Source organism: Epilithonimonas pallida (assembly GCF_900182975.1).
GTDB classification, from domain to species: Bacteria; Bacteroidota; Bacteroidia; order Flavobacteriales; family Weeksellaceae; genus Epilithonimonas; species Epilithonimonas pallida.
This window is the reverse complement of record NZ_FXUO01000001.1, coordinates 461,372-519,042: the sequence shown is the minus strand read 5'-3', so window position 1 is coordinate 519,042 and position 57,671 is coordinate 461,372. Positions and strand designations below refer to the sequence as shown.

Here is a 57,671-nt window from a genome sequence, read left to right as displayed (position 1 = left end):
TCACCGTCACCATTCTTTCAAGCGCAAAGGCAATATCTCCACTGCTTGCATACCAATAGGCAAATGTGCCTATGCCCACGGCAATGGCAATAAAGGTGAGCCATTTGGCAACTTTGTCCGCAAGGTTCTGTGTATTGGACTTAGTAGCCTGCGCCTCCTGCACAAGATTGATAACCCTGTTCAGGTAGCTGTCTTTTCCAACGGCTGTTACCTTAACTTTCAGCGCCCCATCGCCATTGATAGAGCCTGCGATGACCTTTCCGTCCTTTTCCTTTTTTACGGGAACACTTTCTCCGGTAAGCATACTTTCGTTGATATACGAAAGCCCCTCCAGTACCAATCCATCGGCTGGAATTTTTTCACCCGGTTTTATGATAGCTGTTTCACCGCTTTGCAGGTCTTCGAGCTTTATCTTTACGGCTTCTCCGCCACGTTCCACGGTAACATCGTTGGGCAGCAAAGCCACCAATGACTGTAATGCCCGTGAAGCAGCCATTTGGGAACGCATTTCCAGCCAATGCCCTAACAGCATGATGTCAATTAGGGTTGCCAGTTCCCAAAAGAAGTCCATACCCTGCAAGCCAAATACAACGGCTACGGAATAGACATAGGCTACGGATATGGCGATGGCAACAAGTGTCATCATCCCTATGGCTTTGGCTTTCACCTCGCCAATCATTCCCTTTAGGAACGGCAAGCCTCCATAGCAATAAATCACCGTACCCAATGCCAGCAGCACGTATTTATCTCCATTGAAAGCAAGGGAGAAACCCAACCATTGCTGTATCATGTGCGACAGGAGCAGGATAGGGATTGTAATGACAAGGCTTATCCAAAAACGTGTGAGGAAATCGCCTGTATGATGTCCCTCATGTTTATTAAAGTTTTCATCAGCATGGCCATGTTGAGAATGTCCGGAATGCCCATGTTTTGATGTGTGTTCATGAGAAACTGACGCACCACCAACGGGAACCAATGCCATGCCACATAGCGGGCATTTGCCCGGTTCGTCTTTTAGCACCTGTGGGTGCATAGGACAAGTGTATTTTTTCATAACAAGGGGTTTTAAAAGTTATGTTGTACTTAATTTTTTTGCCATCTCATGGGTCATTTCTTCGGCATAAGTACCATAGGCATCAACAAGTACGCCTTTATTCTTACCATCATTGGACGATATGGCATAAATCACGGCATTGTTATCAGGACTGCTGTCGAGGCTTTCAAACCTATGAGTTTCCGTAACCGTAAAATCTTCCGGTTTTAGTTTCAGGCTCCTTGACGCACAGTACAGGCAGTCCGGCAACAGACTAAAGTCCATACTGTACCCACGCTGTCTTAGGTCTTTAAGCGCCTGCACCATGTCATTGTACTGTATCATAGCTTTCAGACCTGTTATTTAATGGTTTCAACGGTACTACCGCAGGTAAGCATCTGTGAGCCGTAGTATGGATTTTTAACAGCATTCTCTTTACTTAGCCAATTGGCTCCCTTACCTCCATTGTACATAGGGCAGTGCTGGTAATAAACGGGGGTGTCCTGTTTAGACACTTTGGCAAGTGTGTAGATGCTTTCCGAAAGTGCCGCAAAAGCACTTCTTTGTTTTGCAACATCTTTTGATTTTGAAATGCTTTCCGCATTGGCCGTCAAATCCTGCATCACTTTCATCCAAGCCGTATGTTCCTCTGCCGATAGCTTGTTCATATCGACTGCTTTAAGGGATGCAGCCAATTCAGCGGCTTTGGCAGATGCGGTCGCCGCATCGATTTTTATCAAAGCGTCTTTCACTGAAAAGTAGTTGTCAAATACAGCTTTCAGTTGTGATTGGTTTTGGGCTGCATCTTTGTTAGCGGGTGCTGCCATTTGGCTATGGTCGTGATTGCCATGTCCGGCATTCATGTCCATTCCCGCCTCCTTGTTTTTGGCAACCGTCTTTACTGGTCTATCATACTGGCAGCAACCAGCCAGTTTAGCATATACGTCATCCGGCGCACGGAACTTCTCACTGTCATAACCAGCCAAAGCGATACGTTTCAGGATTTCATCCTGATTTGTTTTGTCGCCGTCATACGTGAGCGTAGCCATCTTGGTATCTTTGTTCCAGTCCACGCTGGCTACCTTTTTTACGTTACCTGCTTTTTCGATGGTGGTTTTGCACAGACCACAATTGCCGTAAATCTTTACGGTTTCCGTTTTCGCATTCTTGATTTGTGCAAACACGTTTATTGATGATAGTAATACGGCGATTACCATCACTATTTTTGATAATGATTTCATAATAATATACATTTTCGGAAAAGGGGTATTAGCAAACCCATTTCCCTTGAATTTTAAAATAAATAGTACAAATAGGGGATTTGCAAAAGCCGGAATAGCTTTTGACAAGGCACACCTATGGCTATCAGGCCATAGTTTTAGCTTATTTTAGGAGGTAGCCAAATGAAGAAAAATCCCGAAGAATAGTAGGCTTCCTTGAAACCTAATTTTTGCTTTTTAACTTCAGCAAATGGATTTTTAGCTTTTAATTCGATTGGGATTGGTAAGTATAGGGAGGTCGTTGAAGCACTGCATCTGCAAGAGCTATGTGAACAACCACCATCGCAGTTGCCGCTTTTGCATTTTTTGCAGGATTTGCCCTTGCAACCTTTTTTATGTTCTGATTTTTTGGATTTCTCTTTTGAGCAGGAAGACTGTTCGGTCTTTGTTGAATTTTTGGAACAGGCATAGCTCTGACTTGGTATCATAAAGAAAACCAGACAGAAGAGTGTCAAAATGCCTATATGTATTCTATAATTTTTCAACTCAACAAAGTTACAAATAAGATTGGTTTTTTATATTGTTTTTACAATTTTTTTTGCTATATAGGCAAAATTTCTCTATACAAACAAACAATGTTACGACCACAACAAGACATCCTCTTTCTTCAGGATTTGATGAAATGCCTTTTTCAGCAACCCAACCTTCAGAAAATTCGGTCGGAAAAAGGACATTTCAAAATGTAGTTGGCTTAGGCATTCAAAGGTTCTATTTTGAAGCCTGCCTTTTGTACGGTCGATATTACTTCCTGCTCGGTAATGCCCTCGGACTTCACTGTAAGTACCTTGTCCTTGTTGGCCGTGTCCACTTCCCAATGGCAGATGCCCTCTGCCTTGTCCAAGTGCGGCTTTACAGATGCGATACAGCCGCCGCAATTGATGTTCGTCTTGAATTGAAATTGTTTACTTTCCATTGTTTACAAATTTTAGAGTTATCTGATAATGCAAATTTCCGTACTATTCAGTTAGTTATTGTTGTGTAATTTCTTGTTTGATTTGTGAGATTTACTGTTTTATTTCTTCCACTTCAACCGCAGGCTGTTACTGACCACGCTCACGCTGCTCAATGCCATTGCCGCACCCGCAATCATCGGGTTGAGCAGGAAGCCGTTAACAGGGTAAAGGATGCCTGCCGCTACCGGAATGCCGATTACGTTGTAGATAAACGCCCAGAACAGGTTTTGCTTGATGGTGGCTACGGTCTGTTTGGACAAGCGTATTGCCTGCGGTATCTTGGTCAGGTCGGACGAAATGATGGTCATCTTGGCTACGTCCATTGCGATGTCGCTGCCTTTGCCCATTGCGATACTTACATCGGCTGTTGCCAATGCGGTGCTGTCGTTGATACCATCGCCCACCATTGCCACTACCTTTCCTTTACTTTGCAGTTCTTTCACAAAGTCGGCTTTATGCTGTGGCAAAACTTCGGCTTTGTAATGCTTGATGCCTGTCTGCTCCGCAATGGCTTTAGCGGTAGCTTCATTATCTCCGGTCAGCATATACAGGTCAATGCCCATTTCCTGCATTTCCCGGATAGCCTGCACCGATGTTTCCTTAATCTTATCGGCGATAGCGATTACAGCAAGAGCCTTTTTGCTGTTTGCAAACCAGATAACGGTTTTAGACTGTTTGCCCCATTCTTCGGCCTGGTCTTGTAATTCTCCGGCAATGGCAATGTTGTTTTCTGCCAATAGCTTTTTGTTGCCTACATAATAGGTTTCGTTATCATGGTCTGCTTTTGCGCCTTTGCCCGTAATGCTGTCGAACATGGATAAAGAGGTGGTCGCTACATCGCCAAGATGCTTCACTACGGCTTCTGCCAATGGATGCTCGGATTGCTTTTCGATGCTCAAAAGGATTTCTTTTGCAGTGTCCTCATTGTTCAGCCATTTAATGCCCGTTACCTGTGGTCTTCCCTCGGTGATGGTTCCGGTTTTGTCCAAAACGATGGCATTTACTTTTTTGGCCAGTTCCAAACTTTCGGCATCCTTTATCAAAATGCCATTTTCAGCACCTTTACCAACGCCTACCATAATAGCGGTGGGTGTCGCTAAGCCTAAAGCACAGGGGCAGGCAATGACCAATACCGTAACGGCTGCCAACAGACCTTGAACAACCCCGTTTTCGCCTCCCAAAATCAACCATAGCGTAAATGTCAGGATGGCAATACCTATCACTGTGGGAACAAAGATGCCCGCAATCCTATCGACCAGTTTCTGTACGGGTGCTTTGCTTCCCTGTGCATCTTGCACCCTTTTGATGATGTGGGCAAGCATGGTTTCTTTGCCCACTTTTACCGCCCTGAACCGGAAGCTGCCTTTTTGGTTAATCGTTCCTGCAAATACTTTTTCTTTTTCTTTTTTCAATACAGGTACAGGCTCACCGCTTAACATGCTTTCGTCCACATACGAATTGCCCGATATGACCATGCCGTCTACCGCAATCTTTTCACCGGGCTTTACGAGTATCACATCGCCTGCGCTTACGTCTTCGATAGCGGTCTGCTTTTCCGTTCCGTCCGCCTGTACCACGATGACCGTTTTTGGCTGCAAGCCCATCAGCTTCTTAATGGCTGAAGAGGTGTTGCCTTTGGCTCTTTCTTCCAGCAGTTTTCCCAAGAGGATGAATGCGATAATAACGGCAGCCGCTTCAAAATATACGTGAGCATGCAGTCCCCGTTGATGCCAAAAGTCGGCAAACAGCATATTGAAAACACTGAACAGGTAGGCAATACCTGTACTCAATGCCACCAGCGTATCCATATTGGCGGAACGGTGCTTTGCCTGCTTCCAAGCGTTTACAAAAAAATCCCTGCCCAACCATATTACAACGGGCGTGGAAAAGAGCCACATTATCGGGTCTGCATAGGGCATATCCATAAAGAACATTCCTATGATTACCACGGGCAGGGAAAGGATAATTGCCCAAATGGTCTTGTTTTTCAAGGTTCGGAATTTCTTTTCGTGGATGCCTTCGAGCCTTTCCTGCTGCTTGGTTTCGTCTTCAATCAATAGGTCGTAACCTACTCCCTGAACCGCTTTTTGCAGGGTGGAGGCATCGGTCATATTGGGCAGATATTCCACGGTAAGATTGCCCGTTGCAAAGTTCACGGAAGCATTAACTACTCCCGGTTGGTATTTCACAATGCTTTCGGCACTGCCCGCACAGGATGCACAGGTCATGCCCAATACCGGAAAAGCACTTTTAACCGTAGGAACTCCGTAACCTAAATCTTTAATTGCCTTAACAGCCTCGCCTACGGTTTCATTGCTATCTACTGTAATCACTGCCCTTCGGTTGTTCAGCTCTACTTTATGGGTTTCTACGCCTTTTACCTGTGCCAATCCCTTTTCAACGATTAATGCACAGTGTTCGCTTTCTACATCCTCCAATGGAATGTATATATTTTCTCTGTTTGTCGCCATATTTGCCTGCTTTAATTTACAATACAAAATTGGCTATTATATTTATGGGTACTGGTGTGAAATTTTGGATTTGATTTGTAAGATTTACTTACACTTTATCCAACGGTTTTCTTTTATCCTCTTTAATCTGTTTGAAATGGCTTGGTGTTAGCCCGGTAACTTTTTTAAACTGGTTACTCAAATATGCCACGCTCGAATAATTTAGGCGGTTCGCAATCTCACTTAATGTCAACTCATCGTACACCAACAATTCTTTTACTTTTTCAACCTTTTGGGCGATAAAGTATTTTTCAATGGTCGTACCCTCTACCTCCGAAAACAGATTGGACAGGTAATTGTAATCGTGGTGCAGTTTATCGCTCAATACATCCGAAAGATTGATTTTTACATCACTATCCTGATGGTGTACCAGGTCAATGATAATGTTCTTTATCTTTTCTATTATCCTGCCTTTTTTATCGTCAATTACTTCAAATCCTAATGGCTCTAAAGTTTTGGACAAATTCTCTTTTTCCAGAGATGTTATTTCTTTGGAAAGAATAACTTCGCCCAGTTTTATATTTTTAGCATCTAATCCCAGTTTTTCCAATTCGTTTTGTACCACCATAATGCAACGGTCGCAAACCATATTTTTAATAAAGATTGTATTCATATTTATTTACTGACTACGTTTAGTATTTAATACATAAGCAATAAACAAATTTACAATTTAAGTTTAATTACTCTGACTTCTTGCCAAGAGGAATAAAGCCTGTGTACATATATACTTACTGTTTTTCATCTTGTTCGTCCATTTTCTTTATCAGTGCTTCACACAGCCTGTCGAGGAATTTCGTTCGGTTTATTTTGCGGGCTTAAAGTTCCATAAACGTATGGTAAAAGTCGCCTAACTCAATATTGAAGGCATCTTCAAACGTTTTGGCTATCAATTTTATTTCTGTATTCCCATTGTTAAATGCACCGTGGGGGTACAGTGCATAAATGAGTTCCGTGAATGCAGTTTTGCTTGCTGTCCATTTCAACGAATTGTCTGAAACCTTTTTAACGTTGATGTTATTTAACCTGTCTTCCAAATATACCTGTATCAGGTCATTAGCAATTATCTTGGCAACCTTATAATCGTGCGAAGTAGAAAAGCGATGGTCTGCCTCAAAATAAAAAGTGTCTAACCATAGTCTTATATCGTGCTTGCCACGTACAAAAAATTGTTCGTCAAAGAAAGAATTATTGCTACGGTAATATTTATAAAAATCAAGGTTATTTTCAAAGAACCTTTTTAGCTTTTTCAGTTCTTTGACAAAATATTTCTTGTACGCTTATTTCCATACGGTTTTCTCGTTTCGATTTTATAGATGGCATTATAATAGATGAGCTTTGAAACGATAATTGGCTTTTGATATTTAAAAAAGCGAATTTCTTCATCAACATTCTTAAATCCTCTTTTTAAAATATATTTTTTTACGTCGAATAAACATTTGATAATAAGTTGTATAACTGCTTCAATGCGTTCTATCGAACAGTCTGCTTCAATCTCAAATTCTTTGATTTCGTTTTCCAGCTTAGCCAGCGTTTCGTTATAAAATTTATCCATCCGTTATCCTAAATCTATTTTTTAAACAATAATAGAGAAGCCCAAATACTGTCATATTTGAAAGAAATTTGCATTTTCGGGTTTCTCTTTTGGAACTTTGGTTTTTGCTCGATACAGAACTAATAAGTCCATTTTTAGTGATAGGGATAGATATAATAGTGTCTAATTTTATGTATATCAAAGCAATAAGACACAGAGCTAAAAAATATCCCAAAAAGTATCATAAAGAGCGAAGGTCTTTTCTTCTTCTTCGACAAATTGACATTTGAGGGTTTAGAAGCTCCGTATCTTTTGTACGGAGGTACTTTTTGATAACTTTTGCCTTTCTTACGCATTGTCTGTTTTATTCATCATTAGGATGACCTAATCTTAAAATTTCATCCGCTGTATCCTTACCGCATTTAATATTGCCAATAATGCAACTCCCACATCTGCGAAAACGGCTTCCCACATTGTAGCTAATCCACCTGCGCCCAGTACTAATACGACACCTTTTACTACAAACGCCAATGTGATGTTTTGCAACACTATTTTCTTGGTTTGTTTACCAATATTGATTGCCATCGGAATTTTACTCGGCTTGTCATCTTGGATTACTACATCGGCAGTTTCAATAGTGGCATCACTTCCTAAACCGCCCATTGCCATACCTACGTCGCTCAAAGCTACTACAGGCGCATCATTCACTCCATCGCCAACAAATGCTACGGTTTCGTTTTTGGTTTTTATTTCTTTTACTTTATTTACTTTGTCTTCTGGCAACAAGTCGCCGAAGGCATTATTAATTCCCAATTTATCAGCAACAAATTTTACCACGGTGCTTTTATCTCCACTCAACATTGTAGTTTTTACGCCTAATGTTTTTAGTTTGTCAATTGTAATCTGTGCATCTTCTTTAATACTGTCGGCAATGGTAATGTAGCCTGCAAATTTTCCATCGTAAGCAATGGCGATTAAAGTGTAAACAATCGTACTTGGGTCTAAATCATAACTGATATTGAACTTGTCCATCAATTTGAAATTACCTACCAATAATTCTTTTCCGTTTACGTTGGCTTTTAAACCGTGACCTGCTATTTCTTCTGTGTTTTCTAATTTTAGGGAATTGTCAATTTCTCCTACATATTGATGAATGGCTGTGGCAACAGGATGTGTACTTTGACTTTCTAAGGCATTTACCAATTTCAGAATTTCGTCTTTATTTAATTCAGGTTTCAAATTAACTTCCTGTACTTTGAAAACGCCTTCGGTCATTGTTCCGGTTTTATCCATCACAACATTCTGAATACCTGCAATCACATCTAAAAAGTTACTTCCTTTGAATAAAATCCCATTTTTTGAAGCGGCACCAATTCCACCAAAATACCCTAAAGGAATACTGATAACCAAAGCACACGGACAAGAAATAACCAAAAACACTAATGCTCTGTATAACCATTGACTGAACAAATAATTATCAACAAAAAAGTAAGGAACAACAGTAATAAGCACTGCTAATAACACAACAATTGGTGTATAGATTTTTGCGAATTTTCTGATGAATAACTCTGTTGGTGCTTTTTGTGCAGTAGCATTCTGAACCAATTCCAAAATCTTTGAAAGCTTGCTATCGGTATATGCCGTGGTTACTTTTACCTGTGCAACTGTGTTTAAATTTATCATTCCTGCTAAAACAGTTTCGCCTTTGGTTTTGGTGTCGGGTTTGCTTTCGCCAGTTAATGCTGCGGTGTTGAATGCTGCCGTTTCGGATAACAATTCGCCATCCAATCCTAATTTCTCTCCGGGTTTTAATTGAATGATATTGCCGATGCTTACAGTTGCTGCTTTTACAGTTTTAGGTTGGTTATTTTCTAAAATCGTTACTTCATCGGGTCTTTGGTCGAGCAGGGTTTTAATGTTGGCTTTGGCTCTTGTTACGGCTAATGTTTGGAACACTTCGCCAACGGCGTAAAACAGCATAACGGCAACACCTTCTGGATATTCGCCAATGGCGAAAGCTCCGATAGTGGCAATGCTCATCAATAAAAACTCTGAAAATACATCGCTTTTGCGGATGCTCTCAAATGCTTCTTTAATTACAGGAAATCCAACAGGTAAATAGGCTATTGCATACCAAATAATTCTTACCCAACCTGTAAACCAGGATTGCGGTAGCCAATTATCAAAAGCAATAGCAATCATCAGTAAAACAAAACTGATAATGGCAGGTAAAAACATTTGAAACGTAGATTTGTCGGTACTTCCGTGGTTGTGACCGTCATCATCGCTGTGTTCGTGGTTGTGACCGTCATTGTTGTGATGCTTTTCTAATAATTTTTTAGCATTAGCATCGGTATATATTTTTTCTTCCTGTGGTGTGCAGCAAAGCTGTTTGCCTTGTGCATCGTATTTATGTTTGTGTTCCATTAGAGTAGTCTTTTAGTTGTTTTTTTATAAATTAAATATTGTTCTCCGTGTTGTTTTTCCAAAAACTCTTCTTCCAGTCTTATCTGAATTTGAATAACGATATAGGTAGTAAGCATCAGGAAAAATGTAAGTGTATTGGGTAGTATAAAAAATATTCCTGCAACACTGATTATCATTCCCAAAAAAATCGGGTTCCGGCTGTAAGAGAATAATCCTTTTGTGATTAATTCGGTTTTGTTATTTTCATCAATACCGACACGCCAACTGTTACTCATTTGATATTGCGCTACTGAAATCCATAGTAATGAAAGGTGTATCAGTATTAATGCAATGATTAAAAACACGTCTTTCATTAAATAAGAAATCGGCACTAAATATTGATATATTTTATCGCTGAACGAATAGATGAATACCGCAACGAAGAGCAATGCTATCAATACCTTCATCACAAAACCGATATAATCGTGTGCATTATCTGTTTTGCCAAAAGTTACGGGATTGATACCTGTTTGCTTGTAGGTGCGGTATGATGGCAGCACAAAAGCTACCATCATATACAACACCAAATACACCGGCAAATAAAATTTTAACCAAACCATAGCGTTCAATTTTTAATGTTCGTGACCACCTGCATTGCTTAGTTTTGCATTGACGAAAAACGCACCTTTAACTACAATTTTAGCATTGGCAGGAATTTCATTTACAAAAGTTACAGCGGTGTAACCCATATCAGATACGCCTTTCAGCACTTCTACCTTTTCAAAATTCTTAGCCGTTTTATCTTCTTTATGGTCTTTTTCTTCGCCCTCTTTGTGGTCGCCTTCTTTTTCGCCTTCTTCGTGATGGGCTTCTGCTTCTTTATTGGTTTGTACAAAAATGTAGTATTTACCATCGGCATTTACAATCGCATCATTGGGTACAGCTGGAGTTGTTACATTGCTAAGACTGACAATACCAGTGATGTTCATTCCATCAATTAAACCACTTTTATTACCATTTACACGACAATGAACGGCGATGGTTTTGCTCTCGTTTTCAAAGGATGAACCAATGCTGAAAACTGTAGCATCATACTCAGCAGTAGGATTATTGGTTAAAGTAAAATGAATAGTTTGTCCAACTTTTACCTGTGGTAAATCTTTTTCAAACACCTGTAAATCTAAATGCAATGAACTGTTATCTACAATTTCGATAACCGGCGAAGAAACATCTACATAACTTCCAATTTTGGCAAAAACGTTGCTAACCGTACCATTCAGCGGACTGGTTACGACCAATGCGGATTTTAAATTTCCGTTTGATACCGAACCTGGATTGATGCCCATTAATTGTATCTGCTGTTGCAAGGAAGCTCTGCGGGTTCTTAAACTGCTTAATTCGGCAGTAGCACTTTGCAGATTTTTCTTTGCACCTGCATTGCCTTCATTCAGTTCTTTTTGCCTTGCTAATTCCTGTTCTGCAAACGTAATTCTGCTTGCTGTACTCAAATATTCTTCCTGCAATTGGATGAACTGCGGATTGGCAATGGTTGCAATAACCTGACCTTTTCTTACATAATCTCCAATTTGAACTTTCAGTGTTCTTATCACACCGCCATACAAAGAAGTGGCGTTGGCTTTATTGTTATTGGGAACTTTCAGATTTCCGTTTGCTTTGATGGTTGCTGTTAATTCCTTGTGTTCAATGGTGCCTAATTGTATGCCTACCGTTTTTATTTGTTCTTCGGTAAGTGTGGCAATGGTTGGCGTTTCTTCCTCGTGTGGTGCTTCTTCTTTTCCTGCAGTTTTGGTTTCGGCAGATTTATCTTCTGCTTTCTTATCATTTTTACAGGCAGAAAAAGCAAATAGTAAAACAGCTATGGCTGTCATCAACGTGATTTTTTTTATATTGAATTTCATTTGTACTTATTGATTGATGAATGAATAAATATTGATTACAGATTGGTTGACCTGCTGAATGCTTTTGAGGTAATTCAACTGAATATCGGTTGCGGTTTGCAAAGCAAAAAGATATTCTACATAACCGATGTCGCCTGTTTTGTAACCCAATTGTGCCGCTGAAACAATTTCTTTAGCATTAGGCAAAGCTTCCTGCTGAAAATAATTGAACTGCTTCATATCCTGCTGGTATTGCAACAAAGCATTTTGTATTTGTGTTGCCAACGTTTTCTGTTGCTGTTGTGCATTGGCTTCGGCTGCTTGCTTTCTATAATCCAAAGATTCTATCCTTGCCTTTGTAGCACCGTAAGTAATGGGAATTGCAATGCCGATGTTTACAGAATTAAACCGGTTTCCGCCATTGAAAAACTTCTCAGCTCCATTCACATTTTGAAAACCAATTAAAGACTGATTGACATACCCAATCGTAAAATCGGGTAAACCTTGTGCCCGTTCTACTTTTTTGGTTTTTTCCGCAATAACTGCTTCCTGATACAAAGATTGAATAGCAGGATGATTGGCTACTGCATCATTGTCCAGCAAATTACTGATTTGTAAAGGTTGAAAAATTCCATTTTCTACAATGATAAAATCTTCTTTAGCATTCATTAATGTTTTCAGACTGGCAACTGCATTATTTAATAACACTTCATTCTGTTTTAACAATAAATTGATTTCCCCTTTCTTAGCTTCTGCTGTACTTATATCCACTTTTTTAGTATCACCAGTTTTGTATCGAAGCTTTGCAATGCCAATAAAATCACCATATAAGCTGTCCAATTGTTGCAATTGTTTTTGATTGTGTTGCAGGTACAGGATTTGATAATAATACGTTCGTACCTGATTTTTTAATTCTAAAACACTTAGGCTTTTCTGTATTTCTTTACCTTTTATTTCTGCATTAATCAATTGCTTTTTTGCTCCAAATAATGAAGGAAATGGAATTGTTTGTGTGACCTGAAAAGACTGGTCGAATTTTGTACTATTATATTGACCCAATTGTGCGTTAAAATCGAGTTTTGGTAATTCTCCGGCTGTTTTTTTCAAAACTTTACTCGCCTCAATTTCCAAATCAGATGCTTTAATACTTTGATTATTTTGTAGGGCAATATTTATCGCATCATCAACACTTGATAAATGCTGAGTTTGTGCATTTGCTGTAAAACCTACCAAGGATAGTAGCAATACAATGATAGTTGCAATGGGTTTCACTTTGAATTTTCTTTTTAAATTAATTTTTGAATTAAAAATGATGTAGAGTAATGGCAGAACGAACAACGTAAGGAAAGTTGCCGTAAACAAACCACCAATTACTACGGTTGCTAAAGGTTTTTGAACTTCTGCACCTGCGCTGCTGCTCAATGCCATTGGTAAAAATCCTAAACTGGCAACAGTTGCGGTCATCAATACAGGTCGAAGTCTTATTTTTGTCCCTTCGATTACTCGTTTGAAAATATCTTTCATTCCTTCTTTTTCCAATTGGTTGAAAGTGCCTATCAATACAATTCCGTTAAGAACGGCTACACCAAACAAGGCGATAAAACCAATTCCCGCACTGATGCTGAAAGGCATTCCACGAAGCATTAAAGCCAAAACGCCACCAATCGCACTCATCGGAATTGCGGTAAATATTAAACCTGCTTGTTTGAAGGAACGGAACGTAAAATAGAGCAATACAAAAATCAATAACAAAGAAATCGGAACGGCTATCATTAATCTGTTGCTGGCTTCTTTCAGATTTTCAAACTGACCTCCATACGTGAAATAATATCCAGGCGGTAATTTTACCTGAGCATTCAATTTTTGCTGAATTTCTTCTACCACACTTTGCACATCTCTGCCTGCAACGTTGAACCCGATTACAATTCTTCTTTTTCCTGCTTCACGACTTATTTGCGCCGGACCTAATTTATAATCAATCGTAGCAACTTGCGATAACGGAATTTGATTGCCTGTAGAAGTTGGTATCATTAAATTATTTACATCTTCGATACTGCTTCTGTAAACACTATCTAACCGAACAACCAAATCAAATCTTCTTTCATTTTCGAAAACCACACCTGCACTTTTCCCTGCAAAAGCGGTACTTACCACGTTGTTTACGTCTTCTACATTAATTCCATAATTGGCTAAACGAGTTCGGTCGTATTCTACATTAATTTGTGGTAATCCACTCACACGTTCCACCTGCGGAGCTCTAGCGCCTTCTACGGTTTGGATAACTTTGCTTACTTTATCGGCATTCAGCGCCAATGTATCTAAATTTTCGCCAAATATTTTTACCGCCACATCTTGCCTGATGCCTGTCATCAATTCATTGAAACGCATTTGTATTGGTTGGTTTTTTTCAAAAAATACGCCAGGTATTGCTTCTAATTTTTGGTTGATGGCATCGGCTAATTCATCGTAAGTTCTGCCACTTTTCCATTCGCTTTGAGGTTTCAGCAAAATCATCATATCGGTTGCTTCGGGCGGCATTGGGTCGGTTGGTACTTCTGCTGCTCCGGTTTTACCTACAACCATTTTTACTTCATCAAATTGCTTGATAATTCTTGAAGCTTGCATTGATGTTTCGATACTTTGGCTTAATGAACTTCCTTGTGGCAAAATGCAGTGAAAGGCAAAATCGCCTTCCTGCAATTGTGGTATAAATTCGCCACCCATTCTGCCAAATAAAGATAATGTAAAGGCAAATATGGCAACGGTAATTCCCACTAACCAATATTTTATTTTAATGGCTTTTTCTAATAATGGTTGATACATTTTTTGCAACCAATTCATCATTTTATCTGAAATGTTTTCTTTATGCATTGGCTTTTTAGACAAAAACAAAGCACACATCATCGGGATATAAGTGAGGGATAAAATCAATGCGCCAAATATTGCAAAACCTACTGTTTGCGCCATCGGACGGAACATTTTCCCTTCTACACCTACCAACGTTAAAATAGGAATGTAAACAATCAAGATAATGATTTCGCCAAATGCTGCACTGCTACGGATTTTAGAAGCGGATGTAAATACTTCATTATCCATTTCCTGTTGAGTAAGTTTTTGTGTGGATTTTCGTAACCCTAAATGATGCAAAGTAGCTTCCACAATAATTACTGCACCATCTACAATTAAACCAAAATCTATCGCACCCAAACTCATTAAATTGGCACTCACGCCAAACACATTCATTAAGGCTAAAGCAAACAGCATCGCTAAAGGAATAGCAGAAGCTACAATCAATCCTGCTCTGAAATTTCCTAAGAAAATAACCAATACAAAGACGACAATCAATGCGCCTTCTATCAGGTTTTTTTCTACGGTACTCATTGCTCTGCCTACCAAATCGGTACGGTCTAAATAAGGTTCGATGATAATATCGTCGGGTAAAGATTTTTGAATAATGGGTAGTTTTTCTTTGATACGATTGACAACCTCGTTACTGTTTTCGCCTTTCAGCATCATTACCACACCGCCCACTGCATCTACTTCGCCATTGTAAGTCATTGCGCCATATCTTACCGCACTTCCAAATCTTACATCGGCTACATCTTTAATAAAAATGGGAATACTGCCACCGTCATTTTTTACACTGATATTTTTCACATCATCTAAGGAAGTAACCAAGCCAATTCCACGGATGAAATAAGCATTCGGTTTTTTATCAATGTAGGCACCGCCTGTATTTTGATTGTTTTTTTCTAATGCTGTAAAAATATCAGTAACACTTACACCCATTGCTCTAAGGCGGTTTGGGTTCACGGCTACTTCATATTGTTTCAGCTCGCCACCAAAACTGTTGACTTCGGCAATTCCGGGAGTTCCGTATAATTGTCGGGCTACAATCCAATCCTGCATTGTACGCAGTTCTTTGGCATCGTATTTTTTCTCGCTTCCTTTTTTAGGATGGATGATGTATTGATACACTTCGCCCAAACCTGTACTTATGGGAGCGAGTTCCGGTATACCAATTCCTTTCGGGATTTTTTCTTCGGCTTCTTTTAATTTTTCATTGATTAATTGCCGGGCAAAATAAATATCTACATTGTCTTTAAATACAACCGTAATTACCGACAAACCAAACCTCGAAATACTCCGTGTTTCCTCTAAATCTGGAATATTTGCAATACTTTGCTCAATAGGAAAAGTTACTAATTGTTCTACTTCTTGTCCCGCCAATGTGGGACAAACCGTAATTATTTGCACCTGATTATTGGTAATATCGGGTACGGCATCAATGGGTAGTTTTGTGGCGCTCCACACTCCCCAAATGATGAGTAACAAGGTCATTATACCAACGACAAGCTTGTTCTTGATACTGAATTTTATAATATTATCTAACACGTATTTCTGTTTAATATTTTACAAAAAATATACTTGCCACTTGTGGTAAGCAGCCAACAGATTTATCAATGTCTATAGAATGGAAAACGTACTATTTGCCCATTATCACAAAAGCAAAGGCTTTATGAATTTATCTGAAACAAACAGGAAAACTTAAATGGATTGCACATATCATTAGCAAATGAATGACAGGAGCTTCTTCAGTTAAGGCTAAACATCAGCCATCAACAGCATTTGGAAAATCTGTAAAAATTAAACAGTAAATTTGGGTGGGTTCCAGATATTTCCTTGGTAGCGGGAAATTAAATTGTAATCACGGATTGTGAATTTTTTTGTAGAGAAAGCTACTTTAGGTTGCTTGATTTCAAAAGGCTTGAAATTGAATGACCCGATGCTTACACTGCAACAACTGCAATAGCAAAAAGGACTGCAATTGTCGTCGCTATCCTGGTTATGTTCGTGAGCTTGGGCGGTTTCAATTTTAGGAACGGTATCTTCACACTGATTGCTTGCATCGCTGCAAGGCAACGCTGCGAGTACCATCAGGTAAAAAGTCCATATTGTGAGAAACCATTTCATTAGGGTACAAATATAGAAAAATAATTTGTGCAATCGGATTGCAAAGTTTCAGATTGTTTTAATTGCATCTGTCACACCTTCCTTTGAGAACCAAATTGATACCTTCTAATTTAAAATTTTGAGGAAGATTAATGCTCGGTATTTCTGCATCTGTAAGGCAAAAAGTCCGTTTGCATTGTGAGCAATGGAAATGCGTGTGCTGCTCCGAAGGATTACAACTGCAACCGGATTGGCAAAGTGCATATTTTACAACACCTGTTCCATCATCAATGGTATGAATAAGTTTATGCTCTAAAAATGTTTTTAAAGTTCTAAACAAAGTGACATTATCTGCATTTTCAAACAGTTCTGCCAATTCTTTATGACTAATGGCATATTGCTGTTTCAATAATTTTTCTACTACCAACAAACGCATTGCTGTGGGCTTTATATTTCTTTGTTGTAAAACATTTTCTAATTCAGTCATTGTCATTTATTTTCACCAAAACATATCCAATTATTTATTAAATATCCAGAGAAATCTGCATTCTCTCGGACGAGGTTGCTTCCAGTTTGTCAACAGCATTTTTTGTCTTGTTGTATTGGAGGACAAGGAACAGTCCCGTAACTGCAATACACACAACAATCGCCTTGCAATGGTTTTAATCTCGTCTTGCAATTTTCACATTCATAAAAATATTGGCAAGCATCTGTCGGCATTGTTTCCTCTTTTTTGTATCCGCAGTTTGGACAAGTTATTACTGATTGTAATTTAATTTCCATTATGATATAATTTTACTTTTTATTGATTTATAACCTGTCGAATTGATAGCTTTTTCAATTTCTATAATACTTGTTTGTTTGTTGTCAAACTTAACAATGGCATTGCCTTTCTCATAAGAAACCACAACTTCCACAATTCCTTTTAGTTTACTAACTTCCGTTTTAACGTGGTGTTCACAACCTGAACAAGTCATCCCTTTGATTGTAAACTCAACTTTCTGAATTTTGGAAGTTTGGGTAATAATTGCTTTACTTTCGGTCTTTGGAAAAAAAATGTGAGCATAAAGCGGAAATGATAAAAGTAAAGCCGCCATAACGGTAATAATTCCTAAAAATGATTTTGTTTTCATAAAGTTTGATTTTTCAGTTGTTTCACAGTTGCAGTCAATTTTCTTTTGCGGTTTCAATTTTTGATACCAAGCAAAAGCAAGCACTAAAATAGTTAACCCGATAAAATATGGACGAAAAGGTTCGAGCCAAGAGAAAGTTGAAGCAAGTCCACTTGTTCCTGCTATGAGAGCCAAAACAGGTGTAATGCAACATAATGAAGCTGCTATTGCTGTCAAAAGTCCAGTCCCAATTAGTTTTCCGTCCGTTACCATATTGTTTCTAAATTTTTTTTATCGTCAAGTATTTTAAAAAATGGGTCCAACATTTTCTCATACTCTTTTGTCAATGAGTAAAAAATGGTTTGCGCCTCTCTTTCGGTTTCAATAAGCTTTCGGTCTTTAAGTTTTCTCAAGTGCTGAGAAATCGCTGAAATTGTCATTCCAAGAATTTCACTCACATCACAAACACAAAGTCGTTTTTCTTCATAAAGAAGAAACAGAATTTTCAGTCTTACATTGTTTCCAGTCAATTCAAGTGCGTTCGACAAATAGTCAAACGAACTGTGGAGTTCCGAAACTCTTTCTTTACAGCGATTGATTTGTTTAATGTCTGCCTGTTGTCGTGTACAAGAAGTATTATCCATAATGCAAATGTAACTAATTTGTTTATTTAAGCAAATGCTAAATTATGAGTATTAAAATTTGGCATTTTATATGTTGACGTAATGGTGCTGTTACTTTTAATTCTTCTAACAATATATTAATGGAAAAATCACAAAAATATTTAGTATAATCATTCTTTCTGCACCAAATGCTGTAAGTTAGGGTCATTCTTGATACGCTCCATTTCACTAACAACAATATTCAGAATGTCTGATTTTATCTGCTTGTAATTGTTTTCTATTTCCTGCTTCATCTTATCCTCGCCCTGCTCATTTACAAAAGATAAGATTTGCGGTATTTGCTGATAGGCTTTGCTTTCTGCCGCTACCTTTTCATTGTCCACTACAACTTCGGCGTGAAATATTTTCTGCTCAATACGTTCATCGAAGTTATCCGATACAGAACCGACAAACATACCTTGTGTAAGCGTTGAAATTTTCGATGCAGGAATAAGGCTGTCCAACTGTGTTGATATGGAGGTAGATTTATCGTTGCGGTTAATCGTCATACTTTGGCGTTTCTGCAATACTTTTCCAAAGCGTTCCGAAAGGCTTTTTGCCGTTTCGCCAACAACCTGCCCACTGAAAATATTCCCAACGGTATTCTGGATAACCTTTGCTTCCTTATCGCCATAGTCACGTATTAATTGCGAAAAATCCTGAAATCCCAAGCATACCGCTACCTTATTGCTACGGGCAGTTGCAATAAGATTGTCCAGTCCCCTAAAATAAATCGTGGGCAGCTCATCTATGATAACCGAACTCTTTAATTGCCCTTTTTTGTTGATGAGCTTTACAATTCTCGAATTGTATAAACCCAATGCTGCGGAGTAGATATTTTGGCGGTCGGGATTGTTACCTACACACAAAATTTTAGGTTCTTTGGGATTGTTGATGTCGAGCGTAAAATCATCCCCGGTCATTACCCAATACAATTGCGGGCTAATCATTCTTGACAAAGGAATTTTTGCCGATGCAATCTGTCCCTGTAATTGGTCTTGCGCTCCGCCTTGCCAAGCATCCATAAACGGAGAAAGATAGTTTTCCAAATCGGGGTATGACGTTAAAATCGTGAACACGTCCGAATACTTTTTATTCAGCAATTCAATGGCGTGAGGAAATGTACAATACTTGCCATCTTCGTAAATTTTCAAATACCAAATAATAGCAGCTAAAAGAATAATCGGGCTTTCCACGAAAAAATCCCCTTGTTTCTGTATCCACGACCTGTTGAGGTTCAGCATTATGGTATAAGCTGCTTCATAAGCATCCGAAATGTCCGTCATAAAGTCGGGGTTCAACGGATTACAACGGTGGCTCTTGCGTGGGTCATCGAAATTTATCACGTAAAATTTCGGCTGAACTTTGTATTTATCCCGATGCTTCAGTAAGTGATTATAGGCAATAGTCGAAAGGTCGTCAAACTTGAAATCGTAGAAGTACATACTAAAGCCTTTCTCAATCTGTTGCTTGATGTAATTGTTTACGATCGCATAAGATTTTCCGGAGCCGGGTGTTCCCAATACGATAGATGCCCTGAAAGGATTGACGATGTTAATCCAACCGCTGTTCCATTTTCCTTTGTAGTAAAACTTGGTGGGTAGGTTCACGGAGTATTCGTTTTCCATCAGCTTGGTTTCCTGTTGAAAGCTTTCGTTTTCACTGTTGAAGACATCATTCATCAAGTTATTTTTCAGTAACCCGTTCATCCAGACTCCCGCGAGCATAAGAAGGATATAGCCTAAACCCGTAGAAAATATGTATAGGTAAGCAGAGGCTTTCGACGATAGATTTAGCTGATAGGTATTGAAATAAAAGATCAGTACACCCGATATAAGTGCAGTGTTGATTTTTTTCCATGTAATTTTTTCATTTTTTACCCCTTTTGTACCCAGACAGCTTAAACCTAATAATAGTGTGGCAAATAATTTTGAATAGATGGTATGGGAGAAAAGACCTGCAGTCCTGTTAAAATTATGTAAAATTGTATTGATAATTTGCAGCGTCCATCCCCGTTCTTCGAAAAAGCCGTAGCAAAACCAATATAAATGCATCAATACTACTAAAATACTGACTGCTCGCATCAAAGCCATAATCTTGGCCAAGCCACGTAGATCATCTTCTCCTTGCATCTTTTATTGTTTAATTCTGAACAAGATAGCAGGTGATGTATTAGTTATCTAACTATGGACACCAGGAGGCTTGTTGGGCATTGCATGGCATTGCCTGTCTTTTTGACTTATAAAAAGTGCTATAAACAGGATAATGACTAAGGCTATTCCAAAAAGAAAAATAGCTTAACGAATTACATCAACATTTGATGATAACTTCCCTTTAAGTGACAGTAAAGCCTCATAACATATGACATTACGATAGGACAAGAATTATGTTATATCATTTTTTTCTCAATCGCTTTTTCTTTCTTCTCATCCTTTTTTCAAAATCAATTTCCTCATAATCTTCTTCCTGTGCCGATGGTAATAGGCCGCCTACTGCTTCCAATAAATCTTTAGCAGACTCTGTATCCATCATATCAAAAAAGCGATCCAATATTGGTTCAGGAAAATTTGTATCATTCGACGAACACGATTTTTTATTTGTCTGTTCAGTTCCTTTTTCATCCGGTTTAAGATTGTTATTCCAGAGCTCGTTGAATGCATTGGCTGAACATTCCTTTCCCAAACGTGATCCATTCCATACCGTTTTCGACCGATGATCGATAAAAGTTATTCCGTAGATTCTTCCTACATCATTTTTACGGATCATGATATCAATGCCTTCTTTCTGTAATTTTTTTGTGAATGATTTTTCATCGTTGGAAGATTGTAATGCCAATAAAATTTTTTCTTTTAGTTTATCTCTCTCAGAAAGACTTTTCATTTTTGCCTTGAAGGATTCAAAGTGCTTTTCCAATGAATCAAGACCTGCCTTTTTGCCAAACAGCGATGCTTTAAAGGGATTTCCTGTTTTTTTACCATTACGGTCTGTTGGAAAGTACATTAAACCTCTTTGCAAATAACCGTTCATTTCTCCTTCCACTTTTTCTGCGGCAATATTGTAAAGAGAGAGCAGTGCATTGTATTCACTAAGGGACTGAAATTGATATTGAGAAGTGATGTTTCTTACCACTGAGGCTATCTGACTTTTGACATCGCCTCGCTTATAATCAACAGCTTTAAAAATTTCACTTTTTAATTTATTTTCTTTTTCAATAGCTGATATTAATCCGAATTGCTCTTCCAGTTTACGGCTTACTTTCATCGAACGTACTTTTTCGAATTTGTCGGAGATCTTTTTACCATCCTCATCCACGCATACAGAGACAATATGAATATGACTTCGGTCTATATCCGTATGTTTAAATACAACAAACGGCTGTTCTCCATAGCCCATATCTTGCATATATTGCAGAGCCATTAGTCTGTATTTCTCATTGGAAACATTGTCTTTAGGATCCGGATTTAAAGAAATATGCAGAGTATGTTTTTCTGTATTACGGTTTGCTAATAGGTAAGGTTCAAATGATCTCGACAATTGAGCAACAGAATATTTTCCATCAGCTGTTTCAATCATTTTATTGGTTAATAATATTTCACCTTTATCCTTTTCCATTTTTGAATTGTTGTAAGATAGTGTACCAAAAAGATTACTGCTTCTTCCAATTTTTGCAATCATATTACTTCGGATTTTTCAAATATTTTTGATCAAATTCTTCTGTCAACTGTACCACTTTTTTAAAAATTTCGATCATTTCCAAAGTCTGTCTTTCCATTTTATACAGGATAGCTGCTGCTTTTTTCTCGGAAAGATTGGTGTATAGTAGTTTAACCATCTGATTGTAATTGACCCCTATAGCCCTAAACTGGCTGTGAAACGAGGTTAGTCTCATATAGAAATCCCCCGTGCCCTTATCCACTTTAATGGTTTTGATCGTCTTTTCGAAAATACAGGCTGTTATAAAATGAGCCTTCACGTTCATTCCCGACTGGTTAAAAAGTTCAAGAAAGCGGGAATGTTCCCGTTCATTAAATGATATCGTATATCGAATCTTGGCAGGATCCGCCTTTGGACGGCGTCCTGTCTTTTTCTTTGATTTACTATTATGTTCACTCATCATCTGTCCAATTAATTTTTAAAACATCGACTTCGGAGGTTGTTTTTCTGCCCCCTGCAAGGGCAAGTTGTTTTGAGCATCCGAAAACGTTTCGAGATGCTCAAAACACAACTTGCCCCTTTCGGGTGAAAGGATAGATCTATAATAGGATAGATTCAATCCAGCATACAGGCTCTTCCTATGTGAAAAGGTTTAGATCATTAATCCACTCAATCACCCTTTGACAAAGTAAACCACAATGCTTCACAGATTCTCTGATGTTCATAAAGCCAAACAAAACCACTGCAAGACAAAGACAACCACTTAGAAGATGAGTGCAGCCTGATGTTATTTATTTGTACAAGAAAGTTGGCAGGACTGATGGCTGGCAAAATTGTTTGAGATGTTAAAGACAAACATTCTAGAATCCAGGAATTCAAGCTTTCCGGATATCCGGAGTTCACATAGGATAGGGGTCGGTCAGGAATTATAACCTGAGGTAAGTATAGGATTCTTTCAAGAAAGAACAAATGACCGATTGAAAGATTACCCAAATTCCTGAAGTCAGATATGCACTCAGTTGTCCGAGATTTCAAGACAGATGGAAGCAGCGCAATCCTTCTCGCTATCAGCCATTCTAAAAGTATCATTTACTAATGTTTAACTATAAAATCAACAAAAATGGAAACAAAAAAACAACCAACAATCATTACCTTTTCCACTCAAAAGGGAGGGGTGGGAAAAAGCACCTTCACAACACTTTTGGCGAGTATTCTTCATTATCGTTTGGGTTATCAAGTCGCAGTGTTCGACTGTGACTTTCCGCAGTATAGTCTGATACAGATGAGGGAGAGAGATCTTAAAGCAGTGATGCAAAATGGGGTATTAAAAAAAATGGCTCATAAGCAATTTACAACCATCAATAAAAAGGCCTATCCTGTGTTTCAGAGTAAGGCCGATACGGTCTTGGAAGAGCTGGAAGCGTATGTTGACAATTCCGAAGTTGTACCGGATGTCGTTTTTCTGGACCTGCCTGGAACGGTCAATACGGCTGGGATCTTGAGCACTCTTGCCAATGTCCACTACATCTTTTCTCCTATCACAGCAGATAGGGTCGTTCTTGAAAGCACCCTGAGTTTTACGGATGTCCTAACCAATGTCCTAATGAAAAAAAAACATACCGAGATCAAAAGCATACAGCTGTTCTGGAACCAGGTCGATGGCAGAGAGAGAACACCATTATATAAAAACTATGAGAAAGTGATCAAAGATCTGGGACTTCAATTAATGGAAACATCTATCACAGACAGTAAGCGATTTCGTAAAGAAGGGGAAACGGTCGCCAAAACCGTTTTCCGTTCAACACTATTACCGGCAGACTGCAAGTTGATGATGTTATGTCGGCTCGACCAGTTTATGGAGGAATTTTTAAGAATTGTAAAATTGTGAAAAGATGGACACTGATATAAAGAACAATGAAGACAACAATATCGATGAACAATATTTGATGTCTATCATGGCTGGCAGCACAAAGAAGGAAACGCAGAATCATGAACTTGATTCTGAAAAGGACAAGCCGCCTGCGAAGCAAAGAACAAAGAACAAAAAAAGTACTGAAATCACCTACGCTGAGCAGTTTCTTACCCATCATACAATGACCAAACGTGGTGATAAAAGTATCTACATTCGACCTGAATATCATGAAAGACTTTCCCGGATCATCCAGATCATTGCCGAAGATCAGATCCCTTTATATGCTTATCTCGATAATATTTTGGCATACCATTTTGAAACGTTTGAAAAAGAGATCACCGATGATTTCAACAGCAAATACCGTCCAATCTTTTAATTTATCATCGTATGGAACAATTAATCATAATAGGGCTATTATTACTTATCATCCTACTACTTTGGGATAAGAAGTATATCAATCAGCATCATAAGGAAAAAAGTGCCGAGGCTCACCCAGCTTTGTCCTCTGTTATGGGAGAAATAAAGAAAGAAGAGAGAAAACCAGTGCCATCTGATGTCGATCAAGTCCAGGGCGAATCTATCGTACCAAAAGGAATTAATTTTGATTTAGAAACCAAGGAGGAGGTATTTGAAAATACGGCTTCAAAGAAAGTACTTGACGAGATACTGGTCAAAAATAATGATTGGGAAGACGAGGAAGAAGACTGGCTGTACCAAGATGATTCTAAAACAGAAAGCGGGTTTGCCACAGGGGTTACCTTTCAGGAATTGAGTACTGCGGGACAGCTGCTTCAGCAAGATTTGCTGGAGCCTGGCTTAGAACAGCAAGCGGTCAACATAATTCAGAAAATTCAGGGAACCGAGCTTTTTGATCTTTTAGAAAATTCATTAGGTGATGCATCAAAGCGAGTTGCTAATTTACTGAGCCAGAATATTCCGAATAAAGATGAGGATATTTCTTTCAAGCGTAAAGATGATGCAAAAGGTTTCGACATTGGGGAGTTTGTCTAGGCAAATTCCCCTTATGTTTTATATAAGCTCAGTTAAGTTAGCATTACCATAGTATTTTTTCTTAAGCCAGAGACTTACTTTAACCAGCAGTATCAGCACTGGTACTTCTACCAGTGGCCCAATTACCCCAACAAATGCTTGTGAAGAATGGATTCCAAAAACTGCTATAGCAACAGCAATAGCCAATTCAAAATTGTTTCCTGTTGCTGTAAAAGCAATCGATGCATTTTTATCGTACGGTACTTTCAATGCCTTACTAATAAAAAAGCTGATGAAGAATGTAAGAACAAAGTAAATTACTAATGGGATTGCAACTTTAACAACGTCCATTGGTAGCTCTAAAATTTTGTCTCCCTTCAAACTGAACATCAATACTATGGTAAATAGTAAAGCATACAAAGTAATAGGTGAGATAGCCGGAATGAATTTTCTATTGAACCACTCTTTTCCTTTTAATTTGATCAAAAAATAACGGCTCAAAAATCCCGCAATAAAAGGAATTCCTAAATAGATGAATACACTATCGGCAACATCTTTCATCGGTACAGCAACATTGAAATTACCTAAGCCCAGTTTTTGTGGTAGTACATTAATGAAAAGCCAAACATAAAAACTATAAAATACTAACTGGAAAATACTATTTAATGCGATCAGCAGAGCTGCATACTCTCTATTACCCTTTGCTAAATCGTTCCAGACAATTACCATTGCAATGCATCTTGCCAAACCGATTAAAATTAAACCAATCATATAGTCTGGCTCATCTCGCAGAAAAATGATTGCCAACACAAACATTAAAATAGGGCTGATGATCCAATTGAGTAGCAAGGACACTGACATTACTTTTTTGTCTTTAAAAGCCATTGGTAATAGAGTATAATCCACTTTTGCCAAGGGTGGATACATCATTAAAATTAAGCCTATTGCCAAAGGAATATTAGTTGTTCCGACAGACAAAGAATTAGTTACAGTAGAAATATCAGGAAAGAAATATCCCAACCCAACACCCAAAAGCATTGCTAAAAAAATCCATAGGGTAAGAAAGCGGTCGAGGAATTTTAATTTTGGCTGCATCGTCTAGTTATTTAATTGAGCGTACTGTTCCGCTGTTAACAAATTTTCGGTCTCTCTTAGGTCTTCAATTTCAATTTTCACCATCCAGCCATTATCAAACGGATTAGAATTTACAAGCGTTGGCTCTTTTAAAAGTTGCTCGTTGGTTTCAATTATTTTCCCTGAAAGAGGCATAAATAGGTCGCTGACGGTTTTAATAGCTTCCAAAGAACCAAATACTTCGTCTTGTTTAAAATTATGATTAACATTCGGTAGGTCAACATACACGATTTCGCCTAATTCATTTTGTGCCAATGCTGTAATACCGACAGTTGCAGTTTTGTTCTCAATAAGAACTGTTCTTTTGAATAATGAAGATCTTTTGGAAGTTCCATTTTTTAAATATTAAGGATTAATAGCCACGTCTTAGATTTTCTGCGTACTCGTTTGGAAGCGGACTGTCTTCCACTGCTTTTGCAGCCTTTTCAAAGTCATAATCAAAGCGAATGAATTCTACACTTATGCTTTCTCTGTTCAAAACAGAACTATTTTCATTGATCGTCAACATCACATAACCACCTCTTATATCATTGTCTTTTGGTTTTCCTACCGAACCTATATTTACAGCGTGACGAAAATGATCTTGTCCGTCAATACCGGAATTTAAAACCCTGTGATAAGGTTTGTGTGTATGTCCGAAACACATAATGTCGGCATCGGCCTGTTCCATCATACGAAGCATACTTTTTTCTTCACGGTCTTCGAAAAGATATTCATTTATTTTTCTCGGACTCCCGTGTACCAAAAGGAGATTTAGCTTGTCTTCGTTCAATTGAAATTCGACTTTGATATGCGCTGGAAGTGTGCGTAAATAAGAACGTTCATCATCTTTCATCAAAGAATTGGTAAAAGAAATGGAAATGTTTCCGTTGTCCTTCTCAGCATCTGTTTTGTAGGCGCAACCGCATTCATTACTCATTCTCCCAATGCCAAAATCGTAGTTGCCTGCAATAGTGGGTATTTTTCTTTTACGGATTTCATTGACCACTTCGTTTGGCCAGATATTGTAACCTACTAAATCTCCCAAGCAATAAATGCTGTCGGGATTTCTTTTTTCAACATCTGCAAAGAATGCTTCCAATGCAGGGAGGTTAGCGTGAATGTCGCTGAATAATGCAATTTTCATTTTATTTATTTTTAATGTTATCGGTAAACGGATTGCTTTTTAATTATAATCTTTATTAGATGGTATTTAAAATATAACCTAATAATGCACCTGCTAAAACGATGAACGCACTGTTGATCTTTTGGTATTTGAAAACAACACAAGCACTGATCAATGCAATAGTGATCGTTCGCCAATCTGTAATGGCTTCTTTACCCATTGTAAAGCAGACGGAAGCTATGATTGCTACAGAGGCTACATTGACAGCATCAAGAAAAGCCGATAAGCTTTTATATCTGCGTATCCTTTTCATTAGCGGATTGAGCAATGCAACGAAAATAAATGATGGTAGGAATATGGCAATAGTCATAAGTATGGCACCTGATAATCCATTGATCTGATAACCGATAAAGGTCACAGAAGAAAAGACAGGTCCCGGCGTGAACTGGCCCACTGCGATCGCATCCATTAATTGCTGTCTGGTGATCAGGCCTTTTGCAACCAATTCTGTATCGAGGAATGCAAATAACACATATCCGCTCCCATACAGTATTGAACCGATCTTCAGGAAGATCCAGAACAATTTGACATTTGTTTCTGAAAGAAAATCACTTTGACCGACCTTGAAAAATAATAAAGGAACAAAACCCTGCATAGTGTTGCCATTATTCCTGTTTTGAAACAAGAACACAAATATGGCTAAGAAGCCCGCACCAAACATCAGATAAATCTCGTTGATTCCCGATAAGGAACCTAATAATACAATCATACCGACCAAAGCCAGGAATACAGATTTGATTGATTTCTTTGCCAATGGATACACTGCGCCGATGATTACCGCAATGATTGCAGGCTTGATACCGTAAATAAGCGGTTGAACTTGAGGCAGCTGTCCATATTGATGATATAAAAAAGCGAATATTCCTGTGATCAAAACGGCGGGAAAAATAAAGCACAAGCCGGCTGCCAGCAGACCTTTCCATCCGCCTTTGTCATAGCCGATATGTATTGCCATTTCGGTACTGTTGGGGCCGGGGATAAGGTTGACAGCTCCTAGCAGATCAAGAAAATGCTGTTCGTCCATCCATTTTCTTTTGGCCACCACTTCATTCTGCATCATTGCGATGTGGGCGGCAGGACCGCCAAATCCGATAATACCCAGTTTGAGAAAGAGAAGAAAGATCTCTTTTGTACTGACCTTATTTTCCATCCGACATCAACATTTTATCGAATGACCAACAACCTCCACCCTTGATCAGCAAAAAAATACTTCCCAAAAGCATCGCCCAGTCGGTTCGGCTTCCGTGTAACATTTCCCAAAATCCTTTTTCTAGGTACACTTCTGTTTTGGTGGCAGCAAAAGCGACAAGCATAATGATGATTAAAGGAATGCTGGCTAACCTTGTAAGCAATCCCAGCAATACGAACGTCCCGCACAAAATCTCAAATGCCCCTACAAAATTCCCTAAAAATTCAGGGGTAGGAAATCCTATTCTTTCAAATCGGCTGGCACCTCGCAATGCAGGAAAGAGAAATTTTTGGATGCCTTCCGAAAGGAACACGGCGCCTACCATTAGACGAATTAAAATAGTGGTTTTGTTGTTGGCGGTAAAAAGTATTCTTTGAAACATAAAAACCTGTTTTTAACAACACCCGCTTTCTGGTGTACACGTATTAGTACTATTAACATTTAATTGCGCGAGATTCTTGTTGAGTTCTTCTGATGGAATTCCACAAGCGTCCTGTGCTAAACAAGCTGTAGTCTTATTTTTTAGAATAAATGTTTTTCCATTGAATTCTAGATCATATTTTCCAATCGTATCACTTTGATATTCAACTTCAATATCAAAATCCTCGATTCCTAATTTATCCTCGGAAAGTTTGATAATGTTGAGTAATTTGTTAGGCTTTAAACGGTGTTCAAAATCGTCTGCATTCCAAAGCTGAAAATTCACAACCTTTTCTGAGCGGATAACGCCACCACAATCGATAAAGTTTTTGGTAATCATTCCCACCTCTGTAACGTGGAAATGTTCCGGAACAAAAGTTCCATTTTCTAGTTGAAATTCAACATTGTCCAATTTTGGTAAAATTTCTTTTATGTCTGATAATTTCATAATTAAATGTTTATAGTTTAAATGCAATATTGCAATATATTAAGGTAAAAAAATGCTTAGCAGCACTTTGATTTGGTAACCGTTTGTACTATTGCGGAAAAATAAGTGTTTAGAATTTCGATGGTCTTTTCGTCTATACAGTAGCAGATAGCGTTTCCGGAAATGTTACCTTTTATAATCCCTGCATTTTTCAGTTCTTTCAAATGTTGGGAAACGGTTGGTTGAGCCAAAGGCAATTCGTTCACAATATCGCCGCAGATGCATTCATTGACTTTCATCAAATACTCAATTATCGCTATTCTGGCAGGATGCCCTAATGCTTTTGCAATAGTTGCAATTTGGTTTTGCTTGTCTGTAAAATGTTCTGTTTTAGTAGCTCCCATAATTGTTTTTTTAATATTGCAATATTACGATAAAAAAAATTAACCACCAAATATTTTATGCTGCTTAACCGCCAAAAGATTCCCTAAACCGCCATTCGATTAAAATATGTCCAAGACTCCGACACCTTTGCCTCATCAACCCACAGGGTGTGGGAGCAAGTAACAATTAATGTGTTTCAGTTATGGAAAAACAAAGAAAAAAAATACTGCTATCAGGGCTGACCTTTTTAGCTGTACTGGGAGCCTTTGCCCAAGGTAACGGCAGTGCCGGGATCAATGAGGCGACGCAGATGGTGACTTCTTATTTTGAGCCAGCCACACAGCTGATTTATGCCATCGGGGCGGTTGTCGGACTCATTGGAGGAGTAAAAGTTTACAACAAGTTCAGCAGTGGTGATCCCGATACGAGTAAGACTGCTGCCAGCTGGTTCGGTGCGTGTATCTTCCTTATCGTGGCAGCAACGATCCTACGTTCATTCTTCCTATAAATTTTGTTACTATGAATACATATCATATCAACAAAGGAATAGGAAGAACGGTTGAGTTCAAAGGATTAAAAGCACAATACCTATTTATTTTCGCTGGTGGCCTGCTAGGTCTGTTGATCTGCGTCATGATTATGTACATGGCGGGAGTCAATACTTATTTCTGTCTGGCATTCGGCGGAGTCAGTAGTGCATTATTAATCTGGCAAACCTTCTCAATGAATCGAAAATACGGCGAGCATGGCCTGATGAAACTAAGTGCCCAAAAAAAGCATCCCAAGTACATCATCAGCCGCAAATGCATCTACCGCTACCTGAAAAGTAACCGTCAAAAAGCTTCATTATGAGAAATACCTCCAAAGCCGCAACCTTAGAGAGTAAATTTCCACTGCTTGCGATAGAGAACGACTGTATTATTTCAAAAGATGCGGATGTTACGGTCTGCTTCAAGGTCAGACTTCCTGAACTCTTTACGATGGCATCAGCAGAATATGAAGCGATGCATTCGGCTTGGTTTAAGGCTGTCAAGACACTGCCTGATTATACGGTTGTTCATAAACAGGACTGGTTTATCAAAGAAAACTACAATCCGGATCTGTCCAGAGTAGACCAGAGTTTTCTGTCAAAATCTTTTGAAAGACATTTCAACGAGAGACCTTTTCTGAATCACTACTGCTATCTGTATATCACGAAGACCAGTAAAGAGAGAATGCGGATGCAGAGCAACTTCTCATCCCTATGCAAAGGCAAACTGATCCCAAAGGAGATCAAAGACAAAGAAGTGATGAGCCGCTTTTTGGAAGCTGTCGACCAGTTTGAAAGAATTATAAATGATAGCGGCTACGTCCATCTGGAACGGATAACCGAAGATGAGATCTCAGGAACTGAGGAACAATCTGGAATATTGGAGCAATACCTGACCCTGTCAAGAGATATCAATCCTTCATTGCAGGATATCAAACTCGGATCAGAAGAAATGCGTATCGGAAACAATAGGATAAGTATGCATACCTTATCCGATACCGAAGATCTGCCTGGTACTGTTTCTTCGCACAGCCGGTATGAAAAACTGAGTACCGACCGAAGTGACTGTCTGCTGTCCTTTGCCTCGCCGGTAGGACTTCTGTTGAGCTGCAATCACATTTACAATCAGTATCTGTTCATTGACGACAGCGATGAGAATCTATCCAAGTTTGAAAAATCCGCCAGAAACATGCATTCACTGGCTAGGTACAGCAGAGCCAATCAGATCAACAAAGAATGGATAGAGAAATACCTCAATGAAGCCCATTCGTATGGTCTCCAATCCATCCGAGCCCATTTCAATGTGATGACATGGTCTGATAATCCTTTAGAATTGAAACAGCTGAAGAATGATACAGGCAGTGCTTTAGCCTTGATGGAATGCAAACCACGCCACAATACGACGGACACAGCAACCTTGTATTGGGCAGGGATCCCGGGCAATGCAGGTGACTTTCCAAGTGAAGAAAGCTTTTATACGTTTATTGAACAGCCTTGTGTTTCTTCACGGAGGAAACCAATTATCAGGATTCACCATCACCATTCGGGATCAAGATGGCTGACCGGCTGACAGGAAAACCAATCCATCTGGATATCTCCGATCTTCCGATGAAACAGGGGATCATCACCAATCGGAACAAATTTATTTTGGGACCTTCAGGAAGTGGTAAATCCTTTTTCACCAACCATATGGTCAGACAGTATTACGAACAGGGAGCACACGTTCTTTTGGTCGATACCGGAAATTCTTACCAAGGATTATGCGAACTGATCAAAGGAAAAACGAAAGGAGAGGACGGCGTGTATTTTACCTATACCGAAGACAATCCGATTGCTTTCAATCCATTCTATACCGATGACGGCGTTTTTGATATTGAAAAAAGAGAAAGTATCAAGACCCTGATCCTCACTTTATGGAAAAGGGATGATGAACCACCAAGCCGTTCAGAAGAGGTTGCTTTGTCCAATGCGGTGAGCGGCTATATTGAACAGATCAGGAGCAAAAATTCCCATCCCTCGTTCAATGGTTTCTATGACTATGTGAAAGATGACTATCAGAAAGTTCTGGAACAAAAAAAGGTCAGGGAAAAAGACTTTGATATCGCCAACTTTCTCAACGTGTTGGAGCCTTATTACAAAGGCGGTGAATACGATTACCTGCTCAATTCAGAAAGGCAGCTGGATCTTTTGTCCAAACGATTCATTGTTTTTGAGATCGATGCCATCAAAGACCATAAGATCCTTTTCCCGATCGTAACCATCATCATAATGGAGGTCTTCATCAATAAGATGCGAAGACTGAAGGGAATCAGAAAACTCATATTGATTGAAGAAGCCTGGAAAGCGATCGCCAAGGAGGGGATGGCTGAGTACATCAAATACCTTTTCAAGACGGTCAGGAAATTTTTCGGGGAAGCCATCGTGGTGACCCAGGAAGTGGATGACATCATCCAGTCACCCATTGTCAAAGAAAGCATTATCAATAATTCAGACTGCAAGATCCTACTGGATCAGCGGAAGTATATGAACAAGTTCGATGATATCCAGGCAATGCTGGGTCTTACTGAAAAAGAAAAGTCACAAGTACTATCCATCAATATGAACAATGATCCTAAAAGACTTTACAAGGAAGTCTGGATCGGGCTGGGCGGAACGCATTCTGCGGTCTATGCCACGGAGGTTTCCACCGAGGAATATCTGGCTTACACCACTGAGGAGACAGAAAAAATGGAGGTGATGAACCTGGCCTCTGAACTGGACGGCAATGTGGAACATGCCATAAAAAGGATCTCTCTCAGGAGGATCAAATCTAACAAAGAAAATTAATCCAATCATTTAAAATTTTACAACAATGAAAAATTTGATCATTAAAACAGCAATGGTAGCCATTCTTGCTACAACAACATTCGTAAAGGCACAATTTGTAGTAACCGATCCGGCCAACCTGGCATCAGGCATTTTGAACTCCGCCAATGAGATCGTGCAGACCTCATCAACGGTTTCCAACGTTATCAAGAACTTCAACGAAGTAAAGAAGGTCTATGAACAGGGAAAGGAATATTATGACAAACTGAAGGCTGTCAACAACCTTGTCAAAGATGCCCGAAAAGTGCAGCAGACGGTTCTTCTCGTAGGAGATGTCTCAGAAATCTACGTCAACAATTTTGGGAAGATGCTCAACGATCCCAACTTCAATGCCCAGGAACTGACGGCCATTGCCAACGGTTATTCAGCCCTGCTTACGGAAAGTACAGAACTGCTGAAAGAGCTGAAAGAGATCATCACGGCCAATGGCCTTTCCATGAACGATAAGGAAAGAATGGACGTGATCGACAGGGTCTACAAAGAGGTCAAAGAGTATCATAACCTTGTAAGATACTATACGAACAAGAATATCTCTGTCAGCTATCTGAGAGCCAAAAAGCAGAACAATACCCAAAGGGTCTTGGATCTTTACGGCACCTCCAATCAAAAATACTGGTAAGATGGAACCGAATAACTTACACGAAGTACTTCGTTCGGTCTATGATGAGATGATGCCATTGTGTGCCGATATGGCTGCGGTAGCAAAAGGGGTTGCAGGATTAGGCGCACTGTTCTATGTAGCCATCAAGGTCTGGCAGTCATTAAGCCGTGCCGAACCGATCGACCTCTTTCCAATGCTCAGACCCTTTGCTATTGGTATCTGTATAATGTTCTTTTCGACATTGGTATTGGGAAGCATCAATGCAGTGCTGAGCCCGATCGTTCAGGGAAGTCATTCGATGCTGGAAGATCAGGTTTTGGATCTGAACGAATTGCAACAGAAAAAAGACCTTCTGGAACGGGAAGCGATGCTCAGGAATCCTGAGATGGCCTATCTGATCTCGGATGAAGAATTCGATAAAAAGTTGGAAGAGCTGGGATGGTCGCCCTCTGACCTGGTCACAATGTCAGGAATGTATATTGAAAGGGAGATGTTTGCTATCAAAAAGGATATCAGAGACGGTTTCCGTGAATTTCTAGAGATTCTTTTCCAATCAGCTGCTTTGGTCATTGATACGATCAGAACCTTTTTTCTCATCGTACTGTCTATTTTGGGACCCATTGCTTTTGCCATCTCTGTGTGGGATGGTTTCCAGACTACACTGACCCAATGGCTCACCAGATACATCAGTGTTTATCTATGGTTACCAGTTGCGGATATTTTCAGTTCGATCCTGGCCAAAATACAATCGCTCATTTTGGAGCGGGACATTGAGATGCTGGCAGATCCGAACTTCATTCCTGATACATCTAACACGGTTTACATCATCTATATGATCATCGGGATTATCGGATATTTTACGATTCCAACCGTTACCGGATGGGTCATTCAGGCAGGAGGTGCCGGTAACTTTATGCGCAATGTCAACCAGACCGCCACCAAATCCGGCAATATTGCAGGGGCAGCAGCGGGTTCTGCGACAGGTAATATCTCAGGCAGATTATTAAAATAAAAATACGATCCAATGGAATTTAAAACTTTAAGAAATATAGAGAGCAGCTTCAAGCAGATCCGCTTATTCACCTTTGTTTTTGCGGTGCTCTGCTTTGCAGTAGTGGGAGTTGTCGTTTTCAAGTCCTATCAATTTGCAGAAGATCAGCGCCAGAAGATCTACGTGTTGGACAACGGCAAATCACTGATGGTCGCCCTGTCTCAGGATATGTCGATCAACAGGCCTGTAGAAGCAAGGGAGCATGTAAGGCGTTTTCACGAACTGTTCTTTACCGTGGCACCGGATAAAAATGCCATTGAAAGCAACGTTAAAAGGGCCTTTAATCTGGCAGACCAGTCTGCATTCGATTACTACAAAGACCTGCAGGAGAAAGGCTATTACAACCGGATCATCTCAGGGAATATCCAGCAGAGGGTAGAGGTTGACAGTGTCGTTGCCAACTTCGACAGCTATCCTTATTCCGTAAAAACGTACGCAAGACAATTCATTATCCGATCCAGCAATCTGACGACACGAAGTTTGATCACCAATTGTTCATTAGTGAACTCTGTGCGGTCAGACAGCAATCCCCAGGGATTTACGATTGAAAAATTCAACGTCGTTGAAAACAAAGACATTGAAACTGTTGAACGTTAAAAGTTAGAACAATGAAAAAAATAAGGGATAAAATAGAGCGCCAGATTTTGCATGCAGACCGAAAATGGAAAGAGCTCCCGGCGAAACGCCAGAGGTTATTCACCAAGCTGTTTTTAGCAGGATACTGTATTCTCACAATATTGGTGTTGATCAGCATCTTTACCACAACAGCAAATGATAATAACAGCATGTCGATCAGTCATATAACGACCATATCTGATCACACTGCTATGAAAAGACAGTCACACGATAACAAAACGGGTTCAACCCTTAAAAAATAGGACAATGAAAGATTCAAATAAAATCAAGGTCACGGAGGGCGAATCGCAGGAACAGGAAAGAGAAGCAGAAGGTCTGCAGAAATTTCCAGTGGAACGATTTAAAAAGCCGATCATTTATTTTCTGATGGCTGTTGTCTGTGCCGGATGCCTCTACCTCATCTTTAAACCAAACGATAATAAGGTCATAGAAGAATCAGGCTTCAATGCGGGGATACCGCAGGCAAAGGAAGACCAGTTACAATCTGATAAACAGAAAGCCTATGAGCAACAATTGCTGGAGCAAAGAAATGAAGAGAAAAGAAATGCGATGACCACCTTGTCTGATTACTGGACTGACCAAAACAGCCTTAACCAAAATTCTGATCAGACTTCATTGACTGCTAATTCGAATAGTTTGTCACCATCAAATCCGAGTGCAGTTAACAGCTATCGCAATGCGCAGCAGACATTAGGTTCCTTCTACAGCAGGGATGATCAGGAAGTGAATAATCTTAGGAAAGAAATATCCAGATTAAAGAATGAAGCTTTGCAGAACAATGCTGTTCCTGCAGGTCTTGGGGTCAATGACCAATTGGAGCTGATGGAAAAATCCTACCAAATGGCTGCGAAATACCTTCCCCAAAATAATAAACAGGAAGATCCTATATCAAGAGAAGAGGATGTGAAGCAGCCTTCTGGAAATAAAGTACAGCTCACAGCAGTAAAATCAGCTCACTTAAATATTGTCTCTTCTTTATACAGAGAGCCATCGGACAGCGCCTTTATGGCTGGTCTGAATGATAATAGAATGTTCGGAACTCAGGATGAAACCAATGATTCAAAACAATCAAAAAATGCGATCAAAGGTCTTGTACAAGAGTCAATGACGATGACCAATGAAAGTACATTATCGATCAGACTCTTGGAAAGTATGCTTCTGGCTCATACCAAAATTCCTGCAGGAACCTTACTAAAAGCAAACGGCAAATTTCAGGGTGGGAGACTGCAATTGAAAATTTCGTCGATAGAATATCAAGGTAGCATTTATCCTGTAGAGATCAATGTTCATGACAATGATGGTCAGCTTGGTCTATATGTTCCTTATTCACCGGAGCAAAATGCTGTGACCGACATTGTGGGCAGTATGGGGCAAACTTCTGGTACCAATATTATGATGACGCAGTCGGCAGGTCAGCAGATCGCGGCGGATTTAAGCAGAGGCGTGTTGCAGGGGTTGTCCGGTTATTTCCAGAAGCGGGTCAGACAACAAAAAGTAAAGGTAAAAGCGGGCCATCAGGTTTTGCTTGTGCCAAAAAAATAACCCATTAAAAAATAAGAAAATGAATAAAATAAAAAGGAATTATCTCACTACAGTCGTATTTCTGCTTTTGACAGTAAGAGCACTAGCGCAGGATTCTATCTTTACATATCTTCCATTAGAACAGGCTAGATTACAGCCCTATAAAATGCAGGTAACGTACAATAAAACCTCGCACCTGCTTTTTCCTTCTCCAATCCGATATGTTGACCTGGGGAGTGACCTGCTGGTCGCCAATAAGGCAGAACCTGTTGGAAATGTTCTTCGGATCAAATCGGCAGTCAGGGACTTCGAAGAAGAAACCAATTTTTCGGTGATCACCGAAGACGGAAAGTTCTACAGCTTCGATGTGTTTTACAGTTCATATCCTGACGCACTCAGCTATGACCTTTTAAAGATGCAGAGAAGCCATGAGCGCCAGTATATTGCGGATGTCCTGTTTGAAGATATCAGAGGAAGTTCGTCCTCTCTTACGGAATTGATTATGGAAAACCTGTATGAAAAAAGCAGCAAGACCATCAAACACATATCGTCCAGAAGCTACGGCATCCAGTTTTCAGTCCGGGCACTGCACGTCAATGACAGCAAATTCTTTTTCACCTTGGAGGTTAAAAACAGTAGTAACGTGTCATACGAAATTGACCTGGTAAATTTCAAAATTATCGATAAAAAGAATTTAAAAAGAATGGTCGTTCAGGATAAAATCTTAGAGCCGATTAGGGTATATTTTCCAACAATGACAGCTTCTCATCATTCTGAAATATCAGGAGTTTATTTATTGGATCAGTTTACCCTTCTGAAAGATCAGGTCTTGGAAATTGAAATTCTGGAAAAGAATGGGGGAAGGCATCAGAAGGTTCAGCTTGACAATAAAGACCTGATTCAAGCCAGGCTGATCAACGGTTTAAACATAAAAACGAACTAAGATGAACAAGATATTTTTAGCCATCATCTTTATTACTATGATGAGTATAGAAACTCTGGCTCAGCAAATGATCCCTAATCAAAAAGGATTCGAAATTTCATATTCAGTATTTCCACAATCTCCTGAAAAGCAAAATTACGCTTTAGGTGCAGGTGTTATTTCTTACACCAAAAACGGTAATTACCTCTTCGGATTGGCCGAATACAGCAGAAAGTATTACGAGTATGTCCATTACGATATTCCGATTGATACCTTCCTTTTCAATGGGGGGTACAGTCTCTATGTGTGGGGAGATCTGATGCGGAATGTCAATTTCAATCTTAGTTTAGGAGGCCTTGCAGGTTATGAGCAGATCAATAGGGGAAATGAAACGATCTATGATGGCTCTATTATTAATGCAACCGAGAATTTTATTTATGGTGCAAGTGGTAAACTGTCTTTAGAAAGTTATCTGACAGACCATTTGGTTTTTTTGGTCAATGGGCAGCTGCGCTATTTGCAGAAAAGTCAGCTCGGTGAGTTTCACGCTTTGTTTGGTTTCGGAATACGATTTAATTTTTAAAAAAGCTTGTAAAATGAAAAATGTAATCAACAAAAAGATCTTGCAACTATTTAAGTATTCAATGGCAATTTTCTTAGTTAGTTTTGTATTTAATTCCTGTCAGGACAGCGATCTGGAAATTCGGCACGACTTTCCTTTTGAAGTTCAAATAATGCCAGTTCCTGGTAAAATAGCTGAGAATGAAACGGTAGAAATTCGCATTTCACTATTGACTTCTTCGAACTTTAATGGAACAATGTACAGTGTTAGGTATTTTCAATATGAAGGAGCTGGTCAACTTCAATATTACAGCGATCCACCATATCTACCGAATGACGAGTATCCATTGAAGCAAAAACAATTCAGACTTTACTATACATCTAAATCTTCCGAATCTCATCTGTTTAGTATTTGGATAAAGGATAGTTTTGGAAATGAAAGAAAGGTAGATTTTGAATTTGACAATGCATCTTAAAATTTCTAATTGTCTTCTAGCGGCTTGGTTTTGTACCAAGCCGCTTTTTGATGAGGACATTGAAAGCAAAATCAGATCAGGATTAGACTGAGTGAAGTCTCAACACCATTTTACAGGAGATTGCAAATAAAAATGAATTATTTGGGATCTAAAAAAAGACTATCGGGGTTTATCTACAATGTCATTTCACATTCTTTAAAACTAAAACTGACTGATTGCAGCTTCTGTGATCTTTTTGCAGGAACAGGAATAGTGGGAAACTATTTCCATGACAAAGTTAAAAGTATCATTTACAATGATAGGGAGTACTATAGCTTTGTTATTAACAGTGCCTTCTTTAGCAACGTATCAGAAGAGAAATACCGGGGAATGCTTGCGGAATTAAATCAATTAGATGGCAGGGAAGGATTTATATTTAATCAATATTCGGAATGCGGAACAGCTGGTCGGTTATATTTTTCATCCGAAAACGGTCAAAAAATAGATGCCATAAGGATGGATATTGAACGACGATTTCAAAGTTTTGAGATAGATCAGGATTTCTATATCCTTTTATTGGCTACCTTGTTAAAAGCGGTTGATAAAGTTGCTAACACAGCCTCCGTGTACTGCGCTTACCTAAAGGTACTAAAAATAACTGCCAACAAGAACTTACAATTACTTCCGCTCAAAAGAACGTCACTACCGCATCCGGACTGTCAAATATTTAATATGGACAGCAGCGAATTAATTACCCAAGTGAAAGGTGACATCCTGTATTTGGATCCTCCTTATAATGGTAGAGAATATGGTTCTTATTATCATTTGTTGAATACCATCGCTTTGTATGATATCGATTTTGAGCCTCGGGGAAAGGCTGGTTTGAGATCCTACAAAACATCAAAGTTCTGTTTAAGATCAGAGGCTGAAAATGGGATGTTTGATCTTTTACAAAAATGCGATTTTCAGCATATTTTCTTAAGTTACAATAATGAAGGATTTATTTCATATCCTATTATTAAGGAGATGATGAATGGTTTGGGAACCTATAGTTGTTCAACAATTGAATACAAGCGATTTCAAAGTAAGCAAGCAATGGGTACTGGAAGAACAATAGAATACCTTCATCATTTAATAAAACATTAAATCTACACGGGCTCACAACTTTTATGAAGCAGGGAGGTTTTGTGAGGCATAACATAAGAGTTGTATCCCTTCTTTTTGCGAAAAGACGTTTCCGACCACCGGAAGGAATTGTCTTTTCGCCCGAATTTGAAAATACACGACAATTCAAATATTGTCGTGTATTTTTTTTAATAATATGAATTCATTTACAAAAGACCTTCGTCGGCAAATGATAAATGACCGGTTGAAGTCAGAATGAAATGATCCAGTAATTTAAGGTTTAAAAATTCTGATGCGCTTTTAATGCTCTGCGTAATTTTCAAATCTTCGGCAGAAGGTTTCAAATTTCCGGAGGGATGATTGTGTGCCAATATTACAGCTGAAGCGTTACAAAGCAGTGCCGCCTGCATGATGATACGAACATCGACAACCGTGGAAGAAATTCCCGATTCAGAAATTTTTCTTATCCCTAAAACTTTGTGAGCCTGATTTAAATATAAGGCAAAAAATGATTCTCGGTAATCTATTTCATCACGGTCAAAGTGCTGACGGAATACATCCACTGCATCCCGCGAACTACTAACTAATTTTTCAGAATTTCCTCTTCTGGAATAACTTAATTTTATCTCGTTGACAATATTGAATTTCATAATGGTTGCTCTTGTACGGCAGAGACTTGAATTTCCCGTACTTAACTTTTAAAATTTGTAATTAATTCATGATCAAAGTTTCTTTGCCAAATCGGGCAAAATTTTTACACAGATCAAAAGCCTTTTGAGATTTCAATTGTGCAGTTCCTCCCAAAACGATGGACTGTAGTTTGGCTTCATTATCCTTGTAATTTCTGACATTCTGAAAGTAACCTGTAACCGCATTGTAAGCCCCGAACAAAGTTCCCTTGGTGGTTTCCATCTGTTGGCTTTCGCTGATCATCGCATAGGCAAATGCATCATCAACGGTGTTTTTAAAAACTGTAGATACTTCATCAAAATTTCCTTTCTGCAAATGGTTTAAAGTTTCTTTGTTGGGGCAGAGTGCCAACTGTATCAGTCTTTTCATCTCGTCATCACCGACCTTTATTTTTGCCCAATGATTAAACGTGCTTTCCAATTCAGTACTCAATTTATTCGCTAATCCCATGACCTTGTGGGCATCGTCTAAACGCTGTTTTGCTCCTGCGGTATGTCTGATCCGCACCACATTGCTCATATTTTTTAGTGAAGCGTTTAAAGTATTTTGGCAAACAATGCGTACAGGCGTAAATGCGGCGGTGATGCTTCCGCTCCCATCGTGGGAGGTGGTTAGGAAAATATATTTTTCCGTAATATCGTCACCATTTCCAACACGGATATAATCGGGTAATTTAGCCGTGATAAATATGCGTTCACCATTTCCCAAAGCTCCTGCAGTCTCATACAAGATACCATTCCCACCGCCTACAATAGAATCAAAAAATGAAAAGGCTTCACGATTTTGTACGATATGGTAATCTTTTCCGACTACGCCTAAAACGGTGTTATTATCGTTGCGGATATTGGCAAAGTAGTTGGGAACTTCCAATTCTGAATCGATCATTTCTATTCCGTTGGTATTTTCCATAATGCCTGCACCTTTTGTGAATAGCGGAGATTTTTCAACCTTGTAGTCAAGTCCTGCAAATTTGATGGCTTCTTCACTTGTCGGGTATTCCTGTACGATCTGCCCCAAGTTGTGCCATGCTTTTTCCTTTACGCTGAAAAATGAATATTTTCCTGTTCTGTTGTTGAAATTTAATTGATGTGCCATGATGTTAATATTTATTTGTTAGATAATTGTATTTGATGATTTTAAAATGGTAGGTCATCATCTTTTTCGCTGTTGTTGGAATTGGAATTGGAATTTGAATTTTCCTTCTTAACTTTTTTATTCGATTCATTAGACTTGTTTTCAGTTCGTTTACTACTGCTGTGAACTTTGATTTGTGAGGTGTGGAAATTCAGACCTGCATGGGGTTCTCCGTCTTTTCCTATCCATGCAGAGGTGTAGGCTCTTCCGCTTAATTCTACCAAAGTCCCTTTTGTTAAAAAGTCTGCAACTTTTGGAGAGATCCAGTAACCACATTCAAAATAGGTGGTGTGTTCGATTCGTTCGCCCTGTTTGTTGCGATAATTGTCATTCGTAGCAATTGAAAAATTAACTACCTGTTTTTCATTTGGCAAGTTGCGCACTTCCGCATCCCTTGTCAGTCTTCCGATAATGTTCATAACCGTTGATTTTAAAAGATTGTACATTTTGATCTGTTATCAATCTCTTCTCCGACCCCTCTCTGAAAGCCCTTTGGGCTTCGCTGAATATTTTTCAAAAGAAAAACCGGAAAAAAGAAAGCAGATAATCTTAGCGGGCAAGGGGAAAAGCCAAAAGGAAACGGAATAATTGGAGGGTACCTTCAGGGAGGAGACCGTTTATGCCGTAGTCTTTTGGCTGGGTGAAGAAATGGATGACCGATATAGCTTAGCTGCCTTTTTACCGGTTTATTATGAAAAAGATCAGTTGTACGTAATATTTAATAATTTCTCCTTGATGGTTGGTTTTAGTGTTTTTCGATTTGTATTTTACACACTAAATACACTATATTTACATTATTGATTTAAATCTTGAAGACCTATGCAGATCACTGCTTTTAACGAATACTACGATAAGCTTACTACCGTTGAGAAAAAGAACAGTCCCAAAGAGTTGTTTTACAAAGGGGATTTTTCGTTACTGGAAAATGGAAGAAGGGTAGCGGTTGTTGGATCCAGAAAGGTTTCTGAACTGGGTATAAGAAGAGCAAGAAAGATAGCGAAGCTCTTGGTTCAAAATGACATTACCGTGGTCAGCGGCTTAGCAGAAGGTGTTGATTCGATCGCACATAAAACTGCCATTGAATTTCAAGGTCATACCATCGGTGTTATCGGTACACCCCTCAATAAATATTTCCCTGCTGAAAATAAAGAACTTCAGGATTTTATTGCTGAAAATCACCTATTGATCTCGCAGTTCCCGGAAAACTATCCAGTAACTCCAAAAAGTTTCCCTATCAGAAACCGCACAATGGCGTTGATCAGTGATGCAACGATCATCATTGAGGCGAGTGAGAAAAGCGGAACAAAACATCAGGGTTGGGAGGCATTAAGATTAGGAAGACAGTTGTTCATCATGGAAAATGTCCTTAACAATAAAATTTCATGGGCAGAAGAAATGCTAAGTTATGGCGCACAGGTACTGACCAATGATAATTTTGAATTTCTGATCGAAAGCATTCCTTTTTTAACCACAAAAAAAGAATATGTCTTTTGAGTTTCTAACTTTTTTGGCCTATTCTCCAAGAGGCAGGTCCGAGATAGAAATTTCTTCAAGAACAGTTGCCGGATCATGTAAAAACGGAGATGTAAGCTTCAGTACGAGATTAAGCCAGAGAATAAAAGAAGCAGATCTATCGGAATATTTTTCAAACTCAGCTTTAGTTCCGGTACCAAGAAGTACACCTTTAGTAGATGGTGCTGTATTTCCGGCGAAGATCATTTGTGAGACACTTGCCAGCAACGGATTAGGCGATAGTGTAGCTGATTGTCTGATGCGCAAGCATGCAATTCCCAAATCAAGTGGGCAATTTCACGCAGACACCAGAAATACGGTGCAGGCACATCAAGACAGTCTACAAGTAACCCCTATATTGATTACAGAACCAACCATTATTGTGGTTGACGATATTCTGACATTGGGTAGAACATCCATGGCCTCGGCATTAGAACTTCAGAAAGTTTATCCTGATAAGGTGATCAAAATATTCTGCGCTATTAGAACGAGAGGTTGGAAAGAAGTTGATAAAATAATTGATATCAGCAGAGGGACTATGCACTTGGCCGCTAATGGTGGTGTACAATTACCTGATTGATCATTACATCTATTTTTATCTATTTCACTTTTTTTTATCGATTATATATTGAAATACCCTCATAGCTAATTGAAGTTTAATTCAGAGAATATGTTTGCTTCGAGATCCATTAAATTAGAAAGTTGTAAAGAAACATTTAACATTTTAAAAATAGCATCGCAATATATTTGTAAAGAGTTTCCGTAAAAATTTTTTGAGTTGTGTGTCGTTAAAGCTAAAATAGCATTCGAAATTAAAATACTGTTGCGTAGTAAATTAACTGTGGTTACATCTGATTTTTTTTCATTTTTAGCTATGCGTAAAGCATCCCAAAAACCTTCATCGGCTCTCGGATGTATATAAGATGAGCAAAGGTCATATCCTAAAGAATAGAGTGGTTTCAAATCTATCCTTTTTGAAAAGTCTTAAATTTTAGGCTCAATCCAATTTAGTTTTTTACTTTTTAATTCCTGATATAACTTAATTTGAAATTCATTATCTTTAATTTCATCCGATATTTCTTTCGTATTATAAGAGTTCTGGCTTCGCATTTTATTTCTTATTTCAAATGTTTTAACAAATGACCAGTCTTTAAATTCTTGATATAACTTGAATCTTCTAATTATTCCACATAAAAATATCTTTCTATTAATAGACGATATATTGCAGTTGCCTCTCCTGTCTGATCTTCCTTAATTAAAAGTGAAATGCTATTAAGTAATGAACTTGCTTTTGCGATAAAATTTCTGAGAATTGTTTCTTTTGTATCAAAAGTAAGAGTTACAAATCGTAGTATTATATACTTAGATATTTTTTTATAAGAATCTACAATCTCATGAAGTTCCGATCTTGTCATCAGTTTATTCGTTTGATTTCTAAAGATAATTATTTAATTTCAAAAAAGATTGAAGCCAGATAATAAAGTAAAGAATTGAATTTATTTACTATTGATTATGATTTTACTAGTTTTAACTGTGTCGTTAAATTTATTTTATGTTGAGAAAGTGAAAGAAATTTTTTTCTTTACTTCTGGATTACAAAAGTAAGTCAAGCATCGAAAAATTTTCCCGAATAAATCCCATTTAGCAATAAACAGCAAAAGCAAGGTAAAAACCTTGCTTTAGAATCTGTGCTGACCAGGCCTTGATCTGCAGTGCTTGATAACATACTCTAGTCTTCCATAACGAATTCTAGTATAAGCTCTAACAAATACAGGTCTCCAACCGGAGCAAAATAAACAATGTTGCATGATAAATGATTTTAAATTTAGCATATCTAAAATCCTCTGCAGATTGTTTAAGTAACAAATATATATAATTATAATAATAATTCAAAATGAATTATTAATGCATTCTTATAAAAAAAATCTTTTTTTACACTCTATTTTAAACACTTACTATTCTAATTTAGTGAAGGTTACTAGATTTTTCTCATTTGTTCAATAAGCGTTTTGAGAGTGTGTTCAATTGTTGTAAGACGTTCATTTTGTGAAATGGTAAAATGATCTTCTGGATCAAAATTATTCTTAAGTTCTTCACTAAACATCTTATGTTGAGCAAAAAGAAACATCAATTGTAAGTAAATTGGTAAAAAAGGAATGATTAGTTGACAATCCTGATCAAACTCATGTACATCAATTCTAATTTTCTCTTCCTCGTTGATATTTTGGTACCCTTTAGGTTTGGGATTTTTAGTTGGATAACTGTCTCTATGCTTAACGCAATTAGCTACCCAATTAACTTTGTGAACAATATTGAACTGCTGCCAATCTCTGATATTGAAATCAAAATGCTCCTTCGTCCAGACATTCAAAGTTTTTTCAGATTCATAAAACTCATCGAACAATATTTCTGTAACCGAAATAACTTCATTAACATAGTTTTCAAGTTTATGAAATAATCCAACGTAGGAAAGCCGGATCGTATCATACATCGTTTCTTTGAAATCTATCTGTTTCAAATCTAGATATTGTCGATATTTAGAATTCTCAATATCCTTTTTTGAATCATAGACAGCTTTATTTGTTGCAGGTATAAAATGTTTGGTAACCAATTCTTTGTAAGAAGAAATATCTGCGATTTTATAAGATACAATATTAAATAATTTATGTGCAAGTTCGTCTCTCTGTGTTAAATCAAAGTTTGGTAATTTAGAAAAACCCTCAATGAGTTTATCGACGAACAAATCAAATTTATTCAGTTTAGGCTTTTTCATTATTTGAGTTTAAATTAAATTTTTTGAAAGTAATTTCACTATTGATTTTTACATGTGCGTGCTTCTCTTTAAGAGAATTTAATAGTTCATCCTGTTCTTCAGTACTTAATGGCTTATCAGGAGACTCTTCAATACCATATATTCCTATTTTGGCAATATATTGCATCTGCTCATATTTTTTAACAATCTTTGCGATTTGTTTTTCTATTTGGCTGTATTCAAACGCTGTTTCAAAAACATTTTTGGTTAAAAGATCAGTTATTATATATCGATGAATAACCTTATTCCTTTGATCATATAAAATATAAAGCTTATTATGTAAATCTTTACTAATTATGCCATTTTCAAGAGCCATTCTGTAAACTTGCTTTTCCATCACTGGTTTATCATGTTCTCGCTGATATATGAGAATTGTATCGATAATATTCGATTTATCATCCAATTGCTTCTTTAAGATCAAGGCCAACCTTAATAAAGCATCAATCTGATTTGATAGCAATACTGTTATTTCTATTGCAGATCCATTATCATATGCTCTTTGTAGAAGATCTACAGAAGCTGCATATGAATTCATGAATTGATTGAAACGATAAGAGTTTAAAACAGAGTCTTTATATTTTTCGTCAATCATTCGGATACTACTTAGACAGAAACGTACTTTGTCAAGCTCTTCTTTCAATTCATCTGTGCCACGTTGAACACTTTCATAAGTATAAGTACACGAAAGATAATTATTATTTATAATGTCTTCCCATATGTAGGCATCAATATCATCATCTGGAATAAACTTTTCTTTAAAATCTATTCTTCCAGAAGGTATATCCTGTTTGATGAGTTTAGTAAGATAACTTTTAATATTTGTTTTATTGTTTGTAATCAAATGACAACTAATTTGGAAACTTCCAATGGGATTTTCATATAGTTCAAAACAATTTGATACAGAATTTTTGGCGGCGTAAATATCATTTTTAAAAACCCAATCAGGTGGAATGATTAACATGTACCTTCCTGAATTATCAACAAATTGTCTCATAAATTAGTTATATAATGTAAATTTACTCACACAGAAAATACAAACAAAATAAATTACTTTATGGTGGTCAGATTTGCAGAAAAGATATCAACTATTTTTAGAAGGTATTTTATAAGTCGCGAAGTATTTTCAGTCAATAGAACTACTTATTACTCTCTTCCCGATAAATTTAGAAAAAGCCATGACTACTGTGAATTTGTAATCAATCAAATTGAAGAGCTTGTTTTAGATGATAAATTTATTCAATTGAAAATGCAGACATTCGAATTTTCAGAAGATGTGATGAGTAGAATAGATGTACCTGAAGAACATATTTTTGACAGATTATCTGAATTGGGTCTCATAGCGGAATTAAATAAAGTTGTTACTAATCACTTGCTTCTTTCACTGATTATGGAAACCTGCTATTTTATTCAAGAAAGTTTACTTTGTTGTTTGAAGATGAGGATGACCGTTTGTTTTACCTTGTTACGAAAACCTTTTCTTGAGATATCTATAATAATAATGAAGCTTCTAAATGAATCCGATTTTATTGACAAATTCAATAATGTAGAAGGTTTCGATCCCATAAAAACAACAATAGCAGAAAAAAAAATTCTAATTAGTAAAACCAATCAATTGTTAAAAAATAATTTTGATGATGAAGATTTGTATGATTTAATTTTTAACAAAGAATTTGGAAATAGTCTTTTTAATCTTACCAATAGCGCAATACATTTATATACTGACCGTAATCCTATTTCTGCAACTGAAAAACAGAATTTAAACCTGATTTTTGGAACACAAGAGAATATTGATGATATGTGGGAACACATTTATGATACCATACCTATGCTATTATCTTTTTTGGCTGGTGCATTAGACGAATTAGTTTATAAATGTACTGATGTTGATCAAACTGTTTTTGCTGAGAGGTCTTCCGTACGTCATAGGATGAGGAGGATATGTAAAGTTGGATAAATAATTCAATTGCATTTAAATAATCTGACCAATAATTGCTATCAATCAAGTTGATTTGATAAGTTCTGTTCTTGCACAAAATACAAAGCTGAAAATTGCAGCTCTGGTGAGCTGTAATAATCTAAGAGTTTCTTTTTCAAACGTTTTTACATCCGTTTTTAAAGAAAATTGTGGCTCTTCCCAATTAGTTTCTAGATATAATTCTTCATTGAGCGAAAAGATACCGTGCTCCAGTTTATTTCTCCATTCCTTATAGAAACCAAATTCGCCGTTTATTTTTTCAAGATCGCAAGCTATACTATACAGTGCTGTTAAGTGAATGTTTTTCTTTTGATTTATTTCCTCCCACCTTTTATTATTTCTTTTGGAATTCCAAAAATTCTCAAAGTAGATCGATTCGTTTTTAGAAATATTTAAATTAAATATATAGCAGATTCCTTCTGCTATTTTATCAAGAATTCCAAAACATAGTCGAAAACTTGTTCGTAATTTTTCGTACTTAGTTCCGTTTAAAATTCCATCCACTACTATTTCATAATGCGTAGTCTCTTTTTTCAGAGGAACTTCATCAAAATATTCAAACAATAATTCTTTTGAAAGACAAAATTCGGACTTTAACCGGTTGCAAAGTAGTTCTGATTGCACTATTTTTTTGTCATTTGTTTTGAAATTTTTATATCCGATAATGATATCATCTATTTCAGATCCATTGCATTTACAATATAGGCTGTGTTCGGATAAACTTAAAAAATTGTCTAAAAAATATTTAAGTTTTACGGAATGTTTTTTATACTCCTCATTATTTAAAAATATCTCTTGCGGAATTTTTGAAATACAAAAATTTAATTCTTTAAGAGAATGAAGAGCATAAGCTTTACCTTTCTGAACCCTATGTCTTACTTCTTCTAAATGAATTGGATGCTTCTCGGCATTATTAAAAAGTCTATAAACTTCAACAAAGAATCCTGTGGTGATTGAACATTGTGAGAATGTTGCCATTGTTATCAAGCCGTCAGCCTTAGCTGCTTGCGCATAAAAAAAATCAGGATTATAATCTAAAACAGTATCATATAATTGTAGAGCTTCTACATAGCGGCCGGAATTAATTAAGTTGTTACCAAGGTTTGTCAGAACTTGTATTGAGTAATGATTAAGGTTTTTAAGGTCTAATTGTTTAAAGCTTTTAAAATAATGCTGCTTCGCTTCAAATAAAGTTTCAATTTTTTCAGGTATAGGAAAAAAATCAATAATATTTGCAGTATTAATTCTAAAAATTGATTGGTATGCATTACCAATGCAATAATTTATTGAATCTTCTGAAACGTATTGTTGTATATTTTCCTTATGGTCTAATAACAAATTTAATCCTTTTTCAACAAATTGGAGATTAAAGGACTCATCTCCTAAATCAATAAAGAAGCCTGCTATTGCCTTGAGATGAAGATAATCACCATGTTGATGATCATCCATTTCTTTCTGTAAAATTTCCTGGACCAGGTCATAATTACGGCTATCAAGTAATTTACTTATTTTTAAATTCAAATCAAAAATGTGCTGCATGGAATCAAATTATTGTTTGATGGAGATTATAATTTTTAAGGATTTTCAACCATTTTAAAGATTGATGTAGATATTTTGAAATAATGATTTAAATATTCTGGATTCTTTTCAGAAAGAATTAGTAAAGAATTCATTTTGATGAATGCAGTAGTTTGGAGAGCTAACCCATAAATTACAGTTAATTTTTTAATTTTATTTGAATCAAATTCAAAAGCTATAAACTCTTGATGGGCAAATATCCCTCCATGTACATAAGATGATAACTTTGAATAATGTACTATCTTTTGTCTTAGAAAGTCCTCAAGAATGGGATTAACTTTCAGTATATTTTTCTCAATTAAAGAAATGATATTTTTGATTGTAAGTTCTTTTGTAATTTTTTCTAATTCATTTAATTCGTAGTTTGTATAATTAGAATCACTATTATATAAACCTTCTTTAATTTGAGTTAGTGTTTTTATTTCTTGACTGTTTAATTTTGATAAATGATTTTTAGATTTTAAAATTAACATTTTGTCATTAAAATCTAAAACTGTTCTAAATTTATGAGCATAGATATCAGTATCACTAGTAGTAATTTGATTTAAAAAGTAATACATAAATCTAAAAAAATGCTCTAATAATGTACGATATAAAATGTTTATTGCATAGTAATTATTAGAGGATATCATATTAAATATTGATTCTTTGATTGCATCAGTAGTATTTATAAACATGAAGCATATTTCGCTGGTATATTTACTTGAATTCTTTAATAGATCGGGAAGATCGTTTATTACAATATCAAATTCCTTTGAAATCTCATCGTTGATACTTCTTAAATCCTTTAAACCTAACATTTTTTGTATAAAATTAAGTTTTAATTTTAACAATCTTCTGTAAATTATTAAAGAAAATAGGTAGGAATATCATAAACTTGAGATGAATTTAAAATTCAAGTATCTTATGAAAATTAAATAATTTAACAAGATTAGCAAATCGATTTGTTGCCTATAAAATACTTTCACATTATTTTTAATATTTTTGAAGTCAATGCCAAATGATGCGATATGTTTCCTGTAAATTCTTCTTTAATTTCCCCAATATTAGTCTTGTTTTCCAAAAAATAAAGATTTAAAATATAGCTTATAATACGATGAATACTATTACCCAAATAGAAAATGCCTTGCAAGCAATTAATCAGGCAAGTTTTCAAACCTTAATAAATCATTTGTTGCACTTAGAAGGGAATAAATTTATAGGTTCACCAGGTGCTGTAGTTGGTAAAGAAAAAACCAGTAAGGGAACACCAGATTCTTTTTTTGTTAATGGCGATAATTACATTTTTGTTGAGTGTACAACAAAAGAAAGAATTGGAGAATCAAAATCATTTTTTGATAAACTTTCAAAAGATATAGATCACTGTTTTAATGAGAATGAAACCAGTATCAGCAAAGATAAAATCGAGAAAGTTTTTTTAGCTTGTATTGAAAAAGTAAGTACAGATGAATACGATTCATTAAATGAAAAAGTTAAATCTTTTAATTCCAATGCTACTCTTGATATATTGACAATTCAAAATTTGCCAATGCGTATTTTCGATATTCCAAAATTGGCGGAAGAGTATCTTAATATTCAGATAGTAAAAGGAGATATCTATACACTTGAACAATTTTTACTAAAAACTGAAAAAGGATTACAGCCATCGCTTACTAATGAATTTGTTGGTAGAGAAGAAGAATTAAAAGATTCTATTAATATTTTAAAAACTTCTGATATTTTATTTTTATCGGGAGCTGCTGGTGTAGGGAAATCAAAATTAGGAGTTAAAATATTAGAAGAACTTTCAAAAGAAGATTATATTCCTATTGTTATTCAAAGTTCTGGTGTTTCTCTTTGGGATGATTATCAACATCTGTTTTTGCCAGGTAAAGATCATATTATTTTATTTGATGATGCTAATAAATCGGTTAGTAACTTAGTTTATTTATTAAGCAAATTAGAAGGCTCGCAATCTTATACTGCTAAAGTAATAATTACTTCGAGAGACTATGTGAAAAAACAAGTTTCGCATACTCTTGAAAACTATATGCATAGAGAATTAAATATAAAAGAGTTTAAAGATGAAGAAATAGGAAAAATAATTGTTGCTGCTTTACCCAATTTGAAACATTATCCGGACATTAAAAGAAAAATTATTGAATTAGCAAAAGGAAATGCCAGAGTAGCATTGATGGCAACTAATTCAGTTGTGCCAGAAGCAGAAACGAATTATTTGGACAGCCCAGTATTGCTTTATGAAAAATATTTTAAGAAAATATCTGAAGAAATAGGAATATTTAATAAACCTATCATTCTCAAATCCTTGGCAATTGTATCCTTTTTTGGAGTTTTGGATAGAAATAATGAAGAGCTGAAGGATGTTTTATTAGCCAAATTCGGAATTGATTGGAACGAATTATGGTCAGCAATAATGGAGCTTCATAATAGTGAAATTCTTGATGTTTATTCCGAAGAAATTGTAAAAGTATCAGACCAGGTTTTGGCTACCTATGCTTTTTACAAATGTTTTACTGATAAGAAGTCTGCTGTTATTAATTATGCAAATTGGATAATGGCTTTCGTTGAAAAATATTCACATAGAATTAGTGCTACACTCATTGACATAAATAATACGTTTGCTTATTTTCACATAAAAGACTTAGTTTTGCCTCATTTGCAGGAAGTAATTTCACAATTAAAGTCTGACAAAGAATTTTATGAATTTTACAATCTTTTTTGGTTTTATAAAGGAAGGGATTGTTTAATTTATTTAAAAAAATGGATTAACGGACTTTCTCAAGAAGACTATCCTGAAAAGTTTGAATTTAGTTACATTCATAACGACCATACAAAAGCGACCAAACATTTTGAATTACTACGCAATTTTTGGAACCATCCAAATGAATTATTAGTTCCATCACTAGAATTAACATTAAAGATGGTAACGAAGAATCCAAGTCGTATACCTGAAGTTTTAAAATTCGTAAATGACTATTTTAGTTATAGAGTTGAAGATTTAGAAAAAGGTTATTTGCGCCAGAATATCTTATTTGATGTGCTGTTAAATGAAAAATTGACTGATGTAGAAAAATTAATTGCCAACGGCATTTTTCTAAATATATCGGAAAAATTGCTGGGTTGGGAATTTACAGAATTCGGTTCTGCAAAAGGTTCAGCATTTACAATTTTGAACTTTAGATTATTTAAATCTGACTCTTTAATTGCGTTAAGAAATCGTATCCTTAACAAAGCTTATGAGTTGTATGATGTTGAAAACGAACAGTTTCAAAAACTGTTGAATAAAATTGTACGTCCTGGTGGAGATATTGACAAGACTATTTTTGTAGAAGAACTTCCAATATATGAAGATTGGATTTCAAAAAAATTAGATAATAATCAGTATGCTCATTGTAAGTTTGTGAATGTTCTTGCCAAACATTTGAAAGATGCGGGCGTAGATTTCCCAGATAGTTGGAATGGGTTTATTGAATCCGACATTATAAAACTTTCAAAATTTATAACAGCGAGTTGGGAATATAGACGAGATAAGTCAATTGAGGAAAGTGAAAAGGAAAAAAGGCAAGAATTTGAAAAATTTGTCAATGAGAATGATTGGCAGAATCTGGAGAAGTTTTTTTTAAATGTTGATGAGCTCTACAATCAGCAAAAAGATAGTAATGCGTGGCATATAGAAGGCGCAATTACTGATATCTATTCTATAATTGCAAGGAAAAGTAAATCAGAATTTGAAAGTGCATTAAGATTGTTTTTTAGTGGTAAAGTATCCTATCCTTTACGTGCATTTGTTATGAATGTAACTATGAGTGAAAAGATTATGACAGCAAATGAACTTTTAAATCTAATGAATGAATATGATTTTAAAGGGAAACCATATTGGGAATCTGTATTGGTAACAATGATACCAGATGAACAAGTCAATGAATCATTCTTAAATATATTAATACAGGTTTTCCAAAGTAAAAATGAATATTTATACATTCATCGTATGCTAGATTATTTAAAATATGATAATGTGTTTAGCAGGTATAAAAGTGATAAACCTAAGTTAGAAAATCATAATATCATAACTTACCTCACAAGTATAATTCTTGAAAATCCACGTAAGACAACGCGTGATTTCGGACTACATTTTTGTGAAGAATGTGCTTCTTATTTTACTCATCATACACAGCTTCTAAAAGATTCATTTTGGTCTCAGTATGAAATAGACCCTCATTTTGATTACAGGGGGAAAGAGTTAAAAGCAATTTTAGATATTGATCATAACTTCCTTAATGATAGCTTAAAGAATGGTAAAATTGGATTAAGTTATTCATCAAGAATTAGATTGGAAAATATCAATACCGATGCATTATGGGAGTATGAAGAATATGGAGAACTCATAGAAGATTTGTTATTAACAGCAATAGAAAAAGAACAATTTTCTTTTTTAATTGAAGAAGATATCTATTCATTATTCAGACATACAAGCGCTGAGGAGAATGCTACAGAAAAAATGAAGAATCTAATTTTACACCTTATACGGAAACATAATGATAATGAAAAAGTTTTAATTATGCTTTCCGAAGTAGTCTATCATAATTTCAACGCTTGGTTTATAGATTATTTTAAGGAATTTCTTTTTGTTAATAAAAATATTGAAGTAACTAAGAAAATTAATTTTGGAAGAACAGAAAGTTGGTCGGGTAGTAGGGTACCAATAATTCAAAAGAAAATTGAATTTTATCAGGACATTATTAAAATGATAAATACCTTGCCAGATATTTTAGACTACTCTGAGCATATTGATCATTTTGAACAAAAAATTATTTGGAAGAAACAAGACATTGAATACGAGCAAAGAAGAGATTTTATGGAAGAATTCTATTAATATATGTCAACTACACCAAGAATTAGCCAATCCCTATTATGTCTTTAGACATAACTAAACTATAAGGACGAGAAAATATAGGTGTTAGTATTTTATTTGTTTGGAATAAGAACTGTACTTAAGAATTACAATTAGTTGTATTCTTTTTATGTAAAGGTTCAGATATGAACTTAATTAAAAACTCCATATTTGAACCTTTACCATTAAATAAAAAAAACTTAGGATAATTATAGATAATCAGTATCTTATATTTTAATTTGATACATTCAAATATATAGTTTATCAGTTCTATTTCAGATTTTCCGTAGATCGAACCTGAATATTTTCATTTGCTATCCAAACTTCTAAAATTTGAATATTATGCAATCCTGGTTTTGCTTTTCTATGTGCTGTTGCACTTCGTATGGCATCAATTCTTTTTACAAAGAGGTTGCTTTGAAAGTTGTGCTGAGGACATACTACTTGGAAATAAATCATAGTTAGTTATTAGTTTTAGTTTGGTAAAAATTAATAGGAAAAGTTGCTGATAAGCCAATGGTATTTCTGGCTATCAAACTATTTTTACTGTCAGAAGTATTAAAAATATCATTAAGACAATAGAAAATTTCGAGATTTACAAATTATGAGATATCGTCTGCTTTTTTGAATGGTAAGACAATGCCTGTCCATACAGAAGAATTTGGCTTGTTATTTTCTCTAACTAGTAATGCCGGTCTTAAGTGAATGGCAATATTATTACTTCCAGACACTTTAAAAAAATTATAATAATCGAAAAATAGTTTTAGCTCTTTAAGATTATCTTCAAATACACCTTTATATACGCTCTGTTCTGAGTAAGCTAGTTGGATTGGTAGTTATATCTTCAAAATCTTTCACTTTAATGTTGTCAAGATTTGTAAAATTATTCCCCGCTTTAACGCTCGCTCCTGCAGACCAAAATGTATTATTTTTGACAATGTTCCAATTGTAATGTGAAATAGCAATGTTAAAAGTATGGGTTAAAGCTTCTTTTTTTTGTATTTGATTTGAAAAATCTAAAGTTGAATTAAATAATTTAAAGCCATCGTTTCTGATACCGTAACCAATGGAGATCCAATATATATTTATTCCTGCTATTGCTTGATTGACTACTTTAGAATTGTTGTCTTCTTTTGCTTTGTCAAATGCTTCATCAATCTTTTCTCTTGCTGCCAGAAAATACTCTTCAGATTCAAATTCTTTTTTCTGTCTTTCTGCGATGTTGAGATCTAATTCATTTTTTTCGACTTCATACAAAAGGCTGTCTCTTTTCAATTGTAATTTTTCAGATTCATTTAATTTAAGCTGAGATAAAACAGTATTCAGCGAAGTGTTAATGTTATTTTTTTTTAATATTAAATTTTTCTATTTTCACTTTTAAATCTAACAATTCTTTCTTATGATTATTAGCAATAGTATCAGCTCTATAGGTATCTTCGGTTTTTTGATATTCTGTTTTTAATCTATCACGTTCGAAAGAATTTCGTTTAATACTTTTGTTACTAAAAGGATTGATAAGGATATGATATGTTAATCTCCCGAAATATTGGTATTCAGTTTGCTATTATCGAAAAAACCTGAAATTCCCTCACTAGCACCGCCAGAAGCTTTAAGAGTTAATATATTGCCATTTTTTCTTAAAATACTAGCTGAAAAACCTAAAGTTTCTTCTGTGGTTTTAATCGAAGCATAGTTACCAAAAGTAGAAAAATTACTTCCAGTAATTATTTTTGAAAATTGTAAATTAAGAATCTGTCTGAATTCTTTAATCGTTGTAGAATCATTACATGCATTCTCTCCTTTTTTTTCTACGTGAGCAAACGTCATATTATACAAACAGAAAAAAATCAATGATAATAGTCTTTTATTCATTGTGTTGAGTTTTATGGTTAGAATCTGTAATTTAACTATTTAATCTTAAAAAAATGAAAGAAATATGAAGTTACCCGAAAAAGAATTATATACCGTAAGATAATGTTTTATGAGATAATGAATGATGAGAGTGTAGCAAGTTTATCCAAATCTTCTATAAATGTGTTCGAAAAATGAACCTCCGGGGTCACTTGGCGGGAAAAATTACTTTTAGGAGTGGTTTTTCCTTTTTTTTTACTTCGTAATTGATTGCTAATCAATAGTATTTGAGCTAATGCTGAATTCAATTTAGGTGTTCGAAATGCTGTTTCTTGAAATCCCAATTTTTCAGCCAATATCGAACACAATATCGAACTTTTTGTATAATTATCGCCTTTTATATACAGTTGAGAAAAGTTTGGCAAAATATCCAGTACTTGTTCAAGTTTAACTTTTATATCAGTATTTTTACTTGAAAGTTTTTGATTTTGCAAGGCCATTTCTAAATTATCAATTTTCTGCTTACTTTCATTTTTGATAATCTGATATTCATCAAAATCTAATCGATCTTGTAAATATTTTTCTCTTGCGCTATCTAAACGATTATTCAAATTAACAATCTGCTCAGAAATTTCTTTTTTCTGAAGATCAATATTTTTCTGTATGTATTTAAAATTTGTTAAGATGACTTCTTTTAGTAATTTATTAATTCCATCATGATATTCTTATTTAAGGAGTTCATTTTCAAATGCCAAGTTTACTTTACTGGAACTATGCCTGTAACCACATATGGAATTACAATGGTAGTAATAATAAACATTTTTCTTTCCTCTTTGTCATTCTGAGCATCTCTGGAATCCAGAAAATGGAAAAATACTAAATCCCGAGACGTTTGAAAAATTACTTTTAAAATATAGTGAAACAATTACATGTGTAATTTTTATGGGTGGAGAATGGAGTTGCTAATTTTAATAAATATTATAAAAAAATTAGTTTAAAAGTCGCTTTGTACACGGGTTTGAATGAAAAACAAATCCAAAGAAAATACCCTGAATTACTAAATATTCTTGATTTCATTAAAACGGGAAAATGGATTTCAAGTTTAGGTGGACTCGATAAGTTAAAAACGAATCAAATATTAAAAGATTTAAGATCTGGAGAAATATTAAACAAATATTTTCTTCACTAATCTTTTAAGCCAAGACGCATTTTAATGTGTTTATTTGTTATTCAAAGTGTATTCATCTACATTTGCAGTACATCCTTCAGTTTTCAACTATGAATAAAAAATTAAGTGAATGTAGTCATACGTGTTTTATGTGTCAAAACATAACGCAGGATTGGTGGCA

General features: G+C 36.5%; 59 protein-coding genes and 2 pseudogenes (2 of these 61 running past the window's edge). 21 read left to right on the top strand and 40 right to left on the bottom strand.

Annotated elements, in window-relative coordinates:
- The 21 genes and pseudogenes from QOL71_RS02255 to QOL71_RS02155 all read right to left on the bottom strand — a co-directional run.
- A protein-coding gene (locus QOL71_RS02255; protein WP_088583396.1) for a heavy metal translocating P-type ATPase crosses the window boundary here: on the bottom strand, window positions 1-1,054 show its beginning. 1,067 nt of this gene lie to the left of the window's left edge; only the first 1,054 of its 2,121 coding nucleotides appear in the window; the start codon lies at window positions 1,052-1,054; the stop codon falls past the left edge of the window.
- An 18-nt stretch (window positions 1,055-1,072) separates the two neighbouring features.
- Entirely contained in the window at window positions 1,073-1,318 is a 246-nt protein-coding gene (locus QOL71_RS02250) for a phosphoribosylpyrophosphate synthetase (protein WP_283415349.1), read from the bottom strand.
- 74 nt (window positions 1,319-1,392) lie between these two features.
- A complete protein-coding gene (locus tag QOL71_RS02245; RefSeq protein WP_283415528.1) occupies window positions 1,393-2,274 on the bottom strand; it encodes a DUF3347 domain-containing protein in 882 nt (293 codons plus the stop codon).
- A 244-nt stretch (window positions 2,275-2,518) separates the two neighbouring features.
- Entirely contained in the window at window positions 2,519-2,722 is a 204-nt protein-coding gene (locus QOL71_RS02240; protein ID WP_024566626.1) for a hypothetical protein, read from the bottom strand.
- A gap of 282 nt (window positions 2,723-3,004) precedes the next feature.
- Complete coding sequence (locus tag QOL71_RS02235) at window positions 3,005-3,226, bottom strand: heavy-metal-associated domain-containing protein (protein ID WP_283415348.1); 222 nt, start codon at window positions 3,224-3,226, stop codon at window positions 3,005-3,007.
- A gap of 99 nt (window positions 3,227-3,325) precedes the next feature.
- The gene (locus tag QOL71_RS02230; RefSeq protein ID WP_283415347.1) at window positions 3,326-5,737 is read right to left on the bottom strand and encodes a heavy metal translocating P-type ATPase; all 2,412 of its coding nucleotides are present in this window, start codon (window positions 5,735-5,737) and stop codon (window positions 3,326-3,328) included.
- An 88-nt stretch (window positions 5,738-5,825) separates the two neighbouring features.
- The gene (locus QOL71_RS02225) at window positions 5,826-6,389 is read right to left on the bottom strand and encodes a helix-turn-helix domain-containing protein (RefSeq protein WP_283415346.1); all 564 of its coding nucleotides are present in this window, start codon (window positions 6,387-6,389) and stop codon (window positions 5,826-5,828) included.
- 115 nt (window positions 6,390-6,504) lie between these two features.
- Window positions 6,505-7,328 (bottom strand): annotated as a pseudogene (locus tag QOL71_RS02220) (RteC domain-containing protein).
- A gap of 369 nt (window positions 7,329-7,697) precedes the next feature.
- Window positions 7,698-9,734: a heavy metal translocating P-type ATPase gene (locus QOL71_RS02215; RefSeq protein WP_283415345.1), complete on the bottom strand. Its 2,037-nt coding sequence runs from the start codon at window positions 9,732-9,734 to the stop codon at window positions 7,698-7,700.
- Complete coding sequence (locus QOL71_RS02210) at window positions 9,734-10,333, bottom strand: methyltransferase family protein (RefSeq protein ID WP_283415344.1); 600 nt, start codon at window positions 10,331-10,333, stop codon at window positions 9,734-9,736. Before QOL71_RS02210 ends, QOL71_RS02215 begins: the two co-directional genes overlap by 1 nt.
- Before the next feature lie 12 nt (window positions 10,334-10,345).
- Window positions 10,346-11,632 carry an efflux RND transporter periplasmic adaptor subunit gene (locus tag QOL71_RS02205; RefSeq protein ID WP_283415343.1) on the bottom strand — a complete coding sequence of 429 codons (1,287 nt, stop codon included), beginning with the start codon at window positions 11,630-11,632 and terminating at the stop codon, window positions 10,346-10,348.
- A 6-nt stretch (window positions 11,633-11,638) separates the two neighbouring features.
- Complete coding sequence (locus QOL71_RS02200) at window positions 11,639-16,006, bottom strand: CusA/CzcA family heavy metal efflux RND transporter (protein ID WP_283415342.1); 4,368 nt, start codon at window positions 16,004-16,006, stop codon at window positions 11,639-11,641.
- 252 nt (window positions 16,007-16,258) lie between these two features.
- Entirely contained in the window at window positions 16,259-16,585 is a 327-nt protein-coding gene (locus QOL71_RS02195) for a DUF6660 family protein (RefSeq protein ID WP_076782016.1), read from the bottom strand.
- A gap of 58 nt (window positions 16,586-16,643) precedes the next feature.
- Window positions 16,644-17,051, bottom strand: a complete 408-nt coding sequence (locus QOL71_RS02190) for a Fur family transcriptional regulator (protein ID WP_076782015.1) — start codon at window positions 17,049-17,051, stop codon at window positions 16,644-16,646.
- Between the two features lie 89 nt (window positions 17,052-17,140).
- Window positions 17,141-17,347 carry a GDCCVxC domain-containing (seleno)protein gene (locus QOL71_RS02185; protein WP_071840018.1) on the bottom strand — a complete coding sequence of 69 codons (207 nt, stop codon included), beginning with the start codon at window positions 17,345-17,347 and terminating at the stop codon, window positions 17,141-17,143.
- Window positions 17,347-17,949 (bottom strand): mercuric transport protein MerTP, encoded by a 603-nt coding sequence (gene merTP / locus QOL71_RS02180; RefSeq protein WP_034735081.1) that lies wholly within the window; start codon window positions 17,947-17,949, stop codon window positions 17,347-17,349. Before merTP ends, QOL71_RS02185 begins: the two co-directional genes overlap by 1 nt.
- Complete coding sequence (locus tag QOL71_RS02175; RefSeq protein ID WP_024566613.1) at window positions 17,943-18,320, bottom strand: ArsR/SmtB family transcription factor; 378 nt, start codon at window positions 18,318-18,320, stop codon at window positions 17,943-17,945. Before QOL71_RS02175 ends, merTP begins: the two co-directional genes overlap by 7 nt.
- A gap of 149 nt (window positions 18,321-18,469) precedes the next feature.
- The gene (gene mobC, locus QOL71_RS02170) at window positions 18,470-20,470 is read right to left on the bottom strand and encodes a conjugal transfer protein MobC (protein WP_283415341.1); all 2,001 of its coding nucleotides are present in this window, start codon (window positions 20,468-20,470) and stop codon (window positions 18,470-18,472) included.
- Between the two features lie 262 nt (window positions 20,471-20,732).
- Entirely contained in the window at window positions 20,733-22,013 is a 1,281-nt protein-coding gene (mobB, locus tag QOL71_RS02165) for a conjugal transfer protein MobB (RefSeq protein WP_283415340.1), read from the bottom strand.
- 1 nt (window position 22,014) lies between these two features.
- Complete coding sequence (gene mobA, locus QOL71_RS02160) at window positions 22,015-22,452, bottom strand: conjugal transfer protein MobA (protein WP_283415527.1); 438 nt, start codon at window positions 22,450-22,452, stop codon at window positions 22,015-22,017.
- Window positions 22,453-22,661: 209 nt separating this feature from the next.
- On the bottom strand, window positions 22,662-23,081 hold the full coding sequence (locus tag QOL71_RS02155) for a hypothetical protein (RefSeq protein ID WP_283415339.1): 420 nt from the start codon (window positions 23,079-23,081) through the stop codon (window positions 22,662-22,664).
- A 31-nt stretch (window positions 23,082-23,112) separates the two neighbouring features.
- Between QOL71_RS02155 and QOL71_RS02150 the strand changes: the two genes are divergently transcribed.
- Genes QOL71_RS02150 through QOL71_RS02140 form a run of 3 tightly spaced genes read left to right on the top strand, consistent with a single transcriptional unit; the run spans window position 23,113 to window position 24,915 of the window.
- Window positions 23,113-23,880 (top strand): ParA family protein, encoded by a 768-nt coding sequence (locus QOL71_RS02150; protein ID WP_283415338.1) that lies wholly within the window; start codon window positions 23,113-23,115, stop codon window positions 23,878-23,880.
- Window positions 23,881-23,884: 4 nt separating this feature from the next.
- Window positions 23,885-24,280 (top strand): DUF3408 domain-containing protein, encoded by a 396-nt coding sequence (locus QOL71_RS02145; RefSeq protein ID WP_283415337.1) that lies wholly within the window; start codon window positions 23,885-23,887, stop codon window positions 24,278-24,280.
- An 11-nt stretch (window positions 24,281-24,291) separates the two neighbouring features.
- The gene (locus QOL71_RS02140; RefSeq protein ID WP_283415336.1) at window positions 24,292-24,915 is read left to right on the top strand and encodes a hypothetical protein; all 624 of its coding nucleotides are present in this window, start codon (window positions 24,292-24,294) and stop codon (window positions 24,913-24,915) included.
- An 18-nt stretch (window positions 24,916-24,933) separates the two neighbouring features.
- Here the strand turns inward: QOL71_RS02140 and arsB are convergent, their stop codons facing one another.
- From arsB to QOL71_RS02105, 7 genes are all read right to left on the bottom strand, one after another.
- Window positions 24,934-25,989 carry an ACR3 family arsenite efflux transporter gene (arsB, locus tag QOL71_RS02135; RefSeq protein WP_283415335.1) on the bottom strand — a complete coding sequence of 352 codons (1,056 nt, stop codon included), beginning with the start codon at window positions 25,987-25,989 and terminating at the stop codon, window positions 24,934-24,936.
- A 3-nt stretch (window positions 25,990-25,992) separates the two neighbouring features.
- Window positions 25,993-26,283 (bottom strand): glycine cleavage system protein H, encoded by a 291-nt coding sequence (locus QOL71_RS02130; protein WP_346772088.1) that lies wholly within the window; start codon window positions 26,281-26,283, stop codon window positions 25,993-25,995.
- Window positions 26,284-26,380: 97 nt separating this feature from the next.
- Window positions 26,381-27,154: a metallophosphoesterase family protein gene (locus tag QOL71_RS02125; protein ID WP_283415334.1), complete on the bottom strand. Its 774-nt coding sequence runs from the start codon at window positions 27,152-27,154 to the stop codon at window positions 26,381-26,383.
- A 55-nt stretch (window positions 27,155-27,209) separates the two neighbouring features.
- Entirely contained in the window at window positions 27,210-28,343 is a 1,134-nt protein-coding gene (chrA, locus tag QOL71_RS02120; protein WP_283415333.1) for a chromate efflux transporter, read from the bottom strand.
- A complete protein-coding gene (locus tag QOL71_RS02115; protein ID WP_283415332.1) occupies window positions 28,333-28,764 on the bottom strand; it encodes a DoxX family protein in 432 nt (143 codons plus the stop codon). Before QOL71_RS02115 ends, chrA begins: the two co-directional genes overlap by 11 nt.
- A gap of 12 nt (window positions 28,765-28,776) precedes the next feature.
- The gene (locus tag QOL71_RS02110) at window positions 28,777-29,250 is read right to left on the bottom strand and encodes a DUF6428 family protein (RefSeq protein ID WP_283415331.1); all 474 of its coding nucleotides are present in this window, start codon (window positions 29,248-29,250) and stop codon (window positions 28,777-28,779) included.
- A 56-nt stretch (window positions 29,251-29,306) separates the two neighbouring features.
- The gene (locus tag QOL71_RS02105) at window positions 29,307-29,633 is read right to left on the bottom strand and encodes an ArsR/SmtB family transcription factor (RefSeq protein WP_002981116.1); all 327 of its coding nucleotides are present in this window, start codon (window positions 29,631-29,633) and stop codon (window positions 29,307-29,309) included.
- A 182-nt stretch (window positions 29,634-29,815) separates the two neighbouring features.
- Here QOL71_RS02105 and QOL71_RS02100 point away from each other — a divergent pair, with 182 nt between their 5' ends.
- The 12 genes and pseudogenes from QOL71_RS02100 to QOL71_RS02045 all read left to right on the top strand — a co-directional run bounded on the left by QOL71_RS02100 (window position 29,816) and on the right by QOL71_RS02045 (window position 39,900).
- Complete coding sequence (locus QOL71_RS02100; protein ID WP_283415330.1) at window positions 29,816-30,121, top strand: DUF4134 domain-containing protein; 306 nt, start codon at window positions 29,816-29,818, stop codon at window positions 30,119-30,121.
- Between the two features lie 11 nt (window positions 30,122-30,132).
- Entirely contained in the window at window positions 30,133-30,465 is a 333-nt protein-coding gene (locus QOL71_RS02095) for a DUF4133 domain-containing protein (RefSeq protein WP_283415329.1), read from the top strand.
- A pseudogene (locus QOL71_RS02090) lies at window positions 30,462-32,968 on the top strand (TraG family conjugative transposon ATPase). Before QOL71_RS02095 ends, QOL71_RS02090 begins: the two are co-directional and overlap by 4 nt.
- A gap of 25 nt (window positions 32,969-32,993) precedes the next feature.
- Window positions 32,994-33,626 (top strand): DUF4141 domain-containing protein, encoded by a 633-nt coding sequence (locus tag QOL71_RS02085; protein WP_283415328.1) that lies wholly within the window; start codon window positions 32,994-32,996, stop codon window positions 33,624-33,626.
- A 1-nt stretch (window position 33,627) separates the two neighbouring features.
- The gene (gene traJ, locus QOL71_RS02080; RefSeq protein WP_283415327.1) at window positions 33,628-34,620 is read left to right on the top strand and encodes a conjugative transposon protein TraJ; all 993 of its coding nucleotides are present in this window, start codon (window positions 33,628-33,630) and stop codon (window positions 34,618-34,620) included.
- Between the two features lie 12 nt (window positions 34,621-34,632).
- Window positions 34,633-35,256, top strand: a complete 624-nt coding sequence (gene traK, locus QOL71_RS02075; protein WP_283415326.1) for a conjugative transposon protein TraK — start codon at window positions 34,633-34,635, stop codon at window positions 35,254-35,256.
- An 11-nt stretch (window positions 35,257-35,267) separates the two neighbouring features.
- Window positions 35,268-35,537: a hypothetical protein gene (locus QOL71_RS02070; RefSeq protein WP_283415325.1), complete on the top strand. Its 270-nt coding sequence runs from the start codon at window positions 35,268-35,270 to the stop codon at window positions 35,535-35,537.
- Between the two features lie 4 nt (window positions 35,538-35,541).
- Complete coding sequence (traM, locus tag QOL71_RS02065) at window positions 35,542-36,837, top strand: conjugative transposon protein TraM (RefSeq protein ID WP_283415324.1); 1,296 nt, start codon at window positions 35,542-35,544, stop codon at window positions 36,835-36,837.
- Window positions 36,838-36,856: 19 nt separating this feature from the next.
- Window positions 36,857-37,759 carry a conjugative transposon protein TraN gene (gene traN / locus QOL71_RS02060; protein ID WP_283415323.1) on the top strand — a complete coding sequence of 301 codons (903 nt, stop codon included), beginning with the start codon at window positions 36,857-36,859 and terminating at the stop codon, window positions 37,757-37,759.
- 1 nt (window position 37,760) lies between these two features.
- Entirely contained in the window at window positions 37,761-38,321 is a 561-nt protein-coding gene (locus tag QOL71_RS02055) for a conjugal transfer protein TraO (RefSeq protein WP_283415322.1), read from the top strand.
- A 61-nt stretch (window positions 38,322-38,382) separates the two neighbouring features.
- A complete protein-coding gene (locus tag QOL71_RS02050) occupies window positions 38,383-38,775 on the top strand; it encodes a TraQ conjugal transfer family protein (protein WP_283415321.1) in 393 nt (130 codons plus the stop codon).
- A gap of 132 nt (window positions 38,776-38,907) precedes the next feature.
- A complete protein-coding gene (locus QOL71_RS02045; RefSeq protein ID WP_273077217.1) occupies window positions 38,908-39,900 on the top strand; it encodes a DNA adenine methylase in 993 nt (330 codons plus the stop codon).
- A gap of 185 nt (window positions 39,901-40,085) precedes the next feature.
- On the opposite strand, the gene QOL71_RS02040 is transcribed toward QOL71_RS02045, so the two are convergent.
- From QOL71_RS02040 to QOL71_RS02030, 3 genes are all read right to left on the bottom strand, one after another.
- Entirely contained in the window at window positions 40,086-40,529 is a 444-nt protein-coding gene (locus QOL71_RS02040) for a JAB domain-containing protein (protein WP_283415320.1), read from the bottom strand.
- 61 nt (window positions 40,530-40,590) lie between these two features.
- Entirely contained in the window at window positions 40,591-41,664 is a 1,074-nt protein-coding gene (locus QOL71_RS02035) for a DUF932 domain-containing protein (RefSeq protein WP_283415319.1), read from the bottom strand.
- Window positions 41,665-41,705: 41 nt separating this feature from the next.
- Window positions 41,706-42,122 carry a single-stranded DNA-binding protein gene (locus QOL71_RS02030; protein ID WP_283415318.1) on the bottom strand — a complete coding sequence of 139 codons (417 nt, stop codon included), beginning with the start codon at window positions 42,120-42,122 and terminating at the stop codon, window positions 41,706-41,708.
- Between the two features lie 400 nt (window positions 42,123-42,522).
- On the opposite strand from QOL71_RS02030, the gene QOL71_RS02025 reads away from it, so the two are divergent.
- The gene (locus tag QOL71_RS02025; protein WP_283415317.1) at window positions 42,523-43,197 is read left to right on the top strand and encodes a DNA-processing protein DprA; all 675 of its coding nucleotides are present in this window, start codon (window positions 42,523-42,525) and stop codon (window positions 43,195-43,197) included.
- Window positions 43,187-43,795, top strand: coding sequence for a hypothetical protein (locus QOL71_RS02020; RefSeq protein ID WP_273075315.1), 609 nt, complete (start codon window positions 43,187-43,189; stop codon window positions 43,793-43,795). The genes QOL71_RS02025 and QOL71_RS02020 overlap by 11 nt, the downstream gene beginning before the upstream one ends.
- 65 nt (window positions 43,796-43,860) lie before the next feature.
- Here QOL71_RS02020 and QOL71_RS02015 read toward each other — a convergent pair whose 3' ends face one another.
- From QOL71_RS02015 to QOL71_RS02000, 4 genes are all read right to left on the bottom strand, one after another.
- Window positions 43,861-44,178, bottom strand: coding sequence for a hypothetical protein (locus tag QOL71_RS02015; protein WP_283415316.1), 318 nt, complete (start codon window positions 44,176-44,178; stop codon window positions 43,861-43,863).
- A 218-nt stretch (window positions 44,179-44,396) separates the two neighbouring features.
- Window positions 44,397-44,630: a hypothetical protein gene (locus QOL71_RS02010; RefSeq protein ID WP_283415315.1), complete on the bottom strand. Its 234-nt coding sequence runs from the start codon at window positions 44,628-44,630 to the stop codon at window positions 44,397-44,399.
- Window positions 44,631-45,193: 563 nt separating this feature from the next.
- Complete coding sequence (locus tag QOL71_RS02005; protein WP_283415314.1) at window positions 45,194-45,988, bottom strand: hypothetical protein; 795 nt, start codon at window positions 45,986-45,988, stop codon at window positions 45,194-45,196.
- Window positions 45,975-47,021: a hypothetical protein gene (locus QOL71_RS02000; RefSeq protein WP_283415313.1), complete on the bottom strand. Its 1,047-nt coding sequence runs from the start codon at window positions 47,019-47,021 to the stop codon at window positions 45,975-45,977. The genes QOL71_RS02005 and QOL71_RS02000 overlap by 14 nt, the downstream gene beginning before the upstream one ends.
- Before the next feature lie 60 nt (window positions 47,022-47,081).
- On the opposite strand from QOL71_RS02000, the gene QOL71_RS01995 reads away from it, so the two are divergent.
- Window positions 47,082-47,981: a hypothetical protein gene (locus tag QOL71_RS01995; protein ID WP_283415312.1), complete on the top strand. Its 900-nt coding sequence runs from the start codon at window positions 47,082-47,084 to the stop codon at window positions 47,979-47,981.
- A gap of 45 nt (window positions 47,982-48,026) precedes the next feature.
- Here QOL71_RS01995 and QOL71_RS01990 read toward each other — a convergent pair whose 3' ends face one another.
- Both QOL71_RS01990 and QOL71_RS01985 read right to left on the bottom strand, forming a co-directional pair.
- Window positions 48,027-49,541: an LA2681 family HEPN domain-containing protein gene (locus QOL71_RS01990; RefSeq protein WP_283415311.1), complete on the bottom strand. Its 1,515-nt coding sequence runs from the start codon at window positions 49,539-49,541 to the stop codon at window positions 48,027-48,029.
- 35 nt (window positions 49,542-49,576) lie between these two features.
- Window positions 49,577-50,380, bottom strand: coding sequence for a hypothetical protein (locus QOL71_RS01985; RefSeq protein ID WP_283415310.1), 804 nt, complete (start codon window positions 50,378-50,380; stop codon window positions 49,577-49,579).
- Window positions 50,381-50,676: 296 nt separating this feature from the next.
- Between QOL71_RS01985 and QOL71_RS01980 the strand changes: the two genes are divergently transcribed.
- Window positions 50,677-54,453 (top strand): nSTAND3 domain-containing NTPase, encoded by a 3,777-nt coding sequence (locus QOL71_RS01980; protein ID WP_283415309.1) that lies wholly within the window; start codon window positions 50,677-50,679, stop codon window positions 54,451-54,453.
- Between the two features lie 813 nt (window positions 54,454-55,266).
- Here QOL71_RS01980 and QOL71_RS01975 read toward each other — a convergent pair.
- The 3 genes from QOL71_RS01975 to QOL71_RS01965 all read right to left on the bottom strand — a co-directional run bounded on the left by QOL71_RS01975 (window position 55,267) and on the right by QOL71_RS01965 (window position 56,933).
- Window positions 55,267-55,746, bottom strand: coding sequence for a hypothetical protein (locus QOL71_RS01975; RefSeq protein ID WP_283415308.1), 480 nt, complete (start codon window positions 55,744-55,746; stop codon window positions 55,267-55,269).
- A gap of 255 nt (window positions 55,747-56,001) precedes the next feature.
- Window positions 56,002-56,343 carry a hypothetical protein gene (locus QOL71_RS01970; protein WP_283415307.1) on the bottom strand — a complete coding sequence of 114 codons (342 nt, stop codon included), beginning with the start codon at window positions 56,341-56,343 and terminating at the stop codon, window positions 56,002-56,004.
- Between the two features lie 107 nt (window positions 56,344-56,450).
- A complete protein-coding gene (locus QOL71_RS01965; RefSeq protein ID WP_283415306.1) occupies window positions 56,451-56,933 on the bottom strand; it encodes a hypothetical protein in 483 nt (160 codons plus the stop codon).
- Between the two features lie 335 nt (window positions 56,934-57,268).
- On the opposite strand from QOL71_RS01965, the gene QOL71_RS01960 reads away from it, so the two are divergent.
- Both QOL71_RS01960 and QOL71_RS01955 read left to right on the top strand, forming a co-directional pair.
- Window positions 57,269-57,511, top strand: coding sequence for a hypothetical protein (locus QOL71_RS01960; RefSeq protein WP_283415305.1), 243 nt, complete (start codon window positions 57,269-57,271; stop codon window positions 57,509-57,511).
- Window positions 57,512-57,639: 128 nt separating this feature from the next.
- Window positions 57,640-57,671 carry the 5' portion of a Crp/Fnr family transcriptional regulator gene (locus tag QOL71_RS01955; RefSeq protein WP_283415304.1) on the top strand. The gene runs 610 nt beyond the window's last position, so only the first 32 of its 642 coding nucleotides appear in the window; the start codon lies at window positions 57,640-57,642; its stop codon lies beyond the right edge, outside the window.

Coding starts and splice junctions, on each gene's coding strand:
- QOL71_RS02250 (WP_283415349.1), bottom strand. CDS start 1,318: ATGGACTTTAGTCTGTTGCCGGACTGCCTGTACTGTGCGTCAAGGAGC.
- QOL71_RS02245 (WP_283415528.1), bottom strand. CDS start 2,274: ATGAAATCATTATCAAAAATAGTGATGGTAATCGCCGTATTACTATCA.
- QOL71_RS02240 (WP_024566626.1), bottom strand. CDS start 2,722: ATGCCTGTTCCAAAAATTCAACAAAGACCGAACAGTCTTCCTGCTCAA.
- QOL71_RS02235 (WP_283415348.1), bottom strand. CDS start 3,226: ATGGAAAGTAAACAATTTCAATTCAAGACGAACATCAATTGCGGCGGC.
- QOL71_RS02230 (WP_283415347.1), bottom strand. CDS start 5,737: ATGGCGACAAACAGAGAAAATATATACATTCCATTGGAGGATGTAGAA.
- QOL71_RS02225 (WP_283415346.1), bottom strand. CDS start 6,389: ATGAATACAATCTTTATTAAAAATATGGTTTGCGACCGTTGCATTATG.
- QOL71_RS02215 (WP_283415345.1), bottom strand. CDS start 9,734: ATGGAACACAAACATAAATACGATGCACAAGGCAAACAGCTTTGCTGC.
- QOL71_RS02210 (WP_283415344.1), bottom strand. CDS start 10,333: ATGGTTTGGTTAAAATTTTATTTGCCGGTGTATTTGGTGTTGTATATG.
- QOL71_RS02205 (WP_283415343.1), bottom strand. CDS start 11,632: ATGAAATTCAATATAAAAAAAATCACGTTGATGACAGCCATAGCTGTT.
- QOL71_RS02195 (WP_076782016.1), bottom strand. CDS start 16,585: ATGAAATGGTTTCTCACAATATGGACTTTTTACCTGATGGTACTCGCA.
- QOL71_RS02190 (WP_076782015.1), bottom strand. CDS start 17,051: ATGACTGAATTAGAAAATGTTTTACAACAAAGAAATATAAAGCCCACA.
- QOL71_RS02185 (WP_071840018.1), bottom strand. CDS start 17,347: ATGGAAATTAAATTACAATCAGTAATAACTTGTCCAAACTGCGGATAC.
- merTP (WP_034735081.1), bottom strand. CDS start 17,949: ATGGTAACGGACGGAAAACTAATTGGGACTGGACTTTTGACAGCAATA.
- QOL71_RS02175 (WP_024566613.1), bottom strand. CDS start 18,320: ATGGATAATACTTCTTGTACACGACAACAGGCAGACATTAAACAAATC.
- mobC (WP_283415341.1), bottom strand. CDS start 20,470: ATGCAAGGAGAAGATGATCTACGTGGCTTGGCCAAGATTATGGCTTTG.
- mobB (WP_283415340.1), bottom strand. CDS start 22,013: ATGATTGCAAAAATTGGAAGAAGCAGTAATCTTTTTGGTACACTATCT.
- mobA (WP_283415527.1), bottom strand. CDS start 22,452: ATGAGTGAACATAATAGTAAATCAAAGAAAAAGACAGGACGCCGTCCA.
- QOL71_RS02155 (WP_283415339.1), bottom strand. CDS start 23,081: ATGATACTTTTAGAATGGCTGATAGCGAGAAGGATTGCGCTGCTTCCA.
- QOL71_RS02150 (WP_283415338.1), top strand. CDS start 23,113: ATGGAAACAAAAAAACAACCAACAATCATTACCTTTTCCACTCAAAAG.
- QOL71_RS02145 (WP_283415337.1), top strand. CDS start 23,885: ATGGACACTGATATAAAGAACAATGAAGACAACAATATCGATGAACAA.
- QOL71_RS02140 (WP_283415336.1), top strand. CDS start 24,292: ATGGAACAATTAATCATAATAGGGCTATTATTACTTATCATCCTACTA.
- arsB (WP_283415335.1), bottom strand. CDS start 25,989: ATGCAGCCAAAATTAAAATTCCTCGACCGCTTTCTTACCCTATGGATT.
- QOL71_RS02125 (WP_283415334.1), bottom strand. CDS start 27,154: ATGAAAATTGCATTATTCAGCGACATTCACGCTAACCTCCCTGCATTG.
- chrA (WP_283415333.1), bottom strand. CDS start 28,343: ATGGAAAATAAGGTCAGTACAAAAGAGATCTTTCTTCTCTTTCTCAAA.
- QOL71_RS02115 (WP_283415332.1), bottom strand. CDS start 28,764: ATGTTTCAAAGAATACTTTTTACCGCCAACAACAAAACCACTATTTTA.
- QOL71_RS02110 (WP_283415331.1), bottom strand. CDS start 29,250: ATGAAATTATCAGACATAAAAGAAATTTTACCAAAATTGGACAATGTT.
- QOL71_RS02105 (WP_002981116.1), bottom strand. CDS start 29,633: ATGGGAGCTACTAAAACAGAACATTTTACAGACAAGCAAAACCAAATT.
- QOL71_RS02100 (WP_283415330.1), top strand. CDS start 29,816: ATGGAAAAACAAAGAAAAAAAATACTGCTATCAGGGCTGACCTTTTTA.
- QOL71_RS02095 (WP_283415329.1), top strand. CDS start 30,133: ATGAATACATATCATATCAACAAAGGAATAGGAAGAACGGTTGAGTTC.
- QOL71_RS02085 (WP_283415328.1), top strand. CDS start 32,994: ATGAAAAATTTGATCATTAAAACAGCAATGGTAGCCATTCTTGCTACA.
- traJ (WP_283415327.1), top strand. CDS start 33,628: ATGGAACCGAATAACTTACACGAAGTACTTCGTTCGGTCTATGATGAG.
- traK (WP_283415326.1), top strand. CDS start 34,633: ATGGAATTTAAAACTTTAAGAAATATAGAGAGCAGCTTCAAGCAGATC.
- QOL71_RS02070 (WP_283415325.1), top strand. CDS start 35,268: ATGAAAAAAATAAGGGATAAAATAGAGCGCCAGATTTTGCATGCAGAC.
- traM (WP_283415324.1), top strand. CDS start 35,542: ATGAAAGATTCAAATAAAATCAAGGTCACGGAGGGCGAATCGCAGGAA.
- traN (WP_283415323.1), top strand. CDS start 36,857: ATGAATAAAATAAAAAGGAATTATCTCACTACAGTCGTATTTCTGCTT.
- QOL71_RS02055 (WP_283415322.1), top strand. CDS start 37,761: ATGAACAAGATATTTTTAGCCATCATCTTTATTACTATGATGAGTATA.
- QOL71_RS02050 (WP_283415321.1), top strand. CDS start 38,383: ATGGCAATTTTCTTAGTTAGTTTTGTATTTAATTCCTGTCAGGACAGC.
- QOL71_RS02045 (WP_273077217.1), top strand. CDS start 38,908: ATGAATTATTTGGGATCTAAAAAAAGACTATCGGGGTTTATCTACAAT.
- QOL71_RS02040 (WP_283415320.1), bottom strand. CDS start 40,529: ATGAAATTCAATATTGTCAACGAGATAAAATTAAGTTATTCCAGAAGA.
- QOL71_RS02035 (WP_283415319.1), bottom strand. CDS start 41,664: ATGGCACATCAATTAAATTTCAACAACAGAACAGGAAAATATTCATTT.
- QOL71_RS02030 (WP_283415318.1), bottom strand. CDS start 42,122: ATGAACATTATCGGAAGACTGACAAGGGATGCGGAAGTGCGCAACTTG.
- QOL71_RS02025 (WP_283415317.1), top strand. CDS start 42,523: ATGCAGATCACTGCTTTTAACGAATACTACGATAAGCTTACTACCGTT.
- QOL71_RS02020 (WP_273075315.1), top strand. CDS start 43,187: ATGTCTTTTGAGTTTCTAACTTTTTTGGCCTATTCTCCAAGAGGCAGG.
- QOL71_RS02010 (WP_283415315.1), bottom strand. CDS start 44,630: ATGACAAGATCGGAACTTCATGAGATTGTAGATTCTTATAAAAAAATA.
- QOL71_RS02005 (WP_283415314.1), bottom strand. CDS start 45,988: ATGAAAAAGCCTAAACTGAATAAATTTGATTTGTTCGTCGATAAACTC.
- QOL71_RS02000 (WP_283415313.1), bottom strand. CDS start 47,021: ATGAGACAATTTGTTGATAATTCAGGAAGGTACATGTTAATCATTCCA.
- QOL71_RS01995 (WP_283415312.1), top strand. CDS start 47,082: ATGGTGGTCAGATTTGCAGAAAAGATATCAACTATTTTTAGAAGGTAT.
- QOL71_RS01990 (WP_283415311.1), bottom strand. CDS start 49,541: ATGCAGCACATTTTTGATTTGAATTTAAAAATAAGTAAATTACTTGAT.
- QOL71_RS01985 (WP_283415310.1), bottom strand. CDS start 50,380: ATGTTAGGTTTAAAGGATTTAAGAAGTATCAACGATGAGATTTCAAAG.
- QOL71_RS01980 (WP_283415309.1), top strand. CDS start 50,677: ATGAATACTATTACCCAAATAGAAAATGCCTTGCAAGCAATTAATCAG.
- QOL71_RS01970 (WP_283415307.1), bottom strand. CDS start 56,343: ATGAATAAAAGACTATTATCATTGATTTTTTTCTGTTTGTATAATATG.